At 35.5% G+C, this 57,671-nt stretch carries 37 protein-coding genes (2 of these 37 cut by a window edge); 18 read left to right on the top strand and 19 right to left on the bottom strand.

What is annotated here, in order from left to right:
- The 13 genes from BC962_RS12110 to BC962_RS12170 form a co-directional block, all read right to left on the bottom strand.
- A protein-coding gene (locus BC962_RS12110; protein WP_121346289.1) for an Nramp family divalent metal transporter crosses the window boundary here: on the bottom strand, window positions 1–965 show its 5' portion. The gene continues 262 nt to the left of window position 1, outside the view; 965 of the gene's 1,227 nt are visible here — the first part of the coding sequence; it begins with the start codon at window positions 963–965; its stop codon lies off the left edge, out of view.
- Window positions 962–2,128, bottom strand: coding sequence for a DUF2891 domain-containing protein (locus tag BC962_RS12115; protein ID WP_245984179.1), 1,167 nt, complete (start codon window positions 2,126–2,128; stop codon window positions 962–964). The genes BC962_RS12110 and BC962_RS12115 overlap by 4 nt, the downstream gene beginning before the upstream one ends.
- 72 nt (window positions 2,129–2,200) lie before the next feature.
- Complete coding sequence (locus tag BC962_RS12120) at window positions 2,201–3,739, bottom strand: YifB family Mg chelatase-like AAA ATPase (RefSeq protein WP_121346290.1); 1,539 nt, start codon at window positions 3,737–3,739, stop codon at window positions 2,201–2,203.
- Between the two features lie 48 nt (window positions 3,740–3,787).
- Complete coding sequence (locus tag BC962_RS12125; RefSeq protein WP_121346291.1) at window positions 3,788–4,645, bottom strand: BadF/BadG/BcrA/BcrD ATPase family protein; 858 nt, start codon at window positions 4,643–4,645, stop codon at window positions 3,788–3,790.
- Window positions 4,646–4,717: 72 nt separating this feature from the next.
- Window positions 4,718–5,716, bottom strand: a complete 999-nt coding sequence (gene gap / locus BC962_RS12130) for a type I glyceraldehyde-3-phosphate dehydrogenase (protein ID WP_121346292.1) — start codon at window positions 5,714–5,716, stop codon at window positions 4,718–4,720.
- Between the two features lie 18 nt (window positions 5,717–5,734).
- Window positions 5,735–6,721 (bottom strand): 6-phosphofructokinase, encoded by a 987-nt coding sequence (pfkA, locus tag BC962_RS12135; RefSeq protein WP_121346293.1) that lies wholly within the window; start codon window positions 6,719–6,721, stop codon window positions 5,735–5,737.
- A 124-nt stretch (window positions 6,722–6,845) separates the two neighbouring features.
- A complete protein-coding gene (locus BC962_RS12140) occupies window positions 6,846–8,288 on the bottom strand; it encodes an alpha-amylase family glycosyl hydrolase (RefSeq protein ID WP_121346294.1) in 1,443 nt (480 codons plus the stop codon).
- A 13-nt stretch (window positions 8,289–8,301) separates the two neighbouring features.
- A complete protein-coding gene (locus BC962_RS12145; RefSeq protein WP_121346295.1) occupies window positions 8,302–10,710 on the bottom strand; it encodes a glycoside hydrolase family 31 protein in 2,409 nt (802 codons plus the stop codon).
- Between the two features lie 346 nt (window positions 10,711–11,056).
- Entirely contained in the window at window positions 11,057–12,898 is a 1,842-nt protein-coding gene (locus BC962_RS12150) for a glycoside hydrolase family 13 protein (RefSeq protein WP_121346296.1), read from the bottom strand.
- 39 nt (window positions 12,899–12,937) lie between these two features.
- Window positions 12,938–15,244, bottom strand: coding sequence for a glycoside hydrolase family 65 protein (locus BC962_RS12155; protein ID WP_121346297.1), 2,307 nt, complete (start codon window positions 15,242–15,244; stop codon window positions 12,938–12,940).
- A gap of 2 nt (window positions 15,245–15,246) precedes the next feature.
- Window positions 15,247–15,906, bottom strand: coding sequence for a beta-phosphoglucomutase (gene pgmB / locus BC962_RS12160; RefSeq protein ID WP_121346298.1), 660 nt, complete (start codon window positions 15,904–15,906; stop codon window positions 15,247–15,249).
- Window positions 15,893–17,413, bottom strand: coding sequence for an MFS transporter (locus BC962_RS12165; protein WP_121346299.1), 1,521 nt, complete (start codon window positions 17,411–17,413; stop codon window positions 15,893–15,895). The genes pgmB and BC962_RS12165 overlap by 14 nt, the downstream gene beginning before the upstream one ends.
- Window positions 17,414–17,547: 134 nt before the next feature.
- Window positions 17,548–18,570, bottom strand: a complete 1,023-nt coding sequence (locus tag BC962_RS12170; protein WP_121346300.1) for a LacI family DNA-binding transcriptional regulator — start codon at window positions 18,568–18,570, stop codon at window positions 17,548–17,550.
- 213 nt (window positions 18,571–18,783) lie between these two features.
- Between BC962_RS12170 and BC962_RS12175 the strand changes: the two genes are divergently transcribed.
- From BC962_RS12175 to BC962_RS12190, 4 genes are all read left to right on the top strand, one after another.
- Window positions 18,784–21,696 carry a SusC/RagA family TonB-linked outer membrane protein gene (locus BC962_RS12175; RefSeq protein ID WP_183075508.1) on the top strand — a complete coding sequence of 971 codons (2,913 nt, stop codon included), beginning with the start codon at window positions 18,784–18,786 and terminating at the stop codon, window positions 21,694–21,696.
- 10 nt (window positions 21,697–21,706) lie between these two features.
- On the top strand, window positions 21,707–23,332 hold the full coding sequence (locus BC962_RS12180; protein ID WP_121346302.1) for a RagB/SusD family nutrient uptake outer membrane protein: 1,626 nt from the start codon (window positions 21,707–21,709) through the stop codon (window positions 23,330–23,332).
- 16 nt (window positions 23,333–23,348) lie between these two features.
- A complete protein-coding gene (locus tag BC962_RS12185; protein WP_121346303.1) occupies window positions 23,349–24,503 on the top strand; it encodes a SusF/SusE family outer membrane protein in 1,155 nt (384 codons plus the stop codon).
- 124 nt (window positions 24,504–24,627) lie between these two features.
- A complete protein-coding gene (locus BC962_RS12190) occupies window positions 24,628–26,073 on the top strand; it encodes an alpha-amylase (protein WP_121346304.1) in 1,446 nt (481 codons plus the stop codon).
- Window positions 26,074–26,142: 69 nt separating this feature from the next.
- Here BC962_RS12190 and BC962_RS12195 read toward each other — a convergent pair whose 3' ends face one another.
- Window positions 26,143–27,132 (bottom strand): aldose epimerase family protein, encoded by a 990-nt coding sequence (locus tag BC962_RS12195; protein WP_245984181.1) that lies wholly within the window; start codon window positions 27,130–27,132, stop codon window positions 26,143–26,145.
- 603 nt (window positions 27,133–27,735) lie between these two features.
- On the opposite strand from BC962_RS12195, the gene BC962_RS12200 reads away from it, so the two are divergent.
- Both BC962_RS12200 and nhaC read left to right on the top strand, forming a co-directional pair.
- The gene (locus tag BC962_RS12200) at window positions 27,736–30,366 is read left to right on the top strand and encodes a TonB-dependent receptor (protein ID WP_121346306.1); all 2,631 of its coding nucleotides are present in this window, start codon (window positions 27,736–27,738) and stop codon (window positions 30,364–30,366) included.
- A 105-nt stretch (window positions 30,367–30,471) separates the two neighbouring features.
- Window positions 30,472–31,908, top strand: coding sequence for a Na+/H+ antiporter NhaC (nhaC, locus tag BC962_RS12205; RefSeq protein ID WP_121346307.1), 1,437 nt, complete (start codon window positions 30,472–30,474; stop codon window positions 31,906–31,908).
- 84 nt (window positions 31,909–31,992) lie between these two features.
- Here the strand turns inward: nhaC and BC962_RS12210 are convergent, their stop codons facing one another.
- A complete protein-coding gene (locus BC962_RS12210) occupies window positions 31,993–33,366 on the bottom strand; it encodes a saccharopine dehydrogenase family protein (RefSeq protein WP_121346308.1) in 1,374 nt (457 codons plus the stop codon).
- Between the two features lie 228 nt (window positions 33,367–33,594).
- On the opposite strand from BC962_RS12210, the gene BC962_RS12215 reads away from it, so the two are divergent.
- Together BC962_RS12215 and BC962_RS12220 are read left to right on the top strand one after the other, a co-directional pair.
- Window positions 33,595–34,725, top strand: coding sequence for an amidohydrolase (locus tag BC962_RS12215; RefSeq protein WP_121346309.1), 1,131 nt, complete (start codon window positions 33,595–33,597; stop codon window positions 34,723–34,725).
- A 100-nt stretch (window positions 34,726–34,825) separates the two neighbouring features.
- The gene (locus BC962_RS12220; RefSeq protein WP_121346310.1) at window positions 34,826–35,086 is read left to right on the top strand and encodes a DUF1456 family protein; all 261 of its coding nucleotides are present in this window, start codon (window positions 34,826–34,828) and stop codon (window positions 35,084–35,086) included.
- An 85-nt stretch (window positions 35,087–35,171) separates the two neighbouring features.
- Here BC962_RS12220 and BC962_RS12225 read toward each other — a convergent pair whose 3' ends face one another.
- Window positions 35,172–36,638: a glutamate synthase subunit beta gene (locus BC962_RS12225; protein WP_121346311.1), complete on the bottom strand. Its 1,467-nt coding sequence runs from the start codon at window positions 36,636–36,638 to the stop codon at window positions 35,172–35,174.
- A 5-nt stretch (window positions 36,639–36,643) separates the two neighbouring features.
- A complete protein-coding gene (gene gltB, locus BC962_RS12230) occupies window positions 36,644–41,152 on the bottom strand; it encodes a glutamate synthase large subunit (RefSeq protein WP_121346312.1) in 4,509 nt (1,502 codons plus the stop codon).
- Window positions 41,153–41,619: 467 nt separating this feature from the next.
- Between gltB and BC962_RS12235 the strand changes: the two genes are divergently transcribed.
- From BC962_RS12235 to BC962_RS12245, 3 genes are all read left to right on the top strand, one after another.
- On the top strand, window positions 41,620–41,853 hold the full coding sequence (locus tag BC962_RS12235) for a hypothetical protein (RefSeq protein WP_121346313.1): 234 nt from the start codon (window positions 41,620–41,622) through the stop codon (window positions 41,851–41,853).
- Between the two features lie 235 nt (window positions 41,854–42,088).
- Window positions 42,089–42,427 carry a P-II family nitrogen regulator gene (locus BC962_RS12240; RefSeq protein WP_121346314.1) on the top strand — a complete coding sequence of 113 codons (339 nt, stop codon included), beginning with the start codon at window positions 42,089–42,091 and terminating at the stop codon, window positions 42,425–42,427.
- Window positions 42,428–42,452: 25 nt separating this feature from the next.
- Window positions 42,453–43,691 carry an ammonium transporter gene (locus BC962_RS12245; RefSeq protein WP_121346315.1) on the top strand — a complete coding sequence of 413 codons (1,239 nt, stop codon included), beginning with the start codon at window positions 42,453–42,455 and terminating at the stop codon, window positions 43,689–43,691.
- 106 nt (window positions 43,692–43,797) lie between these two features.
- On the opposite strand, the gene sucC is transcribed toward BC962_RS12245, so the two are convergent.
- A complete protein-coding gene (gene sucC / locus BC962_RS12250) occupies window positions 43,798–44,988 on the bottom strand; it encodes an ADP-forming succinate--CoA ligase subunit beta (RefSeq protein WP_121346316.1) in 1,191 nt (396 codons plus the stop codon).
- Between the two features lie 227 nt (window positions 44,989–45,215).
- Between sucC and BC962_RS12255 the strand changes: the two genes are divergently transcribed.
- From BC962_RS12255 to BC962_RS12285, 7 genes are all read left to right on the top strand, one after another.
- A complete protein-coding gene (locus tag BC962_RS12255; protein WP_121346317.1) occupies window positions 45,216–46,394 on the top strand; it encodes an MFS transporter in 1,179 nt (392 codons plus the stop codon).
- A gap of 124 nt (window positions 46,395–46,518) precedes the next feature.
- Window positions 46,519–47,724, top strand: coding sequence for a diaminopimelate decarboxylase (gene lysA, locus BC962_RS12260; protein ID WP_121346318.1), 1,206 nt, complete (start codon window positions 46,519–46,521; stop codon window positions 47,722–47,724).
- 144 nt (window positions 47,725–47,868) lie between these two features.
- Entirely contained in the window at window positions 47,869–49,737 is a 1,869-nt protein-coding gene (locus tag BC962_RS12265) for a TIGR00341 family protein (protein ID WP_121346393.1), read from the top strand.
- A 54-nt stretch (window positions 49,738–49,791) separates the two neighbouring features.
- On the top strand, window positions 49,792–50,421 hold the full coding sequence (locus BC962_RS12270) for a chloramphenicol acetyltransferase (protein ID WP_121346319.1): 630 nt from the start codon (window positions 49,792–49,794) through the stop codon (window positions 50,419–50,421).
- Window positions 50,422–50,562: 141 nt separating this feature from the next.
- Window positions 50,563–51,024 carry an FKBP-type peptidyl-prolyl cis-trans isomerase gene (locus BC962_RS12275; protein ID WP_121346320.1) on the top strand — a complete coding sequence of 154 codons (462 nt, stop codon included), beginning with the start codon at window positions 50,563–50,565 and terminating at the stop codon, window positions 51,022–51,024.
- Between the two features lie 531 nt (window positions 51,025–51,555).
- On the top strand, window positions 51,556–54,360 hold the full coding sequence (locus BC962_RS12280) for a TonB-dependent receptor (protein ID WP_245984183.1): 2,805 nt from the start codon (window positions 51,556–51,558) through the stop codon (window positions 54,358–54,360).
- Window positions 54,361–54,525: 165 nt separating this feature from the next.
- Window positions 54,526–55,563, top strand: a complete 1,038-nt coding sequence (locus BC962_RS12285; protein ID WP_121346321.1) for a flavin-containing monooxygenase — start codon at window positions 54,526–54,528, stop codon at window positions 55,561–55,563.
- Window positions 55,564–55,650: 87 nt separating this feature from the next.
- On the opposite strand, the gene BC962_RS12290 is transcribed toward BC962_RS12285, so the two are convergent.
- On the bottom strand, window positions 55,651–57,671 hold the 3' portion of the coding sequence (locus BC962_RS12290) for a TonB-dependent receptor (protein WP_121346322.1). It continues 1,186 nt past the right edge of the window; 2,021 of the gene's 3,207 nt are visible here — the last part of the coding sequence; the start codon falls outside the window, past its right edge — the gene reads right to left on this strand; the stop codon is at window positions 55,651–55,653.

A 57,671-nucleotide genomic window follows, 5' to 3' on the forward strand; every position in this document is an offset into this window, starting at 1 on the left:
GCTTTAAATTTTCTTGATTTTAAACCTCCCTCCCATCCAAAACATCCTTTTACAACATAAGCAGCGGCTAAAGGTGCTGTGATAGAAGAAGTAATCCCCGCAGCCAGTAAACCTAAGGCTATAAACCAAGTTGCATATTCTCCAAATAAAGGATTTAATCCTACTGCTAGATCTGCCGCAGAGGTGACATTTGTAAGGTTGGGAGCGGCAGCACATATTACTATCGCCATAGAAACGATACCTCCTAAGATAATGGCAGCAGTAAGTTCCTTTCTAGCGGTTTTAAGCTTGGAGGGATCTTTCCATTTCTCACTAACAAGTGAGGCATGTAAAAATAAATTATAAGGAACCACCGTGGTTCCCACTAAGGCTATAACCGTTAAAATTCCATCGGCACCAATTTTTGGAATCAAAAGTCCCTCTAAAATAGCTGAAAAATCTGGTTTAGTAAGAAAGGCGGTGATGATAAACGAGATACTCATTAAAGCAACTAGTGCAATAAATACACGTTCCAAAATTTTATAATTGCCAATAAAAAGCAAAATAAAAGCGATTGCTCCTATTACAATACTCCAAATATTAAGACTGAATGTAGAACCAATTTGAAATTCTAAAGGAGGTGTAACTGCAGTAATACCTAATACTGCACCTGTAATATTTCCGGCTTCGTAAGCAGCATTTCCAATTACAATAGCAGAAAGCACTAACATAATGGCTAAACCTCTTAAAATTGGATTCTGGATTTCTTTCCTTATACTTTCACTTAGGCCAAATTGTGAAACTAATCCCAATCTTGCGGCCATTTCCTGAAGAACTATACAAGATATTATGGATAATAACAAGGCCCATAATAAAGCAAATTGAAAGTTTACACCAGCAAGTGTACATACGGTCACGGTTCCTGGACCAATAAATGCAGCCGAAACCAATACTCCCGGACCTACATTTTTAAACCAATTTTTCACTTTTGCACCTTAGATTCCTGCAGGGCATATAATGCAAAACTACCTAACCAATGACCTCCTTCGTAACTATCTCCCACCAAATTTGGGAACGATTTCGCTACATGTTGATCTGCTATTGCTCTTAAGTGGGAATATTTCTCTGGATATTTATTAGCAAGTCCGTAGAACACCCATGCTCTACTAAAATTGAGTCCATCTAGATGCACCAACTTCCCATCGGTTCTATCAGATACTTTTCCAACAGCTATATCAAAATCTTTATTTCGTAGTTCTGGCATAAAATCATCCATCCATAATGGAAATGCAGCTTTAGGCAATACCTTTCGCATAATATCTATTTCTTGTAAACAAGGAGATAAAAAATCAAATCCGCTTGGTTCCCAGGTAATAGGGCAGTTATCATCTTTTAAATAAAATTCTTTTGCTCTGGTTTCAATTAATTCTTGAAATTCCGAATTCTTCACAGCTTCAGCATAATCATAAGCGAAACTTAATGCGAAGGCAGTATTAGTATGTTCTCCAACGCGAATTGGATAAATTAGCTTCGGAAGAAATTCTGTAAAATTAGCAACCATAAGGTCGGTTAATGGTTTTAAGTTTCCAGATAACTCTTCACCTAGATCAGAATCCCAGGTTTGAAGCTCTTGAGATAATTTAAGTAACCAAGCCCAACCATAAGTACGTTCGTAATCCTTATTATTTTCAGTTTTAAAATAACTCACCTCTGCAGCAATATTTTCTTTAGATAGTGTCTCTTCTAATCTCGCCTTGATCTCCTCTGCTTTTTCAAGTTTAGGAAATTGCTTCAACAATTTTACTAGTGTCCATTGTGCATGAACAGAAGAATGCCAATCAAAACATCCATAAAAAGCAGGATGCAGCTCTTTTGGCGATTTAAGATCTTGTTTTCCTCCTAAAGTTTGCCCTAATTTGTTAGGATATTCTGTATTTATACAGGCTAGTGGTAAAGCAGCAAGTTTATTTGCCTGCTCGAGATTGAGCTCTATACTCTCTTCACCTAGAATGGAATCTAAAGAAATATTATTTTCAGAAATGCTATCAGATTCTACCTTCGCATCCATATCTGCTTTGTTTCGTTCCTCTCCTTTACAACCTATTAAAAAGATAAGGAAAAGGCCTAATAGTGTTATTTTTGTTTTCAAGTAGGTGTCTCTTTATGTATATTAAGTAAATGTATTAAAATCTTATGTAAGCGATGGTTATGTAGGAAAAATTTAACCTAACCAGCCTTCTCTATCTAAACTTCTATATTGAATAGCTTCAGAAATATGACTCCCTTGTATATGTTCACTTTCAGATAGATCTGCAATAGTGCGAGAAACTTTTAAAATTCTGTCGTAAGCTCGTGCTGAAAGATTTAAACGTTCCATGGCAATTTTCAATAGTTCTTTCGATGAATCTTCTAGTTTACAGTGCTCGGAGATTTGCTTCACATTCATCTGGGCATTATAATGCACTTTATCGTTTTCTTTAAATCGTTCTGTTTGAAGCTGCCTCGCTTTAGTAACCCGTTTTCGTATATCTACACTTTTCTCTCCGTTACGTTCTTCGCTTAATTTTTCGAAAGGAACAGGCGTTACCTCAATATGTATGTCTATTCTATCTAATAATGGTCCACTTATTTTACTTAAATATCTCTGCATTTCTCCCGGAGAAGAAGACATTGGAGAACCCGGATCGTTAAAAAAACCACTCGGACTTGGATTCATACTTGCCACCAGCATAAAACTTGAAGGATAAGTAACGGTGAATTTCGCTCTGGAAATGGTTACTTCTCTATCTTCCAGTGGTTGCCGCATAACTTCCAAAACACCTCTCTTAAATTCAGGCAACTCATCTAGAAATAAAACTCCATTATGAGAAAGAGAGATTTCTCCGGGCTGTGGATAAGCCCCGCCCCCAACAAGTGCTACATCGGAAATTGTATGATGAGGACTTCTAAAAGGTCTTTGAGACATCAACCCCACATGATTATTGATCTTTCCCACAACACTATGAATCTTCGTGGTTTCCAAAGCTTCATGAAGGGTCATTGGCGGTAAAATACTGGGCAATCGCTTGGCAAGCATCGTTTTTCCTGCTCCCGGAGGACCAATAAGAATAATATTATGACCACCCGCAGCAGCGATCTCCATGCAGCGTTTTATACTTTCTTGACCTTTTACATCTGCAAAATCGTGCTCCAGATGCTCCAAGTTGTTATAAAACTCTAGTCTAGTGTCTATAACTGTTCTTTCAAGCGGTATTCCTTTATCGAAATAATTAATAACCTCTAGAATATTAGAAACTCCATAAACCTCCAGTCCGCTAACAATAGCAGCTTCCTTTACATTTTGAATTGGAAGAATAAAGCCTTTATAACCTTCTTCTTTTGCTTTTATTGCTATTGGCAGAGCTCCCCTTATAGGTTGTAGACTTCCATCTAAAGAAAGCTCTCCCATAATAAGAAAGTCACCAATATCTACTGCTTTAATTTGATTGGATGCTGCCAAAATCCCTAATGCTAAAGTAAGATCGTACGCAGAGCCTTCTTTACGAAGGTCGGCAGGAGCCATATTAATGGTGATCTTTTTTCCGGGAAATTTATAAGAATTATTCTGAAGTGCGGCGGCTATTCGAAAACTGCTTTCTTTAATAGCATTATCGGGAAGACCTACCAAATGGTAACCAATGCCACTTACTACATTTACTTCTACTGTAATGGTAGTGGCCTCAACACCAAAAACAGCACTACCATAAACTTTTACCAGCATCTAATTGATTTTAATTAAATGTAGTAAAAATTTATGGTAGATTGACTGTTAGTTATTTAACACGTTTTTTCTATAATGCTCTATAAGTGCATCAATAGGTCTACGTATAATATTCCCTATTTCCAGATTATAAGGTTGTGCAACCGCTCTAATTATATCTTGACTAAAATAAGCGATACTTCCTATAAAATGAATAGGTACTGTTTGAGCTTGTTTAAAGGAAAGAACCCGAGTGTGCATAAATTCTTTTATACCCTCATGAACAAGTTTATAAAAATATCCATTTCTCTCATTTGTAAAAATGAATTCAGCAAAAGATGCTAAATAGGTATTTGGATTTTCTTTTTTATAAAGGTTCTTTTTGATCTCATCGCTATTTAAGTTGAAATCTACTTCAAATTTAGCTGCGATATCCGGGGGCATTCTTTTGTAATAATAATCTCTTAACAAGCGTTTTCCGAAGTAATTCCCACTGGCTTCATCCATTAGAATATATCCTAAGGATTCTACAGCCATGTGAACATCTTTACCGTCGAAATAACAGCTATTAGAACCCGTTCCCAAAATACAAACGATCCCAGGCTCGGTAGTTGCGGCATATGCTGCTGCAACCATATCTTCCTTTACCATCACTTCTGAAGCATTAGTAAAGAAATTTGCTATAATATCTGTTAAAAGTTGGCGAGGAATTTCAGTTCCACAGCCTGCACCAAAAAAATGAACTCTTTCAATCTGATCTCTAACTTCAAAAAGCTCGGGATTTTCTTCAATTCGTTGTTCCAGCATCGCTTCAGGAAAAACAGCAGGATTAAGACCTTTTGTACGAGTTTGAAAAACTTGCTCCCCTTTCTTATTTAGAAGGATCCAGTCACACTTGGTGGAACCTCCATCGGCAATTAATATCATTTAAATTTATTTATATGATAAAATACGCCATTTATTTTCGATTTATAACGTAAATAAATGGCTTTTTATAAATTAAATTGAAGCTACGTGGGCTGCAAGCTCTACTAATTTAGCAGAATATGCATATTCATTATCATACCAAGCAATTAATTTAAAGAAATTATCATTTAAAGCGATCCCAGCCTCTGCATCAAAATTACATGTGTAAGGGTTAGAAACAAAATCTTGTGATACCACCATGTCTTCAGTATAAGACACAACACCTTTATAAGCTCCTTCTGAAGCCTTCTTAAATGCAGCTTTAATCTCTTCGTAAGTAGCAGCTTTTTCTGTTCTTACCGTAAGATCTACTACAGAAACATCTACAGTTGGTACTCTAAAAGCCATTCCTGTAAGTTTTCCTTTTAATGAAGGGATCACCTTGGTAACTGCTACTGCAGCACCTGTAGAAGTTGGAATAATGTTGTTTAAAGCACTTCTTCCCAATCTATGGTTCTTCTTATCTGGAGAATCTACAGTATACTCAGATGCGGTAGTGGCATGAACAGTGGTCATTAAACCTTCTATCAAACCAAACTCATCATCTATAATTTTTGCTAAAGGTGCTAAACAGTTCGTTGTGCAAGAAGCGTTAGATACAATAGTATCTTCTGCAGTTACATCCATATGATTTACTCCCATTACGAACATTGGAGCATCTTTAGAAGGTGCAGAGATCACTACTTTCTTTGCTCCAGCTTTTAAATGAGCTCCAGCAGATTCTTTCGTAGTGAATATTCCAGTACAATCCAGAACTATTTCTACCTTTGCTTCATCCCATTTAAGGTTTTCAGGGTTACGTTCTCCAGTTACTCTAATAGTATTTCCATTAACAACTAAATGACCATCTTTTACAGTCACTTCTCCATCAAATCTACCATGAACCGAATCATATTTCAAAAGGTAAGCTAATTGATCTACATCTAATAAATCGTTCACAGCTACCACTTCTACTGCATCATTCAAAATAGCATTTCTAAAAGCTATTCTTCCAATTCGTCCAAATCCGTTTATTCCAATTTTAGTACTCATAATTTGTATTTTCAATTATTATACTGAAGTAATATCAGCTACTCTTCTTAAATTCTTATCGTATTTCGCACCATTTTTAATTGCTATGTCCAATGGTATAGAAACAACTTTTTGATGATGTATACCAACCATAATGGTACGCTCTCCATTAATTAATGCATCTACGGCACCAATTCCTAGTTTACTAGCTAAAACCCTATCATAACAACTTGGAGAACCTCCCCTTTGAATATGACCCAGCACAGAAACTCTAATCTCATAATCTTCCAGATGTCCCTCTATATATTCAGCCAGCTCAAAGATGTTTTTTCCACTTTTATCTCCTTCAGCAACTACTATGATACTGGAAGTCTTACCAGATTTTCTACTTTTCTTAAGCGATTCTACTAAACGTTCTATTCCTCTATCTTCCTCTGGAATCAAAATTTCCTCGGCTCCTGCTCCAATTCCACTATTTAAAGCAATATCTCCAGCATCTCTACCCATTACTTCCACCAAGAATAATCTGTTATGGGAGCTTGCAGTATCACGAATCTTATCTATTGCTTCTACTACTGTATTTAAAGCAGTATCATATCCTATCGTGAAATCTGTACCATTTATATCGTTATCTATGGTAGCGGGTATTCCTATTATTGGGAAATCATGTTCATCATTAAAGATAAGTGCACCAGTAAAAGTTCCATCTCCTCCAATAACTACTAAGGCATCGATATCAGCATTCTTCAAGTTCTGGTAGGCTTTTTTTCTACCTTCTATAGTTTGAAATTCCTTAGATCTTGCCGATTTTAAAAAAGTACCACCCCTACTTATAATATTTCGAACAGATCTTGCATTTAGCTCTTCGAAATCATTTTCTATAAGTCCTTGATATCCTCTATAAATACCAACACATTCTATTTCCTGAAAGGCACAGCCTCTAACAACCGCGCGGATTGCGGCATTCATTCCGGGAGCATCACCCCCTGAAGTAAGCACTCCAATTTTATTAATTTTCACTTGCATTAATGTAAATCTATCTGATTTGTTCCTTAAATCCTAATCGTCTTTTTTACTAAAACGTTTTCGGTTGATAACTCATAAAAAAAGCCTCATAAATGAGGCTTTTTCAACAATTTGGTAAAAATACTTAATTGTTAATCAATATTTTGTATTCCCAAGGCTTGAATTCCATTTCTAAATCCTTTTTAAGATCTAGTGTTTCAGAACTCATATAATCCTGAAATTTACCATCTAATTCTATCTTGAATTTTACTGGTTCCTTTGTAAGATTCGCTACATAGATCAGCATATCATCTCCACTTCCTCTAGAAAAAGCCAAAACCTGATCATCTTTTGTTGTTTTTAATCTTTTATATGCTGCTGCATTTTTACCACCTGCAAGTGCTTCATTAGAATTTTTCAGTTCTCCCAATTTCACTAATACAGGCCATACCTTTCCTTTAGTTTTTGGAATACTGTCTTTTTCAAAAAACAATAATCTGTGATCCAGGTCATATTCCTGCCCACTGTAAATTAAAGGCATTCCTGGCAACGTATAAGAAAGTGCCAACATAGCCTCTCCTGCATCTCCCATTCTTTCTTTTACAGTACCATTCCATGAGTTCTCATCGTGGTTAGTAACAAAGTTCATCAAGAAATCATCTTTTTGATACAGACTATCGATCTTAACCATGTAAGAATCCCAGTCTTTTGCTCCTTTTTTTCCTTGCGCGATCTCATTCATTATATGATGACCTTCCCAGTTGTATCCCATATCAAATGAATTATGGAAAAGATCTTTCTTTTCAGACTCTGCCAACATAAATACCGGCTTCACTTCTTTTATTGCTTTTACGGCTTGATCCCAGAATTCAGTTGGAACTTCTCCGGCAACATCTGCTCTAAAACCATCTACATCATGATTCTCTACCCAATACTTCATCTCATTGGTCATTGCTGCCCAAAGCTCTTTATTATCGTAGTTAAGATCTGCAGTGTCCGTCCAGCCCCAAGATTCTCCTGTTTCAGGATTTAATGGATCTACGATCTCTCCAGCTTCATTTTGAGTATAATATTCTGGATGTTCTGTGATCCATGAGTGATCCCAGCCTGTGTGGTTAGCAACCCAGTCCATGATCACGAACATTCCGTTCTCATGAGCTACATCTACCATTTTCTGAAAATCATCTATAGTTCCAAGATCCGGATTTACTTTTGTGTAATCTGAAATCGCATAATAGCTACCTAAATATTTTTCACGCTCTTTTTCATCCTCAATATCTGTAACCATTTTACCACCAGTTGCTTTTCTATTCTTTACAGAAATAGGATATACCGGCATTACCCAGATCACTTTCACACCTAATTCTTTTAACTGTGGAATGTCTTGCGTAAAAGCATTAAAAGTTCCTTCAGGTGAATATTGACGGATATTCGCTTCATAGATCACAGCGTTTTCAAGATCGCTGTCTTCAATACTTACTTTTTGTTCCTCTTTCGGGGATTCAGAATCTTTCTTCTCTTTATTTTCATCTTTACATGAGGCCAATACAGCTACCGTGCAAAATGCTAATGCTATTTTCTTAATCATAGTTTATAAGTTGTTAATTATTGAATTCTATTTTTATAATCGTTTCGTTTTGATCGAATCTTACAGGAATGTTCAAATTTCCTTGGTGCATATAATTTTTACCCGTAAATTTTATACCATTCACCCATACAAATTCCACTTCCTTCTTAAGGTTCTCTATATGTAGATCTATACCTTTTATTTCTGAATTTGGATTTTCACCTTCTTCTTTCTGAATTTTTATAGTTACCTCTGAAGCATTTACCTCAGAATTAAACTTTATAACTTCGAACATGCCTTTCTCGAAAGCATTTGGAGTTTTACCGTCGTCATTATATAAAACATCAGTGCTCTTTTTGGCTTGCTCGTCATAATAGAAATAAACATCCAAAGTGGAAGCATCATAATTGGCAGTTGTTTGCATAGGTCTGGCCATTGGAATAAAAGCACCACCCCTCACAAATACAGGAATATGATCTTCTACTACTTTTACAGAAGCTGTAGTACCTTTTATATACTTTTTGCCGGTATAGAAATCGAACCAGTTGTTTGTTGAGGGAAATATTACCTCTTTAGTAGTAACTCCGGGTCTTAGAATTGGTGACACCAAGAAGCTATCTCCCCATAAATAGGTGTTAGAGATCGCATACATCTTATAATTTTCAGGTTCCTCAAAGAATAAAGGTCTCATTAATGGTTTTCCTGAAATATGATTTTCGAAAGCTAGACTATAATTATAAGGCAATAATTTATATCTTAATTCAATTGCTTTTTTAGCTAGTGCTTTGGTCTTATCATTTTTAAAAACAGGCTCTGAAGCTACATCCTCCTGCGCATGTGGGCGAAATATTGGCTGAAAAACTCCATATTGCAACCATCTTGTATACAACTCATCATCTTCCAAATCTCCTGCAAATCCACCAAGATCAGAATGCATATAAGCCAAGCCTTGCAATCCCATTTGTAAACTGATCTCTGGTTGTGGTTTTAATCCATTCCAACCTCTATTAACATCTCCAGACCATGGAATTAACCCGAAACGTTGTGATCCGGCTGCTCCCGCTCTCATCAATATAAAAGGGCGCTCTTCTGGAAATTCAGTTTCATATCCCTCTTTTAGCATTTTTGCCCAATAATGTCCATATACATTATGAACCTCATCTGCAGAACCTACACTGTGTTGTAATTTTGTTGGGTGCACTTCCGGTTCTCCAAGATCTCCCCACCATCCGGCAACTCCAAATGATTTAAGGTCTTTATAAATATTCCAAAACCACTCTTTTCCTTTAGCACTAAAAATATCTACCAGACCAGTGTTCCCAAAGTAAAAATCATATTTAAAAGGTTTTCCTACGGAATCTGTAGCCAATACATTCTGCTTTACAGCATCGTCCCATTTTTTAGAAGTGGTAAGTATAAATGGTTCTGTAACCAACACGGTTTTAATACCTTGATCTGCCAGTTTGGAGATCATTTGTTTTGGCTCTGGGAAAGAATCTTTCACGAATTCCAGATTTCCCATAGTGCCTTTAATATCATGACCAAACCAATAAAGATCAAGAATAACCGCATCTACCGGAATACTATCTTTTTTGAATTTAGCAATTGTATTTTCTACTTCCTTTTGAGAATGATATCCAAATCTACTAGAAAAGTTTCCAAAAATCCATCTTGGTGGTAAAGGCTGTCTCCCGGTTAAAAGGGTGAAGTTTTCAGTGATCTTTTCCCAAGTCTTCCCAACAACAAGTTGATAGGTCATTCTTCCGCTTATAGTCTCGTAACTTAAGGTATTGGAATGCTCACTATCAAGATCTAAAAATCCGATTGGGGCATTATCAAAATGCAATAAGTATTTTTCTGATGATAGTACTACAGGCAAAGTATAATTAAGCAGTGCCGATTTTGTCCCGTAACCATAATCTGCACGATTGTATAATTCTAATTTATTTCCTCGTCTGTTCATTCCCAATGCACGGGCTCCACCACCCATTAGCATTTCGTATTCTGAGATATTGAAATCTAATTTTTTATGAGTATCAGATTTTGAGTAACCTAATTTTTCTGAGATCACTTCTTCTCCTTCATAGAAATACTTTACCTGAAATGGCTTTTTGGTGATAAGCACCGTAATTCCGGAAGTGGCGATTTTTAAGGAATTTGCTTCTTCTGTAACTGTAGGTGATATTTTTGAAGGCTTTAGAACTACAGAATAAGATTCTGCATTAAAAACGCCATCGGAAGGAATAAAACTGGTCTCCATGATCTCTGGCGTGAATGCCTGAAATCTATAAGTCCCATCGTTGGTGCTCACATTTATAACGTCAGACTTCTGCTCAAAACTTTTATAAGTCCTATTTGCATTTTGCGCTGAAATGAAAAAGGAATTCATTCCGAAGAAGATCAAAAGTAACAGGCATTTTATATTGTTTGGGAAGATCCTCATATTCTCTATTTCAATATTAATTTATATTCATTAATTGTCACGTCGAGCGCAGTCGAGACGTTTTTTTTGATCTTTCGACTCCGCTCAAGGTGACAAAAACTTATTTCAATTCAATCACTAAAAAGGATTTCTACATATTGTCACCCTGAACTCGTTTCAGGGTCTTCTCCACTCTTACCACGATGCTTAAACAATTCCGAAAGCTATAGGAACAGCATGACGAAAAACCCTTATTTAACTAGTCAAAAATAATAATCCCCTTTTGAGCCTTTCGTCTACGCTCAAGTCAGGCTAAAGTCGAGACGTTTTTGTTTGACCTTTCGACTCCGCTCAAGGTGACAAAAACTTATTTTAATTCAACAATTAAAGAGGATTTCCCTTTGATCTTTAGGCTATTTTTCAAATTAATTGGTGCTTCAGAAATTACATCTTTTCCGGAAATGTTTCCAGCTAAACCTTCAGCAAAACGAGAGAGATCTAATTCCTGCGCTTCAGGATTGTTGTTAATCACCACCATCACACGTTCGGTTTCGTTATACCTGAAATAAACATACACATTATTCTCTGGCAAATACTGAAGCAATTTTCCGAAGTGCAACACTTCTTTACCCTTTCTATAATTCAGCAATTTCTTAGTGAAAGAATGATAATTATTCTGAGTGGCAGTTCTTCCTGCTTCAGTAAATGCGTTATTATCATCTCCTTTCCAGCCACCCGGAAAATCTCTACGAATATCGCCATCTCCTTTTTCAGCTTTATTGCCTTGCATTCCAATTTCATCTCCATAATACAACTGCGGAATTCCACGTGTAGTAAGCACCAAGGTCATTGCCAACTTATACTTATCTACATCTCCTTTATAAGTATGGTTAATTCTATCTGTATCATGGTTTCCTGAAAATACCAGAATATTATCTATATCGGCATATAAAAAATCGTTCACAAAATTCTCGTAAACCTTGATCATTCCCTTGTCCCAACTCGGATTCTCTTCATCAAAAACCGTCATTACAGCATCATGCAAAGTGAAATCCATTACAGATGGTAAATTGGAATTATAACTTTGGATCGCACCAATTGGACTATCTTTTTGCCAATAAGAGATCTGCGACTGATCGTGCATCCATACTTCCCCAACGATATTGAAATTGGGATATTCATCCATAATAGATTTTGTCCATTTTGCGATACCTTCTTTGTCATTATAAGAATAAGTATCTACACGAAAACCATCTAAATCGGCATATTCTATCCACCAAATAGCATTTTGAGTTAGATAATTCAACACCAAAGGATTGCCCTGATTAAGATCTGGCATAGAACTAACAAACCAGCCATCTACACAGTATTTCCAGTCTATCTGAGATCTATTTGTATCGTACTGAGTGGTCATTCTGTAATTGGAATTGGCATAGCCAGGAAATTGGTGGATCCAATCGTAGGTTGGAAGATCCTTGATCATCCAATGCTCCGATCCCCAGTGATTGGTTACGTAATCCATAACCAATTTCATATCTCGCGAGTGCATTTCTGCAGCCAACCTTTTATAATCTTCGTTAGAACCATATCTAGGATCTATATTATAAACGTCACTTTGCGCGTAAGTATGATAAGAATAAGCTTTGTCGTTATCTTCTAATAGTGGTGTACTCCAAAGTGTAGTAACTCCAAGATCTTCTAAATAATCTAAATTATCTATCACTCCTTGTAGATCTCCACCATGGCGACCACCTAAATTATCACGATCTGCTTTTTCTTGCATTTTTTCTGAAGAATCATTATCCGGATCTCCATTTGCAAAACGATCCGGCATAATAAGATACATCGCATCGCTAGCATCAAAACCTTTTCTGAAGGCAGAAGCTTCTCTTCTTTCTTTCAATTCATAAGATCTTGAAAATCCTTTAGCTCCTTTTTTGCTGAAATTAAAAGCATAAGAACCTGCAGGAAGATCTTTGGTATTAATAGTAACAAATACATAGTTAGCATTTTCTGTTCTAAGCACGTTTTCTACAACCACTTCTTTTGAAACAGACACCTCGTATTGAGCAATCTCTTTTCCGTAGAACATGATCTGAAGACTTGATTCATGCATATCGCTCCACCAAAAAGGGGGCTCCACCCGATCTATCTGTGCAAATGTAGAAAGACTAAAAAATACCGAAATAAGAAAAAATAACTGCTTCATTTTTATAATTTAAATTGCACCACAAATGTGAGGCTGAGACTACACTTCTACTGCATCATTTGGATGCACTTCTATAGATTTCCCTTTAACTAAAATGCTAATTGGTTCTGTTCCTTCTAAATTAAAACTAGACTTCTCCTTAGTAACATTCACTTTTAAGATCTGATTTCTGAAATTCACTTTAAATGAATATCCATCCCATTGATCTGGAATTCTTGGATCAAAAGATAATGTATCATTTACCACGCGCATTCCTCCAAAACCTTCTACAATACTTATCCATGTACCAGCCATACTGGTAATGTGGCAACCTTCTTTTACCTCATGGTTATAATCATCCAAGTCCAATCTAGAAGTTCTTACGTAAAATTCATAAGCCTGTTCCATTCTTCCTAATTTCGCAGCCTGTATACTGTGTACACAAGGAGAAAGCGAAGATTCATGAACTGTAAGTGGCTCATAAAAATCGAAATGTTTGGCAAGGTCTTCAACACTGAATCTATCTTCAAAAAAGTAGAATCCTTGTAAGACATCGGCTTGTTTAATATAGCAAGATCTTAAAATTCTATCCCAACTCCATTTCTGATTAATTGGTCTGCTAGTTTTATCTAAATCTTCTACAGGAATTATTTCCTTATCCAAAAATCCATCTTGTTGTAAAAACACACCAAATTCTTCTGAATATGGGAAATACATGTTTTCTGCAACTTCTTGCCATTTCATCAATTCAGATTCAGAAAGATTGGTCACGCCATAAATTCTATCGAAATCTTCTGCATGTCCATCTTTTACCTTATTCAATGTTTCCAAACAATATTCGATACACCATTTAGCCAAATAATTGGTATACCAGTTATTATTCACATTGTTCTCATATTCATTAGGACCTGTAACCCCTAGTATCATGAATTTATTCTTGTCCTTACTAAAAGTTGCTCTTTGCTGCCAAAAACGCGCAATGGCGATCATAACTTCCAAACCTTTTTCCGGGATATAATCGAAATCGCCTGTATATCGAACATAATTGTAAATAGCGAATACCATTGCACCATTTCGGTGAATTTCTTCGAAGGTGATCTCCCATTCATTATGACTTTCTTCCCCATTCATAGTAACCATTGGATACAAAGCAGCACCATTGGTAAAACCTAATTTTTCGGCATTTTCAATAGCCTTATCTAAATGATTGTATCTATAGCTCAGTAAATTTCTAGCAACCTGCTGATCCTTGGTCGCCATATAAAACGGAATACAATAAGCTTCGGTGTCCCAATAGGTGCTTCCACCATATTTTTCTCCGGTAAAACCTTTTGGTCCAATATTCAATCGCTCATCTTTCCCAGAATAGGTTTGGTTTAGCTGAAAAATATTGAATCGGATGCCTTGTTGTGCTTTTACATCTCCAGAAATAGAGATATCTGCCATTTCCCAAGTTTTAGCCCAAGCATCCTTTTGATCTTGAAGCAAACCTTTATATCCTGTGCTAACTGCAGTTGCTAATACCTTCTTAGCAGCATCCACAAGAGCAGTTCTATCATGATTCATATCTGTAACATAACCTGCGAATTTTTGCAAGCTCACTACATCTCCTTTTTCTGCTGAAATCTCATAGCTAAAGACAATCTTATCTTGCTCTTTTTCTTCTTTATGGGCTACCTCTACTTTTTTACCATTCAGTAAAATTTCAGATTGCATGAAGGTACAGGCATGAAATTCTGTCTTCAAAGTTTTTGAAACAATAAAACCTTGATTTTCCGTAGAACTAACCTCTAGAGTTTCCCAGAATTTCTCTTCCCAGTTAGCATCGATATTGGAAACACCGCTGTCCAAGTAAGGCTGAAAAGTGATCTTTGCAGCGCCAGAAATTAATTCCACTTGATAATCTATAGCTCCAACTTCATCCAATTCTAAGGACAAAAATCTGGTAGCACTAACTTTTATTGTAATACTATTGGGTAAAGTAGCAACAAAACTACGTTGGTACCAACCTTCTTTCATATTAAGCTCTCTGCGGTAATCTGACACCTTAGTACAGGTGTTAAGATCTAAAGCTTCTCCATTCACAAAAACATTAATTCCAATCCAGTTGGGGGCGTTCAATACTTTTGCAAAATATTCTGGGTAGCCATTCTTCCACCACCCAACTTTGGTTTTATCTGGATAATATACACCTGCGATATAACTTCCTTGAAATGTCTCTCCTGAATATTGTTCTTCAAAATTGGCACGCTGCCCCATTTTCCCGTTTCCGATACTGAACAAACTTTCAGAAGATTCTACTCGGTCCTTCTCGAAGCCTTCTTCTATGATAGACCAATTATCTGGTTTTATATAATCTTGATTCATACTTAAGTAGTCAATAATTTTTTTATAAAGTCTATTTCAATTTCTTCAAAACTGCTGAAAACATGATCTGCTTCATGCAGTACATCTTTCTCACCAATTCCTATACTCATCATTCCTGCAATATTCGCAGCTTGTACTCCTGCAACCGAATCTTCAAAGACCAAGCAGTTTTCTTTGGCTACTCCAATCTTTTCAGCAGCAATAAGAAAAACCTCTGGATCTGGTTTGGCTTTACTTACATCGTTCCCATCTACAATTGCATGAAATTTTTCGATCAATCCTGTTTTCTTCAAGATTGGACGTGCATTTTTACTTGCAGATCCCAATGAAATTGGAATGTTCTCTTCAGTAAGAAAATCTATAATTCTTGAAACTCCAGGCAAGATATCTTTACTTGTAAGGTTGGTGATATAAGAAAGATAATTGTCATTCTTAACCGCCATTTTTTTTATGAATTCATCTTCAGACAAACTCGTATTTCCCCACTCTAATATTTTCTCAAGAGATCGCACTCGGCTAACTCCTTTTAATTCTTCATTTTGAAGCTCTGTAAAATCGAAACCCAGATCGTTAGCCAGTTTTTTCCAGGCTAAGAAGTGGAATTTCGCAGTATCTACAATTACTCCATCCAAATCGAATATTACTCCTTTAATTTTGCTCACTAATATTTATTTTTCGTTGTGTTTGAACTCTTAGGGTTAAGAACCCCGCTAAGATCATTGAGAAACCTCCTATTAACAAGGCGTAAATAGGTTCATTCCCAAAAAATTCTTTTACTAAAAATCCTAAAATTGTGGCAGCCACAATTTGAGGAATCACTATAAAGAAGTTAAAAACTCCCATATAGTATCCCATTTTATTAGATGGTAGAGACCCAGATAACATAGCGTAAGGGATAGATAGGATACTCGCCCAAGCGATCCCTACTCCAACCATAGCCAACAATAATCCCACTTTATCTGAAAGGAAATAAATAGATATTAATCCTAAACCTCCCGCACATAGTGCTAATAAATGGGTGAATTTATTACTTGTTCTTCTAGCCAATACTGGTAGTAGAAAGGCAACTGCAGCCGCCACTCCATTGTAAACGGTAAACATTACTGTTACCCAATCTGCAGAATCATTATAAAGCTCGGAAGTGGTGTCTGATGTTCCAAACACATGGCCAGTTACCGCTTGAGTTGTATAGATCCACATAGAAAATAATGCGAACCATGAGAAGAATTGCACCCATGCCAGTTGTTTCATAGCTTTTGGCATGTTAAGCATATCTGTTATTATAATGGTAAATCCATTACGCACTTGATTCTTTCTTAATTGAGAAACTATTATAAATAGAACTCCTGCAAATAAAAGACCTATAAACAGAATGTATAACTCCTTAGTTAGATCTTTATAAAAAATCACACCAGAAAATAATAAACCAATAATGGCCATTATTATCCCTGAAGTGAATTGTGTTTTAATGTTTTTTTGCTTGTCTATAACTTCATCATTTATAGACGAAATTGCTTTATCGGCTTTATCAAAAGCAGCTAATTCTGCAGGGGAATATTCTTTAGATTTAAAAACAGTCCAAAGAACTGCCAATAAAAACACCACACCCCCAACATAAAACGACCATTTCACAGAATCTGGAATTATACCCTCGGGCGCAGTATTGCTTACCCCAAACCAATTGGTAAACATATAGGGTAATAAAGAACCAACAACGGCACCAATTCCAATAAAGAAACTTTGCATGGAAAAACCGAGTGTTCGCTGCCTTTCTGGAAGATTATCACCTACAAAGGCTCTAAATGGTTCCATAGAAATGTTAATTGAAGCATCCATGATCCATAAAGTTCCCGCTGCAACCCAAAGTGTTGGGGAGTTAGGCATGATAAATAAAGCCAAAGACGAAAGAATTGCTCCAATTAAGAAATAAGGACGTCTTCTTCCTAATTTAGTCCAGGTTCTATCACTAAAGTATCCGACTATGGGTTGAACTATAAGTCCTGTTACAGGAGCAGCTATCCAAAGAATTGGAATATCCTCTACTTGTGCTCCAAGAGTTTCAAAGATTCTCGAGGTGTTAGCATTTTGTAAAGCAAATCCAAATTGAATACCTAGGAATCCGAAACTCATGTTCCAAATCTCCCAAAAACTTAGGTTGCGTTTTTGCATATCGTAAGATTAAATTTCTACTACGACAAGCACTATGACTCGTCAAAACGTATTAACAGGAAGTGAAAATATCAGTTTTGACTAAAATTATAAGGTGGTAAAGATATATAAAATTTTAAATGCTCAAAGAGAAATTAGCGTTTTGTAGAATTACGCTCTACCAATCCAGTTTCTATTATTATAGTTTCAAAAGGCTCATCTTCTGCATCTTCATTCTCTAATTTCTTAATAAGCAAGCGTGCGGCCTGTGCCCCCATTTCCTCTCCATGCTGATTCACCGTGGTGAGACTAGGAATGAATCTTTTAGAAAGCTCCCCATCTGTAAATCCTATTACCTGCACATCATCTGGCACTTTTAAACCTTGTTCTTGAAATGCCTTTATTGCATAAATAGCAAAATGTTCATTTACTGCAAATACAGCATCCATTTTCTTATCTTTTAGAAATGATTGAATTTCCATTTCACTTTTATCGAAATCTTCAACTTTCAAAATTAGATCTTCATCTGCGGGAATATTATTCTCTTTTAAAGCTTCTCTATAACCCTGAGTCCTTAATTTTCCAACACTTACATAATCTATAGTAGTTATAAGACCTATTTTTTTACATTTTTTATCTATAAGATGTTGAATTGCTTTTTTAGCGCCCAAGAAGTCATCTATAATTATTTTATCGCAATTAATTTCATCTATCACCCTATCAAACATTACCAATGGCATTCCTTGCTCTATGACTTCGGTAAGATGGTGATAATCCTTTTTTTGTTGAGTTTCTTTTGCAACAGATAAGATGAAACCATCTATGCTTCCATTGGCCAAGATCTCCATATTTATTACCTCTTTATCAAAAGAATTATTGGAGGTGCATATAATTACGTGATAGCCTTTTTCATTAGCTGCTTGCTCTATACCACTTATCACAGTAGTAAAAAAGTGATGAACGATCTCAGGGATTATAACCCCTATTGTCTTCGTCTTTCTGTTTTTAAGACTTAAAGCAATTATGTTAGGCTTATAATTGTACAGTTTAGCAAATGCTTTAATCTTTTGGCGAGTATCTTCACTAATCTCTGCACTATCTCTTAATGCTTTAGAAACGGTAGAAACAGAAACGTCTAATTCTTTTGCAATCAATTTAAGTGTTAATCTCTTTTTCATAAGGCAATATCGGGGGCAAAAATTATTATTGGTGAGGTAAAATTATTACAAATTTTTTGTTAATGTGTTAATTTACAAAAGTTTTCAACACGAAAACGTTTTCGTAAGACTAGCGCTGGATTTCTACGGAAAATTAACAATTAGTTTACATACATTTAGCCTCAGGAAGTGAAAATACAGAGTTAAATTTTATTTAAATTAATCAAAATATTTATGGAAAAATTACTGAAAAGTTCATTGTTTTTGCTGTTAATGCTACCGATGAGCTTTTTTGCCCAACAAACTGTAAGTGGTACTGTTACTGAAAGTGCTACAGGATTATCGGTGCCAGGGGTGAATATTATCGTAAAAGGAACATCTAATGGTACAACTACCGATTTTGATGGTAATTACACCTTAACTAATGTAAGCAACGAAAACGTTTTAGTGTTTTCTTATGTAGGATTTATTCCAAAAGAAGTTGTTTACACAGGTCAGGGAACTATTAACATTCAATTAGAGGAGAGTCAAAATGCTCTAGAAGAAATTGTATTAATTGGATATGGTTCTATAAAAAAGAAAGATGCTACTGGAGCTGTAAACCAAGTATCTACAGAAGATTTTAATAAAGGTCAAATTAGTACTGCTGGAGAATTAATTACTGGTAAAATTGCAGGAGTTAGTGTTACCTCTGGTGGTGGTGCTCCTGGTGAAGGTCAAAATATTGTAATTCGAGGACAAGGATCACTATCGTTAACTAGTTCTCCATTAATAGTTGTTGATGGGGTTCCATTAAGCAATAATAATGTAGGTGGATCTAGAAATGCTCTTGATTTCATTAATCCAAATGATATTGAAAGCATGACCGTTTTAAAGGATGCATCTTCTACTGCTATTTATGGGGCTAGAGCGGCAAACGGAGTTATCTTGATAACTACTAAAAGAGGAACTGGACAAGAATTCAAATTTAATTATTCTGGGTCTACAAGTGTTTTCAGACCTACAGATTATGTAGATGTAATGGATGCAGACCAGTTTAAATCTCTTATTAATGAGCTTGGTGATCAAGATGCTATTGCTAAATTGGGTAATTCCAAAACGAATTGGCAAGAAGAAATTTATGGAGAGGCAATAGGTTATAACCATAACTTAACGACTACCGGAAATATTGGAGGTTTCATGCCAACAAGAGCTAGTATTGGCTATACAAATCAAGATGGAATTCTTAAAAGAGATAATTTCTCTAGAACAACAGGTTCTGTAAGTTTACGTCCTTCATTTTTAGATGGACATATAAAGGTAGAAGTGAATGGACGTGGAATGTATACAGAAAACACGTTTGCAAACAGAGATGCAATTGGAAGCTCGGTAGACTTTGATCCAACTCAGTCCATAAATGATGCTAACTCTCCATTTGGAGGTTATTTTACTTGGCTAAATTCTGAAGGAGTTCAAAACAGTTTAGCTCCAACCAATCCAGTAGCTTTAATCAACCTAAAGGATGATACCGCAGAAGTAAGAAGATTAATTGGAAATGCAAAAGTAGATTACAAATTCCATTTCTTTCCAGATCTAACCGCAACAGCAAATGTGGGGTATGATAAAACAAATAGTCATGGAAGAACTATCGTATCAGACCAAATGCCTTCATCGGCTTTAGACTGGAATGGTTCTTATTCAAATTATGTTAACAATGCAACTAATAAATTGTTTGATGCTTACCTTACCTATAATAAAGATATAGATAAGCATTCCATTTCTGCTGTAGCAGGGTATTCCTATCAGAGCTTTGAAAATGACAATTATAGCTTTGATAGTGAAGCTCAAGAGGATGGTAATGATTTCGAATTTATAGATAAATGGAAAAGCACGCTACTTTCTTATTTTGGAAGAGCTAATTATAATTTTGATGACAGATATTTATTAACTGCAACTCTTAGAGCAGATGCTTCTTCAAAATTAAATCCAGACGATCGTTGGGGTTATTTTCCTTCTTTCGCTGTAGCATGGAATATTATTAATGAAGATTTCTTTAATTCAAACACAATAGACCAGTTAAAATTAAGATTTGGTTATGGTGAAATTGGAAACGTTAATGGTTTAGGAGATTATAATTTCTTAACTAGATATACGGGAAGTAGATCTAATGCTAACTACCAGTTTGGATCTGGGTATTACCAAACCTTCCGTCCAGAAGCTTATAATGAGAATCTAAAATGGGAAATTGGTAAAACTTTAAATGCAGGTATAGACTACTCTCTTTTTAATAGTAGAGTTTCAGGTTCTGTTAATGCTTATCTAAAGAAAACTGAAGACCTTATTAGTTACGTAACTATAGATCCATTTACCAATTTCTCTAACGGAATTGATAAAAATATTGGTGATATGGAGAATAGAGGAATCGAGTTTGAAATTAACGTAGCTCCTATTAAAACTGAAAACTTAAAATGGAACATTGGTTATAATATTTCTTATAATGAAAATGAAATAACAAATCTTCCAGATCAAGTTGAAGTTGGTGGAATTAATGGTGGAACTGGAAATAACGTTCAATTGCACAAAGAAGGTTATGCACCGTTTAGCTACTGGGTTTACAAACAAGTATATAATGAAGCTGGTAGACCAATTGAAGGTGCCTATGTAGATAGAAATGGGGATAACCAGATAAATGATGATGATAAGTACTTATACAAAGATCCAAATGCAGATATTATCATGGGATTAAATACCAATGTTAATTATAAGAATTGGGATCTAGCAATAGTTTCTAGAGCAAATTTAGGTAACTACGCTTATAATAACATGGCATCTAGTAAAGCACATGAAAATAGAGCAACTGCTAATAACATCCTAACTAACTTACATACAGATTATTTTAATGCAGGTTTCCAAACAATTACGGAAACTAATCTTCAAAGTGACTACTACGTTCAGGATGCATCATTCTTTAAGTTAGACAATATTACTTTAGGACACACTTTTGCAAATATCTCTGAAGACTCAAATCTTAGAGTATATGGATCTGTACAAAATGTACTGACCATTACAGACTACGAAGGTCTTGACCCTGAAATAGGTGGAGGTATTGATAATAGTTTCTACCCTAGACCTAGAACTTTTACTGTTGGTGTAAATCTGAACTTCTAATAATAGAAATATGAAAATGAATTATATAAAAAAATTAATATTAGTCGTTCCGACACTTTTAATAGTGTCGTGCCATGCCGACTTAGATCAAGCCCCTATAGATCCAGATAGTTTTACTGAAGCTGATGTGTTTGTGAATGCAGATGAAGCTAAAGGAGCTCTAGCTAAACTATACGCTAGTTTAGCACTTACAGGACAAGAAGGTCCTGCTGGCCAACCAGATATTTCTGGAATAGATGAGGGTACATCCCAGTATTCAAGAATGTTATTTAGTTTAAACGAACTTACTACAGATAATGCTGTTGTAGGTTGGGGTGATCCAGGGCTTCCAAACCTTCACGCAATGAGTTGGGGCGCAAATAATGATTTTACTACAGCAATGTACTATCGTCTTGCTCAAGAAGTTTCTTTTTGTAACTCCTTTATCTCGAATGCAGAATCATTAAATGATAATGATGAAGTTAAAGCTTACATCGCTGAAGCTAGATTTTTAAGAGCTTTTGCTTATTATAACTTAGTAGACTTATACGCGAATGTGCCTTTAGTAGATAAAGTATCTACAGATCTACCAGAGCAATCTACCCGTAAAGAAGTTTTTAACTATGTAGAGTCTGAGCTTCTTGAAATTCAAGATCTATTAAAAGAAAGTGGCTCGAATGAATACGGGCGTGTAGATAAAGTAGCTGCATGGGCACTTTTATCTAAACTATATCTTAACGCAGAAGTTTATATTGGAGAGCAACGTAATACAGAAGCTGTTACCTTCGCGTCTAAAGCAATTAATTCCAGTTATGCTATAAATACAACAGATGCAAATGGAAATGGTTCTGCATATGATGAGTTGTTCCTTGCAGATAATAATTCGAACGGAGCTCAAAAAGAATTCATTTTTGCTTTAAATTTTGACGGAAATCAATCTAGAACCTACGGTGGTACTACATTCCTTATTCATGCATCTATTGGGGGGTCTATGATACCTGCTAATTCTGGTGTAAATGGTGGCTGGGAAGGTCTAAGAACTACGGAAGCTTTGGTTAATAAATTTGACTATTCTGTAACTTCTAAAGACGATGATGGAAACCCAATCACTTGGTCCGATGCGAGAGCTATGTTCCATACAGATGGGCAAAGTTTAGAGATCAATAAAATTGCTAACACTTTTACAGATGGTTACGCAGTAAAAAAATTCTCCAATTTAAAGTCTGATGGAGAACAAGGTGTGGATGCAAGTGGAGAGTTCGTAGACACTGACCTTCCGTTAATACGTTTAGGTGAAATTTATCTTACTTATGCAGAAGCTGTATTAAGAGGTGGTTCTGGTGGAGATCTACAAACTGCTGTAGGTTATATTAATGAACTAAGAGAAAGAGCGTTTGGAGATAATACTGGAAATATTAACAGCGGCGATCTTACATTAGATTTTATTATAGATGAACGAGCAAGAGAACTATACTGGGAAGGTCAAAGAAGAACAGATCTAATTCGTTTTAACGATTTTACAACTGGTAATTACCTGTGGCCTTTTAAAGGTGGTTCTAAATCTGGAACTGCAGTAGAATCATTTAGACAATTGTTCCCACTACCAAGCAACATAATTTTAATTAATACTAATCTTCAGCAAAATCCTGGCTACTAATAAAATAACATATACAATGAAAAAAATAACAAACATATTCATAGCGTTTATCGCAATCCTTAGCTTAAATGCTTGTTCAGAAGATGACGATTTTACCTTCACTGCTAAACCAGATACAGAAGGTATTTCGTTCACAAATTCAACCTCAGAGGTATATACACTTAGAGCATCGAATGCAGATAATTTAGCTGAAAGATTTGTATGGAATGAAGTTGATTTTGATGTTCAAACACCTGTAAATTACGAGCTTCAAGGTTCTGCTACAGAATCTTTTGAAAGTTATTCAGTTTTAGGAGATGTAACTGTTACAAATCTATCTGTAACTGTCGCTTCTATGCTAGAACTTGCTGCAGAGGCAGGTTTAGATAATGATCCAGATACAGATCTTCCAAATACCGGTAACCTATTTTTCAAAGTTAGAGCTTATGTTGGAGGTGATGCAGGTAATGTAGTAGATCAAACTTCAGAGGTTTTATCTCTTACTGTATTATTACCAGAAGGAGAAGTAGAAGGTCCTGTTTACAAACAATTTTACTTAGTAGGAGATGCTACTTCTGCAGGTTGGAATCCAGATAACAATAACATTCCTTTATTTAGAGATTCAGCAAATGAAAATATCTACCACTATACTGGAAGATTTGCTGGAGGTGATGGAATTGAAGGATTTAAATTACTTGAAACATTAGGAGATTGGGATTCACAATGGGGTGTAGATGGAGATGCATTTACAAGTAAAGCTATTTTAGGTGGAGATCCTTCTGCCTTCGCTGTAGCTGCAGATCAATATTACAAGTTAATGGTGAACAGAGAAGAATTTACTTATTCTTTTGAAGTTTTTGATGCTAGCGCAGCAGCTACTTATGATGTGGTAGGGCTTGTTGGAGCAGGAACATCTGTTGGATGGCCTGGCGATGATAACCCAACTCCAGATATTAAAATGACTAAATCTGATTTTGATGAACATATTTGGAAAGCAACTGATGTTGTTCTTACAAATGGACCAGTAAAGTTTAGAGCTAATTTAGACTGGACTGTAAACTGGGGTGGTGGAGAAAATTTCCCTAGTGGTATAGCAAATGGTGACGATATTATAGCTACAGCTGGAACATATACTGTATGGTTCAATGATATTAGTGGTCGTTATATATTTATTCCAGTAGTGACTGAATAATTTTCAGAATTCAATTTATTCTAAAGCTGTCTAAAGATAAAAGGCTTAACCTATTTCTAAATTTTAGAAGTTAAGTTAAATCTATATTATCCTTAGGCAGCTTTATTCATTTAAAAAAATACAAATGATTAAAAAAATAATTTTTGGAGCGGCAGTATCTTTAATGATATTTGGGACCTCTTGTTCTTCCGATAGTGATCCAGTAGATTCTACAGATGATGTAGTTGGGGGTGGAGAAACTCCTACTCCGGATATTCCTAAGGCTTTGGATCTCTCTAAATTTGATAACGGATCTGGGGTAATGATGCAAACTTTTTATTGGGATGTAGAGCCAAGACATGAATGGTGGAAGATCCTTAACGATAAAGTTGCTGGATGGGCAGATGCCGGTGTAGATAGAATCTGGCTTCCGGTAGTATCTAAGGGACAATCTGGAGGATATTCTATGGGTTACGATCCTTCAGATTATTTCGACTTTGGTGAATATTTTCAACAAGGAACCATTCCTACCAGATTTGGAACACGTGCCGAATTAGAAACTTTAATCGCTAGCGCTCACAGTGTAGATCTAGAGGTTATTGCAGATATAGTACTTAATCACAACTCTGGTGGTGGCGAAGAATTTAACCACTTCAGAAATAAGAACACCTATACCCTATTCGATGAAACGCATGGAAATGCATCTGGAATGTTTAATAGGAGTTATAAAGATTACCATCCTAACGATATTCATGAAAGAGATTCAGGAGATCTATTCTATTCAGAGCAAGATGTGTGTCATGATCAAGAACGCGTTCAGGAGTGGTTCTGGAAAAAGGATAATTCAGTTGCCAAGTATTACAAAAATGTAATGGGCTTTGATGGTTGGAGATTCGATTATGTAAAAGGTTTTGAACCATGGGTAGTTAAAGCTTGGGTAGACGAAGTTGGCGGTTTTGCAGTTGGTGAAAATTACGACGGAAATAGTTATGTATTAGAAAGATGGGTAGAAGCATCTGGTGCATCGGCATTCGATTTTGCTTGTTTTTATAAGATGGAAGAAGCATTTGACAGGAACAATGACCTTACTTATTTAGGGAAAGATATGTTACGTAAAACCTATCCAGATAAGGCGGTAACTTTTGTAGCCAATCATGATACAGAAAAAGATGATAATAAAGATAACCGTATAGACGAGTCTAATAAAATGAAGGCTTATGCTTATATTTTAACTCACGATGGCTATCCAACTATTTTCTATTCAGATTATGAAAATGCTGATTTTCAAGAGGAAATCAAAAACATGATCCTATTGCATAATACTTTAGCAGTTGGTGATGTGGAAGTGCTTTATAATGACAATGATGAATATATAATGAAACGAGCCGGAAATACAACTAATCCAGGTTTGATCTTATATATAAACACAAGTGGCAATAATAAACGAAGAGAAGTAGTAACTAATTGGACTTCCAAGAAGTTAATGGATTATGGAAATAACTCCTCTTATTCTCCTTCTACTGGTGCAGATGGCGTGGTAAGCATTGAAGCTCCCGCAAATTCTTATAGCATCTACTCTATCATGGAGTAATTTATATACAAACTTAGATATTAAAAAGGCTGCTTTTATAGGCAGCCTTTTTCTATTTATATATAAATCCTATCGCTTTATTGTAAATTGAAATGAACTTCTGTTGGAATACTTTTCTTTGGGATCTAAAATCGAGTTTGGAAAATTATCATGATTTGGTGCATCTGGAAAGTTTTGGAGTTCAATGCAAATCGCTGCCGACTGCGAAGCTATTTCAGTCTGATATTCCCATAGATCCGGTAAATCTACAGGTATATAGACAACTGCAGCGGGTTGATTGGTTTTCACACTTAATTCTATTCCGGTTTCCTCTGAGAATAATTTTACTTTAACCTGCTCTTTAGCTGAATTAAAAACAAATGTATCATCCAACAAGATATCTCCTATTATTTTTGGTGTTTGAAAACTCTTAACATCATTTGTAAAGGATCGATATTTCCCAGAAGGTCTTAATTTTTCATCCACTTCTAGTAGATATTTAGAAGCTATATATAATTCATGATCTCTCACATCTCCTCTACCACTAAGATTAAAATAAGCGTGATTTGTAAGATTTACAGGAGTTCGTTTATCCGTTTCTGCTTGATATTCAATTACCAGTTCATTTTCTTCCGTAAGTGTGTAAATAACCTGAACTTTTAGATTACCAGGATAACCCTCTTCCCCATCTTCAGAAAAAGTGCTCAGTTTTATTGAAGGGTTTTCTCCTTCTGTAATTTTATCTACCTCCCATATTTTATGCTGAAGACCTCTAAATCCACCATGTAAATGAACTCCGTTTTTTTGAAACAGTTTAAAAGCTTTACCACCAAGCATAAATTCTCCTTCAGAAATTCTTCCTGCATACCTCCCTATGGAAGCTCCAAAACATTTATTTTCTTTTATGTAGTTTTCAGAAGCATAGACTTCCTTGTGCCTTGGACCAACAAGGATATTTACAATTTTGTCATTCTTATCTAATAAATAAAAACTAAACAAACTTGCACCGAGATTCAAAATACTCAGTTCGGTACCTTTAGAATTTTTAAGAGTATGGACTTCAAGGCTATCGTGATTCATAAAATTACTTCTGATATTTATTTTCTACTAGATTCTAATCAATTTCAAAGTAAAAGAATTTAAATATTTTTTTTGCCTATATAGCTTTAAAATAAAAATAATAGCATTCATAGACCTTTAAAAATATTTTACAGGATGACTTTTTTTTAGCGCAGTAAATTATGAAGCCTCATTACAAAAGATCTGTCATCGGATTTACATTAGTATATAAATTCTATTTTAATATTTATTAGAGAGATGCTTAGAGAAGTAATGTTTGAAGATTCTTAATCACTTTGAACCTTGAAATTTTACTATATCTAAATTACCTCAACAAATGCCTTTTAAAAGCTTGAATATCAATTTATAATAAATATAAATTATTGTTAAGGACTTAAAATTCCTTCAAATTTGATAATTAATCATTATAATTCTTACAATTAGATAAATAGCGAATAATTATAGATAATTTTAATTATAATACATTTTTTTAACTAATTAATAAATATAATTATCCGTTAATAATAAGGAGTGTTATTAATTATTAATTGCGTACGCAAAAAAAAATACATTTGCATTTCCTTAAGGTTTTGTTAATATTTGGCGCAACCAATTAATACAATTATGAAAAAAACAATCAAAAAATTAAATTTCTTGTTATTAATTTTCTGTATCCCAATAGCATCCTGGGCACAGACTTCAGTTACAGGAAAAATAATTGACGAAAAAGGTGAAGGTGTACCATTTGCTACCGTAATGGAAGAAGGAACCACCAATGGAACTACAACAGATGAGGTTGGAAATTTCGAATTCAATGTTTCTAAGCTCCCTACTACAATAGTAGGTTCCTATATAGGTTTTAAAACTAAAAAACAGGAGATCACTGCAGCTACTAATATTGTAATGACTTTAGCTCAAGATAGTTTTGGTCTGGATGAAATAGTTGTAACAGGACAGGGAACAAAACCAAGAACGATCTTAGATTCTCCCGTACCAGTAGACAACTTTGGGGTTAAGGAATTAACTACAAGTGGGAAACCAACATTAGATAAGATGCTAATGTTCAAGGTTCCATCTTTTAATTCTTCCAATCAAGCGATCTCGGATGCTACTGCTCATTACGATCCAGCAGATCTTCGTGGATTAGGACCAAGTAGAACTTTGGTACTGGTAAACGGAAAACGTAAAAATCAGAGTGCACAGGTTTACTTGAATAGAACTCCAGGAAAAGGAGAAGTTGGAGTAGATTTAAAAAGTATCCCTACTGCTGCAATAGAGCGTGTAGAAGTATTAAGAGATGGTGCATCTGCACAATATGGATCTGATGCTATTGGTGGGGTAATTAACATGATCTTAAAAAAGAATGTTGAATATACTACTGTAACAGCAACTACAGGAATCACTTCTGAAGGAGATGGTTTTACTTTTGGTTCAGATCTAAACACAGCATTTAATTTTGGAGATGGTGGATATGTAAACCTTACTTTAGGATATTACAAGCAAAACACTACCAACAGAGCGGGAACTCCTGGAACTAATGATCCTGGAGCAGAAAGACCTCAAGAAATTCAATGGCAAATAGACAATCCAGATTTAGGAATGCACGTTGGTCAACCAGCTATGGAGAAAACAGACATATTTGTTAATATGTCCCATCCTCTTGGAGAAAAAGGAGAATTTTACACTTTTCATGGTTATACCACTAGAACAGGTCAAAGTTTCGCATATTACAGAGCCCCATACTGGAGAAGAGATGTTGCAGATGCAGGATTTCTAACAAGTCCGGAAGACTTTGTAGGTTATCAACCAACATTTGAGGCAAAAATTAATGACCATATTAATGTTATGGGAGTTAAATATGATCTTGGAGAAAACTGGAATGCAGATGCTAGTGCTACTTATGGAGCCAACTCTGTATCTTATACTGTAAACAATTCTGTAAACAGGGATTATTTGGCAGACAACGGAACCTCTCCAACAACTTTCCATCCAGGAGGCTACAGGCTTCAAAATATGATCGGAAATTTCAACGTGGGTGGATCTCTAGTTGAAAACGTGAATGTTGGAATGGGATTAGAATATAAGAAAGAATATTTCGATGCTTTTGAAGGAGATCCTTTTTCTTATTATAAAGGAGGATCAGATTCTTTTGCGGGGGTAAAACCTGCTGAAGCTGGAAGTTGGGACAGAAGCAATTTTGCTGCCTTTGCTCTTGTAGATTATGATGTTTCTGATGCACTTTTATTAGGTGCTGCAGCCAGATATGAAGATTACTCAGATTTTGGAGATAACTTTTCATTTAAAGTGAATGGTAGATTTAAATTAGGAGAAAAAGGAGCTGTAAGAGCCTCTTATAGTACAGGTTTTAGAGCACCAACATTACATCAACGTTATTTAACAAATAGTCAATACATTATTATTGCTGGTATTAGCGAGCCTTTCTTACAAGGAACTTTGGCAAACGACAATCCTGCAGTACAAGCTTTAGGTGTAAAAAGTTTATTTGCTGAAACTTCCAGAAACTTATCTGCTGGTGTAACTTATAAATTCAGCAATAATTTCTACGGATCTATAGATTTTTATCAAATAGAAGTGGATGATCGTGTATTATTATCTTCTCAAATTGGATCTGATGGTGATGATGAAACAAGAAATCCTGTAGAGCAAATTTTGGATGACAACAATGTAAGAGCTTTACAGTTTTTCGTGAATGCAGGAAACACAACAACTACCGGAGCAGATATTGTTTTAAATTATAAAAACTACAGTGGTGGATTCGGTGCTAGTTTTGCTGCCAATTTTAATAATACTGAAATTGACGCTATCACTACACCTGCTGCATTAGCTGAAAACGGGTATAATATTTTTGCTCGTGAGGAAAAAGCATTGATAGAAGATGCAAGACCAAAATATAAATTGATCTTAGGACTTAATAAGGAATTAAATAAATGGAACATTGCATTGAATAATACTGTTTTTGGATCTGTAACGATCAGACATCCTGAAGCGAGCCCTCAGGGGATCGATCAAGAACTTCCAGCAAGATTGATCACAGATTTTGTTCTTACTTACAATTTCACAGATAAACTGAGTATAACTGGGGTTGCAAATAACCTCTTTGATGTATATCCAGAGCTAACAGATCCTAATACTTTCACTTCTGAAGCTGGAGCTAGATTCCCACATTCTTCTGAAGTACAACAACAAGGTTTATTAGGTGCTAATTTTAGAGTAGGTTTAAACTATCAATTTTAATTTTTAATTTATATCATGTTAAAAGGGGCTGTTTAAATAAACAGCCCCTTCTTTTTTACAATTTTTTATAATCGAAAATCAGATCATTTAATTTTCCAATAAATTATGCCAAAAAAACATATTTCATTTATAAAAGGTTTTGTCATAATATTCATTTTGGCCTTAATTGTGAGCTATTGTATGATGGTTTTGGAATTACCAACCATTGTAACCTTGTTCTTATGTATTGTTTATATAAGTACAATTAGTTTTTTTCTAGGATATACTTTAGAAGATATCAACGATTTCATTTTAGATGGAGTTAGAAAAAGTGCATTTGTCGTTGTAATGCTTTTAGCCATTGGATGCTTAATTGGTGGTTGGATCGCCTCGGGAATTATCCCCACAATTATTTATTATGGTTTAGATATTATAGATCCTAATTACTTTTTAGTAGTTGGCCTTATATCTTGTTCCATTGTCTCCTATTTTACGGGCAGTGCTTATGCCTGTATTGGAACTATAGGGGTCGCAATGATCGGGATTGCACAGGGAATGGGAATTTCTCTCCCTCTCACCGCAGGAATGATATTATCTGGTGCTCTTTTTGGAGATAAAATGTCGCCTTTTTCAGACACCACTAATATGGCTGCTGCAGCTACAAATACCCCATTGTTTGTCCATATTAAATCTATGGTCTACACTACTCTACCGGCATGGATCATTGCTTTGTTCATATATGCTTACTTAAGCAGAGGTTTCAATCTTTCCGGGATACATATAGATCAAATTGAAAGTCTTAAAATCTCCATTCAGGAACACTTTTTTATATCTCCATTTATGCTGCTGGTGCCTTTGATTACTATTGTTCTGGCAGTAAAAAAAATCCCGCCGGTAATAGCTATCAGTTTAGGAGCAGTAATAAGTATTATTGTAGCATTAATTTTTCAACACCAGTTTGATATTTCTACTATTTTAATGAGTTTGGTACAAGGCTTAGACTTGGACTTCGGAAGTGAATTAACCACTAAACTATTTGCAAACAGGGGTGGCATGGAACATATGATGCATACCATTTCCATCGTAATTGTCGCTCTTATTTTTGGGGAAATTATAGCTAAAACAGGAATTCTTGGTGCATTGATTAGCGGACTAGAAAAACTGGTTTTTAATACTGTTTCTCTTGTATTTATAACAATTACAAGTTGTTTGGTTACTACAATGATTAGTAATAGTCAGTATTTATCCATTTTAATGCCCGGCGAAGCATTTTTACCTTTATATAGAAAGAAAAATGTGTCCTCCAGAGTGCTCTCCAGAAGTCTGGAAGATGGTGGGACTATGTTTGGAATGATGGTCCCATGGACAGGAGATGCTGCTTTTGCTGCGCTTACTCTTGGAGTTGCAACCATAGATTATGTTCCGTTTGCTTTTTTTGCACTATTAAGCCCAGTGATTTCAATTATTGCAGCTTCCATTAATTATGGGATCTGGACAGCAAAACAAGATGATTGGGTTAATGAGGAGGAAGCAATCGAAAGTTTAGAAATCGCATCGAATTAGTTCTTCTCTTTATTCTGAAATTAAAAAAAGGCTGCAGATAATATCTGCAGCCTTTTAAATTATTATTTATACGAATTATTTCAATTAATTAGCCAGTCTCCCTTTAGAATTATAGCCTATATATTCCGATTCTTTTTCTTCAAATGTAATTCCGTAGGATTCCATTTCTTTCAAAATAGGCTCATATACTTCTTTCCTAATAGGAATTTGCACCCCTTTGGTAGATACGTTTCCATTTAAAATGGCCAAAGTTACCATCGCTACCGGCAAGCCAACAGTTTTTGCCATAGCAGTTTGACTTTGGTCTTTTCCAATATTCACCATAGAAGATTCAATTAGCTTTTTCTGTCCGTTTAATTCGTAGCCAAACCTGTGATACATTACGATCATGTCCTTATCATCTTCAGCAAGGGTCCAGGTATCAGATAAGATCTTTTGAAGCGCCTGTGCGGGAGTTGCATTTTCAATTCCTATAATCTTCTCATCATTAAACAGGTCTAAATCCAACAATTTATCCCACATGATATCGTCCTGATCGATCTTTAGGTTATGTCGCATTTTTATTTCAACAGAATCCGTATCCGAATATGGAAGAAAAGTATTTACAAATTCACGGTAACTCATGTTTTTTGTGTCTGGCAACTCATAAGAATCACTGGTCATCCCTAGTTGTACAAACATATCCCAAGCCCTGCTAAATCCAACTCTTCTAATTGTTCCTCTATAAAGGGTTAGAATATCCTCTAATCCATAAATACTTCGATAGTCCAAGGAATTTCTATTGGCGTAAGCTTCAAATTTGCCGTGCCCATCTATTTGAATATATTCTGTTCTCTTAAAGAGTTTATTATAAGGAATAGATTTATATTTCCCTTCCTGAATAAATAAAGCCTCTCCAAATTGACCGGAAAGCACAACATTTCTTGGTTCCCATGTAAATTTATAGTTCCAAAGATTGGTATCACTTTCTGGCGCTACTAAACCTCCGCAGAAAGATTCGAACAACAACAATTTACCTCCATCGTCTCTAATTCTGTCTATAACCTGCATTGCACTCATATGATCAATTCCAGGATCTAAACCCATTTCATTCATAAAAACAAGTCCATTTTCCTTTACCTCTTTATCCAACGCCATCATTTCTTTGGTTACATAAGATGCAGACACCAAGGATTTCTTCAGTAAAATACAATCTTTAGCAACTTCTATATTAAATCTGGCAGGCAACATGGATATCACAATATCCGACTGTTCAATAGCTTTTTCTCTACTAATTTTATCTGTGATATCTAAAGAGATCACATTGCAATTTTCGTGATTGCCATACATTTTTGAAGCTTGTTCTATATCAAGGTCGGCAATAGTGAGTTGTATATTCTCTTTTACAGATTTCTCTAATAAGTATGATATAAGTACCGAGGTTGATTTACCGGCACCGAGGACTAATATATTTCTCATATTTTAGGGTGGTATTATATTTTAATGAAAAGATTCTCACGAATATACTTAATGTTAAACCCTTAGAAAATTATGCTTTAGCTTAAATAAATTTTAATTTATTTATTAGTAAATACCTAAAAATCAAGATAAATAACTAAAGGACACTAATTGCTACAAAGAAAGAAATGTATCTTAAAAACTGTAATTTAGCAAGCCTTTGGAATCACGTAAAACACTACAATTGCAATGCTGAAAAAAATAAAAGCTTTAAGAAAAGAATTGCATCAGTTTCCTGAAATATCTGGTGAAGAAAAAGAAACAGCAGTTCGTATTAAAAAATTTCTATCCTTATATCCACCTTCAAAATTAATTGAAGACATTGGAGGCCATGGTCTCGCAGCAATCTATTCATTTAATGAGGATGGGCCTGTAATATTAATTCGTTGCGAACTAGATGCATTACCAATTGAAGAATCAAATTTATTCTCCTATCGTTCAGGATTACAAAATGTCTCCCATAAATGTGGGCATGATGGGCATATGGCAATTGTTGCAGGATTAAGCTATTGGATTAAAGAACAATCCTATAAGAAAGGGAAAATCATCTTGCTTTTTCAACCAGCAGAGGAAACTGGCAAAGGAGCTAAGGCTGTAATTGAAGATGAGAAATTTAAAGAACTGCAACCAGATTATGTTTTTGCTTTGCATAACATTCCAGGAGAACCATTAAATAGCATAATTAGAGTTCAGAACAATTTCTCCTCCTCTGTACAGAGCCTGGGGATTTTATTTAAAGGTAAAGAAGCTCATGCCTCCGAACCAGAGAATGGTATTAACCCCGCGCTTGCCATTGCAGATATAATTAAACAATTTAAGCGATTAAATATTTTAGAACCTGAAAAACCCGATTTCGCACTGCTTACTCCAATTCATATTAAAATGGGGCAGATAGCATATGGCGTTTCAGCAGGTTCTGGGGAGCTTCATTATACCATAAGAACTCGGGACGAAGAACATATGACGAAGTTAAAATTGGCTATTAATGAGCTTGTTTACAATATTTGCAAGCAATATAATTTAGGAATAGAAACCGGATGGTTCGATTATTTCCCGACTTCTGCCAATGATCCTTTTTGTAATGATTTAATCCAGAAAGCTGCTGAGATCAATAATTTAAAAATAAATGAAAAACCATATCCTTATAAATTTGGAGAGGATTTTGGCTGGTATTCAAAATACTACAAATCGGCTATGTTTGGCTTAGGGGCTGGAGAGAACTCTCCTGCGCTACACAATCCGGATTACGATTTTCCAGATGAAATTATCCCCACGGGAATGGCTATGTTCACTTCGATTATTGACCAAATTCTTAAATAAAAATAAGGTAGATAACCCTTCAAGTTCTCTTTAAGCTTCACCCAATTTTTATAAATTAGAAAATTTCTGACTTCTCTTTAAAATCCTTATTTTTGTGGCTATGGGATTAACTAACAATGATACGTTTAAAAAATTACGAGTTGCACTTAAACTTCGTGATGACGATATAGTACAAATTTGTGCACTGGTAGATTTTAAAGTTACCAAAAGTGAGCTTGGCGCCATCTTTAGAAATGAAGATCATCCAAAATATGTGGAATGTGGAGATCAATTTTTAAGAAACTTCCTAAATGGATTGGTTATACACATGCGTGGGCCAATGCCTAAAAAGAAAACTTCAGAAAAGAAAAGCGAGGAATAATCCTTTTATTTTTAATATTATAAAGCCGAAATCTGGATATGATTTCGGCTTTATTGTACTTCCTAAAATTTTATTATTTAAATTACTATCGCCTTGGAAGATCTCCCTCTCCTTTAAGAGGTAAGTTTGAGGCTCCCATTAGGTATTTATCTACATAGTATGCAGCTTCTCTACCTTCAGAAATTGCCCAAACTATTAAGGATTGACCTCTTCTTGAATCACCCGCAACAAAAATTCCGGGAACATTGCTCATATAATTATCTATCGAGGCTTTAATATTACTCCTCGCGTCCATTTCTAATCCGAGTTGCTCTGGTAAATTGGTTTCACTTCCTGTAAAACCCATTGCTAATAGTGCCAACTCGCAATCCCATTTTTGTTCAGTTCCAGGTACTTCAGATAATTGTGGCCGCTCCCCTAGTTTATGTGTCCATTCTACTTCTGTTGTAATTAAACCAGTTAAATTCCCGTCCTTATCTCCTAAAAACTCTTTAGTAGAAATGCTCCATTGTCTTTCTGCTCCTTCTTTATGAGAAGAGGTAGTCCTCAACCTCATAGGCCAATATGGCCAAGGCTGATTCTTAGGTCTTTCCAAGCCAGCCTTTTCCATGATCTCAAAGTTGGTAACACTTACAGCTCCTTGCCTAAAAGAAGTTCCTACACAATCACTTCCAGTATCTCCTCCTCCAATTACAACAACTTTCTTGTTTTGTGCTGAAATTTCCTCTCCCAAAAATGGCAAATTATCCACTCTCCTATTATTTTGAGGCAAGAAATCCATAGCCTGATAAACTCCTTTTAAATCTGCTCCTTTAATTGGTAATGCTCGGCTCACAGTTGCTCCTCCGCAAAGTACTATAGCATCGTGATTGGATTTTATTTCTTCTACTGATATATTTTTTCCTACATGTGCTCCAGTAACAAATTTTATTCCTTCTTCTTCCAATACTTCCAGACGTCTGTCTATCACAGATTTTTCCATCTTAAAATCCGGAATCCCATATCTTAGCAATCCACCTGCTTTTTCGTCTCTTTCAAAAACAGTAATATAATGTCCCGCCCGGTTTAGTTGCTGTGCAGCGGCAAGACCAGCAGGACCAGATCCTATTACAGCCACTTTTTTACCTGTCCTTATTTCCGGAACTTGTGGCTGTATCCATCCATTCTCAAAAGCCTGCTCTGCAATATTCTTTTCGATATTCTCGATAGTTACAGGATCTTCATTAATGTTTAATACACAGGCTTCCTCACAGGGTGCCGGACACAATCTTCCTGTAAATTCAGGAAAATTATTAGTGCTATGCAATATTTTTGCCGCTCTTTCCCATTTACCTTTGTAAACTGCATCATTAAAATCGGGAATCAAATTACCCAAGGGACAGCCGCTATGGCAAAACGGAATACCGCAATCCATGCAGCGTGCGCCCTGATCTTTTAGTTCCTTTTCTTCAAGAGGAATGGTAAACTCCTTGAATTCTTTCACTCGCTCCTGGGCAGGAGCATAGGCTTCTACCTTTCTTTCATATTCTAAAAATCCGGTTGGCTTTCCCATTTTCCCTATTCTGTTAAATCAATTAATTTTTCTTCTTCTAACCTTATCAATGCCAAACGATATTCTTCCGGCAAAATCTTGATAAAGTTTGGCAGACATTGCTCCCAAGTTTCAAGGATCCTTTGAGCTAACCTGCTTTGTGTGTAATTGTAATGATTGGTGATCAACTTTTTAAGAAGCAACTTATCTTCTTCCTCTTTCACTTCTTCAAGGTTCAAATCTTTAGCAAGACAATTCTTTTTGAATGAATTTTTCTCATCAAAAACAAATGCTAAACCTCCACTCATTCCTGCACCAAAATTCCTACCTGTCTCTCCTAAAATCACAGCTACTCCTCCCGTCATGTATTCACAACCATGATCTCCAATACCTTCGGCCACAGCGAGAGCTCCACTATTTCTCACGCAAAAACGTTCCCCTGCGACCCCATTAAAATAAGCCTCTCCACTAACAGCTCCGTATAAAGCAACGTTTCCTATAATGATATTATCTTCTGCTTTCAATGTAGATTCCTCGGGTATCTTTACAATTAGACGAGCTCCGGAAAGACCTTTACCCACATAATCATTTGCATTTCCATCAACTTTAAGACTGAGTCCTTTAGTTGCAAAAGCCCCGAAACTTTGCCCGGCCGAACCCTTAAAATTGATCTTCAAGGTGTTGTCTGGCAAGCCTTGTTCCCCATATATTTTAGATATCTCATTACTTAAAATAGCTCCCACGGCTCTATCGGTGTTATGGATTTCAAGCTCCAACACCATTTTTTCTTTTCTGAACAAGGCCGGATGAGCCAATTCTATAATTTCAAAATCTATTGATTTTTCTAAACGATGATCTTGCTTTTCGGTATTATAAACTGAAACATTTGCAGGAACTTCTATTTTATGCAGAATGGGACTAAGATCTACTCCGGCAGACTTAAAATGATCGACGGCTTTTTGTCTATCTAATTTATGTACCTGACCAACCATTTCATCTACTGTTCTAAAGCCCAATTGCGCCATGATTTCTCTGAGTTCTTCTGCTATGAAATACATGTAATTCACCACATGCTCCGGCTTCCCTTCAAATTTCTTCCTTAAGTCTGGGTTTTGAGTTGCAATTCCAACCGGGCAGGTATTTAAATGACAAACCCTCATCATCACACATCCCGAAGCCACTAAAGGCGCGGTTGCAAACCCAAATTCTTCTGCACCCAAAAGACAGGCAACTGCTACATCTCGACCAGTTTTTAACTGCCCATCACATTCCAATTTTATTCTGCTTCTAAGATCATTAAGCACTAATGTTTGCTGAGCTTCTGCTATTCCTAATTCCCATGGTAAACCAGCATGCCGTAATGAGGTTAGAGGCGATGCTCCCGTACCGCCGTCATAACCGGAAATAAGGATTACATCTGCTTTCGCTTTTGCCACACCCGCAGCAATAGTTCCTACTCCAACTTCAGAAACAAGTTTTACATTGATCAAGGCCTCCCGGTTAGCCGATTTAAGATCATAGATCAATTGCGCTAAATCTTCTATGGAATAGATGTCGTGATGCGGGGGTGGAGAAATAAGCCCCACATAAGGAGTGCTATTTCGTGTTTTCGCAATTTGCTTGTTCACTTTTGGACCTGGCAAATGACCACCTTCTCCAGGTTTAGCACCTTGAGCCATTTTTATCTGAATCTCGGAAGCATTGGTTAGATAGTTACTTGTTACTCCAAAACGACCGGAAGCTACTTGTTTTATAGCACTATTACGCCAATCTCCATTTGCGTTTTTATAAAATCTATCTGCATCTTCTCCTCCTTCCCCACTATTGCTTTTTCCACCAATCCTATTCATAGCGATCGCTAAATTCTCATGTGCTTCCTTACTTATGGAACCATAGGACATTGCTCCAGTTTTAAAACGCTTTACAATTTCTGTCCAAGGCTCTACCTCATCTAAAGGAATTGGATCGTAATTGGAGAACTCAAACAAGCCCCGAATTGTCATAAGCTGTTTAGATTGCTCATTTACCAAGGCAGCATATTCCTTGTAGGTCGCAGGGTCATTATTTCTAACCGATTCCTGAAGCTTTGCAATAGTTAATGGGTTAAACATGTGTTTTTCCCCGTTCCGTCTCCATCTGTATTCTCCCCCAATTTCCATATCCAGGTCGCCAGAGATATGCTTTGCATTAAAGGTGTGTTTATGTCTTTTTGCTATTTCTTTTTCTACTTCATAAAGGCCAATCCCCTCTATTCTGCTAGGAGTATTTGGGAAATATTTATTTATAAGTTGAGAATTCAATCCTAAGGCTTCAAATAATTGAGACCCTCGATATGAATTAAGGGTAGAGATCCCAATCTTGTTCATCACTTTTACTACCCCATTTCCTACAGCCTTATTATAATTTTCTACAGCTTCTTTAAAATCTACAGCATTTAAATTTCCTTCATCAATTTGTTCTTTAATGATCTCGTTCACCATGTAAGGATTGATAGCACTTGCTCCATACCCAAATAATAGTGCAAAATGATGTACTTCCCTAGGCTCTGCAGATTCTATTATAAAGCTCATTTTGGAACGTTTCCCTAGTTTGAATAAGCCGCTATTTAAATATGAACATGCTAATAATGCGGGAATTGGAGCCATCGTTTCATCTACACCTCTATCGGAAAGTATAAGGATGGTCTTCCCTTGGTCTATAACTTTGGCTGCAGTTGTAAGCATTTCTTCCAAGGCTGCTTCCAAACCGTTTAGTCCCTGATCAATTTTATATAAAATTGGAATTTCGGTAGATTGAAAATCCGGATGATTAAAATTCTTGATCTTATCCAAATCTTCTTTAGATATCACAGGATTGTGAATTCGGATCTTTTTACAGAAATCTGGAGAGATCTCCATTAAATTAGTGTCTCCACCTAAGGTTAAGCTAAGATCGGTTATAAGTTCCTCCCTGATCCCATCTAATGGCGGATTAGTAACTTGTGCAAATAGTTGTTTAAAGTAGTTATATATAAGCTGTGGCCTTTCAGAAAGTACCGCCAATGGGGTATCTGTTCCCATAGAACCAATAGGCTCCTTTGCACTTCCAGCCATGGGAAGTATAATGGTGTTTACATCTTCTTGGGTATAACCAAAGGCATTTTTACGTAATTGTATAGGTGTTAGATCTATTTCTAAAGGTTCATTTCTATATGGTATTTCTTTAAGGTGGATTCTATTTTCATCTAACCATTTGCCATATGGTTTTCGAGTAGCTATCCTTTCTTTGATCTCTTCATCATTAATTATTCGCCCTTCATTCATATCTACCAGAAACATTCTTCCTGGTTGCAACCTTCCATGAAATGCAATATTTTCCGGTTTTATATCAAGGACTCCTGTTTCTGAAGACATAATTACATAATCATCTTTAGTAACTGAATATCTGGAAGGCCTAAGCCCATTCCTATCTAATACAGCTCCAATATAATCGCCATCTGTAAATGGAACTGAAGCTGGTCCATCCCATGGCTCCATGATACAGCTATTAAATTCGTAAAACGCTTTTTTAGCTTCGCTCATTTCCTGATGCTTCTCCCATGCTTCAGGCACTAACATCATCATTATTTCCGGCAAAGATCTACCGGACATTAATAAGAGTTCCACTACCATATCCATAGAGGCAGAATCAGATTTTCCACTTAAAATTATAGGAAAAAGCTCTTTTAAATCATCATCAAAAAGTTCACTTTTCAGCAACTCTTCCCTACTCCGCATTCTTGCAATATTTCCTCTTAAGGTATTAATCTCACCATTATGGCACATGTAGCGAAACGGCTGAGCCAGATCCCAAGTGGGAAATGTATTTGTTGAAAACCGTTGATGTACCAATGCCAAACGAGTAACTACTTTTGGATCTAAAAGATCCTTGTAATAGAACTTAATATCCTCGGGCATAAGAAGTCCTTTAAATATTAAGGTTTTAGTAGATAAGCTTGGAAGGTAAAAGAATGCCCGCTCAGATAATTTTGATTTTAGAATAGTGTGTTCTGTAATTTTTCTTGCACTATATAATTTAATTTGAAACAATCTGTCTTCCAAACCAGCATCTGGTTTACCTATAAAGATCTGTTCTATTACCGGCTCCACATCTGCAGCTATTGCTCCCAAATGACTTGCATCTACCGGCACCACTCTCCACCCTAATACTTTTAGTCCTTTTTTATTTATTTGCTCCTCAAAGATCTTTTTACAATATGCTTGCTGATTTTCCTTTCTGGGAAGAAATACATTTCCCATAGCATACTCTCTTTCTGCAGGTAGATCGAAGTCACAGTTCTCCACAAAAAAATCATGGGGAATGTCTATTAATATTCCCGCCCCATCTCCGGTCTTTCCATCACTGCTTACAGCACCTCTGTGTTCTAATTTTTGTAAAATTTCCAGTGCCTTATGTATAATGTCATTAGATTTCTTTCCTTTTAGATTACAAATAAAACCAGCACCGCAATTTTCATGTTCAAATTCGGGTGAATATAACCCTTGCTTTTCCCTCATGACTCTTCCTTTTTTCGACTTAATTTTGATAAATCTAAATAATATTAAAATTGATTGCACTATAATCAATTAAATGATTTTTACATTTAATAATTTCTCAAAATATGCCTTTTTTAATACAAAATCCGAAATTGAAAAGCTTCTAATTATCATATTAGCAATGACTTTTTCGAACTCTTTTCCAAAAAGGTGACTTTTAACATACTACTATATTGATATGAAAATCAGAATCTGACGTTTTCGGCAAATTTTGTGGGTGAATTCTTCTACATAAACACAAAATCGAGTAAAAACAAAACAGCAAAATGATAATTTTAAGGTTTTTTTACATTAATTAATTAACACCCCCTAAATTTTTGGGGGTGTTTATTAATAATTACATAAATATAAATGCTATGCCCCATTATTTTCGTCAAATTTTGAAAATATACATAGATTAGTAACCAACTAATTAACTGTATATCTATATGAAAAAAAATTGCTTAGCTCTCCATATTCCTTTTGCTTTCAATTCTTATGCACAAGAAGAAGAGGCTCCAACAAAAAAGATTAATATCTCAGGTCCTTCTGATGCATCTATACTTTTCAATTTATATTCCTTCAACCTTAATTATGAGGAACTAGATACACAGACTCATGCAAGATTTTTCGCTAACGATCTGGGTTTTGCAATAGGTATGTCTAAGGTAGTTATGGGTTAAGAAATAGGAAAGGTAGAAGAAGTAGCAGATCTCGTATTTGGACCTCGCGGGGGAGATGCAGTTTTTAATTCAATTGGAAGTTCTAATATCGAAAATCAGCTTTATGTAGACTGGAATGTGAATGATAAAGTAATGCTCACCTTGAGTAACTGGAATCCGTATTTGGGGTATGATGTGATCTCCCCCACTGCACTTCTTGCAGCAGTATATAAATTTTAAACTAATTATATAAGTCATGAAAAAAATAGAAGCAATCATCAGAAAATCAAAATTTTCTGCTGTTAAAAAAGCCTTACATGAAAAAGGTATCAATTTCTTTTCCTATTGGGATGTAACCGGTTTAGGAAATGAAAAACAAGGCAGTGTCTATCGGGGAGTTTCCTATAGCACTAGCGATATTCAGCGTAGATATTTATCCATAGTTGTAGATGATGCTTTTGAACAATCTACTATCGATGCCATCCTCGATGCAGGACGCACAGGAGAAGTTGGCGACGGAAAAATATTTGTATCCGATATCAATGAAGCATATAGAATTCGCACAGGTGATAAAGGAAAAGAAACTCTAAACTAATTATTAGGCATAAAATGTTATTTATATGGACTCAGGATTATTTACAATAAACAATGTATGGATGATGATTTGTACTGGGCTGGTATTTTTTATGCACCTCGGCTTTTCATTGCTGGAAATTGGACTTACCAGACAAAAGAATACAATAAATATACTCTTCAAAAATCTATTCATTATTTGTGCAGGTTTACTTATGTATTATATAGGTGGTTTCAATTTGATGTATCCGGGATTTGAAGAAGGATCTGCAGGGATCTTAAAATTTGCAGGCTTCGGAATAACCGCTCCAGAAAATGGAATGGTCCCAGCATATGCAAGCGGAGGATATACTTGGTGGACAGATTTCCTTTTTCAAGGGATGTTTGCTGCAACAGCAGCCACCATTGTTTCTGGAGCAGTTGCAGAACGTATTAAAATTGGAGGATTTATGATGTTTGTTGTAATTTACGTTGGCTTCATCTATCCAATAGTTGGTTCCTGGAAATGGGGTGGTGGCTTTCTGGATAGCATGGGATTCTATGATTTTGCCGGAGCTACCTTAGTACACTCTGTTGGAGGTTGGGCCGCATTAGTGGCTGTGTTTCTATTAGGACCACGTATTGGTAAATTCGATGAAAACAACAAACCTCAACCTATTCCTGGCCACAATATTCCATTTGCAGCTACAGGAGTATTAATACTATGGTTAGGATGGTTTGGATTTAACGGAGGCTCTGTATTATCTGCAAATCCTGCAATTACTTCCCTTGTACTTGTTACCACATCATTGGCCGCAGCAGCAGGTGGGATTTCAGCTTTTTTAACTTCCACCTTAATGTATAAGAATTATGACCTTACCATGTTCCTCAATGGAATTTTAGGAGGACTGGTAGGAATTACTGCCGGAGCCGATTTAATGTCTCCCAACGAAGCTGTAGTAATTGGTTTAATTGCCGGTGTTGTTATAGTAATGGGCGTAGCTCTTATAGATAAATTGAAACTAGATGACCCTGTGGGAGCAATCGCTGTACACCTAATTTGTGGTATTTGGGGGACATTAGCTGTTGGGATATTTGGATCTATGGCAGGAATAGATCAATTTATTAATCAATTAATAGGTGTTGGAATTGTGGGCGCATTTTGTGTAATAAGCTCCTTAATTATTCTTAAGATCATAAAATCTTTTGTTGGGATAAGAGTTTCTGAAATAGAGGAATTGGAAGGTTTAGACAGACATGAACATGGAATGGATGCTTATCCCGATTTTAGAGCGAACGAGCATTAAGTAAGTGGTATGTTGTAATTTTAAAAAATCATTTCGATTTCAAACTTTTCAAAACAAAAAAATCCCAAACTTTCGTTTGGGATTTTTAATATGTTGAGATTATAATTTAAGCTAAAACAGCCTGAACTTTATCTGCAGCTTCCTGGAATTCTATTGCACTTTGTACATCCAATCCGCTATTATCTATAATTTCTTTTGCAATATCTGCATTAGTACCTTGTAAACGAACAATTATAGGCACATTGATGTTACCCATGTTCTTATATGCATCTACAATTCCTTGTGCAACACGATCACATCTTACAATACCACCAAAGATATTAATAAGGATCGCTTTTACGTTTTCATCCTTCAATATAAGTCTGAAAGCTTCTTCTACTCTTTTTGCATCTGCAGTACCACCAACATCTAAGAAGTTAGCTGGTTCTCCACCTGCTTGTTTAATAAGATCCATAGTTGCCATCGCAAGTCCTGCCCCGTTAACCATACACCCAACGTTACCGTCTAAATCTACATAGTTAAGTCCTACTTTTCTTGCTTCAACCTCTACAGGATTCTCCTCACGGATATCACGCATTTCTGCATAATTCTTATGTCTGTATAAAGCGTTATCATCTAAAGTTACTTTAGCATCTACCGCCATGATCTTATCATCACTCGTTTTAAGAACAGGATTGATCTCAAATAAAGCTGAATCAGATTCTACGTAAGCAGTATAAAGAGCAGTAACGAATTTCGTCATTTCTTTAAAAGCTGTTCCGCTTAAACCTAAGTTAAAAGCTATTCTTCTTGCTTGAAATCCTTGTAATCCAACTGAAGGATCAATTTCTTCAGTAAAGATCAAATGCGGAGTTTCTTCTGCAACTGTTTCTATATCCATTCCACCTTCAGTAGAATACATGATCATATTACGTCCTGTATTTCTATTTAAAAGTACAGACATGTAATATTCTTCTGGCTCATTATCACCAGGATAATAAACATCTTCTGCAACTAATACTTGGTGAACTTTTTTCCCTTCAGCAGAAGTTTGAGGAGTAACCAGATTCATCCCGATTATTTGTCCTGCAATTTCTTCAACCTCTTTAAGATTTTTAGCAAGTTTAACTCCACCACCTTTACCACGGCCTCCGGCATGCACCTGAGCTTTGATTACGTGCCATCCGGTTCCGGTTAACTCGGTAAGTTCTTTTGCAGCATCTACTGCTTCTTTTGCATTATGAGCAACAATACCACGCTGAATGCGTACGCCAAAGCTGTTCAAAATTTCTTTTCCTTGATATTCGTGTATGTTCATAATCTGCTTTTCTTCAGTATTAATTACGGAACGCAAAAGTAACAAATGTAAAAGTATTGTACCAATCTTTTTTGGGATATAAGTCTCTTCTACTTAAAAGCTCTAAAAAGCAACCCAAATATGGCTGCATTACAGGTCTTATTCACTAAAACGTTATCGTGGTTTCCCTTGATATTATTACGCCAAACAGGAATTCTATCTTATTTTTGCGGTTTAATTTTTTCTAGATGAATAAAGGATTATTAGCATTAGCTATAGGTGGTTTTGGAATTGGAATGACGGAGTTTGTGATGATGGGTATCTTACCAGATGTTGCTACTGCTTTAGATATTAGTATTCCAAAAGCTGGTCATTTTATCTCTGCCTATGCTTTAGGCGTAGTAGTTGGCGCTCCCTTGATCACAGCTATTGGGGGAAAATATCCAGCACATAAGATCTTACTATTATTAATGCTTTGGTTTACAGTTTTCAACACACTTTCTGCATTTGCAGGAAGTTATGAAATGCTTCTAGCAGCTAGATTTTTATCTGGCTTACCACATGGTGCATTTTTTGGAATTGGAGCCGTAGTAGCAGGAAAATTAGCGAAACCCGGAAAATCTGCTCAGGCAATTGCTATCATGTTCACCGGTTTAACCTTAGCAAATGTATTAGGCGTCCCACTGGGTACTTATTTGGGACATCAATATAGTTGGGGGATTTCATTTTTAATGGTTGGAATAATAGGAATTATGGCCATGCTAGGGATAAAATTTTGGATGCCTGCTTTAGATAAATCTTCTCCAGACGGATTTAAAAAAGATTTAAAAGTGCTTAAAAAACTTGAACTATGGATGGTGATCTTACTTACTACAGTAGGAACTGGAGGCTTTTTTGCTTGGTATAGTTACATCGCTCCTTTAATAACAAACGTTGCAGGACATGATGAAAGCGTGGTTAGTTATGCCATGATCCTTGCAGGCTTAGGAATGGTAGTTGGAAATATCTTAGGTGCAAAACTTGCTGAAAAATTTAGCCCTATCTACGCTGTGATCCTTACATTAATCACCATGGTCATTCTTTTGGTTGCGAATTCATACTTAGCACATGATCCTATTCTTATTTTAATTATGACCTTTCTAATAGGTATGGTTGCTTTCTGTATCTCTACTCCTATTCAAATGGCGGTGATAAATTCCTCTAAAGGATCGGAGATGCTAGGATCTTCTTTAAATCAGAGTGCATTTAATATGGGTAATGCCTCTGGCGCCTATTTAGCGGGTTTACCAATAGCCATGGGATACGGTTTTACTTCAGCAACATTAGTGGGAGCAGCAATGGCGGGAAGTGGTGTTTTAATAGCTATTGGAGTTATATTAATTAGAAAAAAACATCAAGAAACTTCAGCAATCGCTGTAGAGGCTTAATCTTATTCTTAAGAAATAATAGGTGTTCCTAATTTTAACAGAAGTAAATAATTAGTTTTATTTTGGTATTCTTTATATCTAATTAAAAATCTCGATTATTTTTGTAACGTAAAATTCAACTTTAATGAACAATCAAGACCTTTTAAATGTAGCTGCAGAATTCGGCAGTCCAGTTTATATTTACGATGCAGAAAAAATAGAGTCTCAATATAAAAGACTTACTTCAGCATTTAATATGGTGGATCACCTTAGAATTAATTATGCGGTTAAAGCATTATCTAATATTTCTGTACTTAAATTATTTAAAAAGTTAGGAGCCGGTTTAGATACCGTTTCTGTTCAAGAAGTGAAATTAGGATTGAAGGCAGGATTCGATCCCTCAAAAATTATCTACACTCCTAATGGCGTTTCTTTAGAAGAAATTGAAGAAGTAACCACTTTAGGTGTTCAAATTAATATAGACAACCTTTCTATTTTAGAACAGTTTGGAACGAGACATCCTAAAATTCCTGTATGTATTAGGATCAATCCACATGTAATGGCGGGTGGAAATAGCAATATTTCGGTAGGCCATATAGATTCTAAATTTGGAATTTCCATTCATCAAATTCCGCATTTATTGCGAATTATAGATAATACTGGAATGCATATTAATGGGATCCACATGCACACTGGAAGTGATATTTTGGATATTGAAGTGTTCTTATATGCATCTGAGATCTTATTTGAAACTGCAAAAAACTTTCCAGATCTGGATTTTATAGATTTTGGCAGCGGATTTAAAGTGCCTTATAAGCCAGGTGATATAGAAACCAATATTGAAGAATTGGGCGAAAAGTTAAGTGAGCGATTTATCACATTCTGTAAAGAATATGGTAGAGATCTAACTCTAGCCTTCGAACCAGGAAAATTTTTAGTGAGTGAAGCTGGCAAATTCGTTGCGAAAGTAAATGTGATAAAACAGACTACCTCTACAGTATTTGCTGGGATCGATTCTGGTTTTAATCATTTAATCAGGCCAATGCTTTACGGTTCTCAACATGAAATAAAGAATATTTCTAATCCAGATGGAAAAGTGAGGTTTTATTCTGTGGTGGGTTATATTTGTGAAACAGACACATTTGCTACCAATAAAAGGATTTCTGAAATAAAAGAGGGTGACCTTCTAAGTTTTAGCAATGCTGGTGCTTATTGTTTTAGTATGGCTAGTAATTACAATTCCAGATATCGTCCTGCTGAAGTGTTATGGTATAATGGAGAGGCTCATCTTATTAGAAAAAGAGAAGTTTTTGAAGATCTTATCACCAATCAGGTAGAGATAGAACTTTAATTTCTTTAAACTATTTCGGGATTTCCAGATGCATAATTAATTGATGTCAATTACGATGCATCTAGAAATCCCCAACTTTTGGTTAAATCTAAACCCAACTTTGACAAAAGTGATATCTTGCAGCGTAATCGCAGCTATCCAACTATGTTTTATCTAGTCCATCATCAAGATGATTTTGAGAATATTACAGAAAATGTAATTCCATTTTTCGAGAAATCTAACTTCACTTTACTTACTCTTCCTATATCCGAACAATTTGTTCCAGAAGAAGAATCTGTACTTGTTTCCTACCTTTCGGACGAAAATTTTAAAGACCTATTAATTAAGACTGCGAAAAATGAGTGGCGGCTAGCATTGCTTCCGCATCCAGATTGTCAAAAAGCACTCAAAGGTCTTGGAGTTACAGGAAAATTGGAAGAGGTTGCTAACCAGATCCTTGAGCAAAAAGAAATTAATGAATTAGATTTACTTTATTGTAATGAGATTCCAGTACTTCAATCTGTAAATGTAGGAGATGTTCTTATTTTTTCTGAACAGAAAGGAACCCCTGGTTTTCTATCTGAAGTATTTCAATTTATAAAAAACATTAGAAGATTACCTGGATTATCGCATAAGACCTTTCTTATAAGTGCAGATGAGGAACAAATTATTCATACATCGGCCTTAGGTATAATAGCTGTAGAACATCCTTCTGCCTCTGTTATCTCTAAAAGATTACTTAATAATATTGTACTGAATGATGGTAAATTTCAGGTACTCATTCTATCACCACAAAGCATTTTTCAGCTTTTAGCCTTTTTATTTAAAAGCTTATTACCCAAACCTGTAACTAAGGCTCAATTACCTTCATTTATAGGGCATATTAAAACTACCAACCTAAAAATTGAGAATGAATTACCAATAGATTTCTCTTTAGATGGAGAGAAATTATCTGCGAAAGAAATCAATTTAAATGTACACAACCGGGAAATTAAACTTCAACAAAAAAGCGAATATGCTTCAAAAAATGAAGGTGTAGACGAGAAAAAGAATCTCAAAATAGACAAATTACCTACTGGCGAAAAAAGGGAAGAACTAACGCAGCGAAAAATGCCCTTTTTACCTAGAGCTACTACAGAAGAATTTCAGGAATTATTCAAAGTTTTAAAAGAGAACGCAAAACTTAGCTCTTCTTTCATAGTAATGATGATTCTGGCCACGCTAATTGCCACTTTTGGGCTTTTTGGTGACTCATCTCCAGTAATTATTGGCGCTATGATCCTTGCACCTATCATCGCTCCAATCGTATCCTTTTCCATGGGAATGGTGCGTTATGACACTAATATGCTAAAAACCGGAATAGTCACTATTTTGATTGGAACCATAGTAGCATTGATATTTGCTGCTGGAGTTAGTATGATTATTCCTCTAAAGGTGTTAACCTCTGAAATAGATGCACGACTAACCCCTACTCTTTTAGATATGGGAATAGCAGTAGCGTCTGGAATTGCCGCAGCTTATGCCCATGCAAAAGAAGGAATCGCAAAAAGTTTGGCAGGGGTAGCTATCGCTGTTGCCTTAGTTCCCCCACTAGCAGTTGCAGGAATTGGAATTGGGTGGTGGGACTGGGAAGTGTTTTCTGGTGCCTTTCTACTTTATTTAACCAACCTTGCCGGGATTATAATGTTTGCAGGTATTACATTTTTGTTGCTAGGTTTTGCTCCTTTTAGAAGAGCTAGAATGGGATTAGTTTATACTTTGATCATTATTAGTATTGTAATGATCCCACTTTCCCTTTCTTTCAATAGAATTAAACAAGAAGCGAGAATAACCTCAAAACTAGAAGGAACTAGTTTCGACGATATCTATTTGAGAGATGTAAAGGTTAGAACAGGAAAACCACTAATGGTTTCTATAAAACTGGTAAGTCCAGAAGCTATAGAATCAGAAGAAATGATAAAAATCAAGCAACAAATTGAAGAAAAGATAGGAGAGCCAATTATTTTAGAAGTTATTTCTGCGATAGAATTTTAAAAATTTCTGCACTTTTAAATTCTATTATTTTCAAGTTTTTACAGACCTTTGAAAATGCAAAAACTCGATCTACACAATTGGAATAGAAAAGAACATTTTGAATTTTTCTCAACTTTCGATGAGCCTTTTTTTGGGATAGTTTCTGAAGTAGATTGTACGAAAGCTTATCATTTTTCCAAAAATAATGAACGCTCTTTTTTCGCACATTATTTGCACAAAACCTTAGCCGCAGTTAATAAAATCCCGGAATTCTCATACAGGATTTTAGATAAAGAAGTAGTTGTTTGTGAAAAAGTGAATTCTGCACCAACAATAGCAAGACCAGATGGTACTTTTGCCTTTTCTTTTGTTGAATTTGATCCAGATTTCCACATTTTTCAGCAGAGATTGAAACAAGAGATTGAAGAAGTTCAAAATTCCACTGGCCTTAGATTTAGTGATGATGCTAAACGCCTAGATGCTGTACATATCTCTTCTTTTCCATGGCATAAACTAACTGGGCTAACACATTCCAGAAACTTTAAACATGCAGATAGTGTCCCTAAAATCACTTTTGGAAAGATGTATTCTATAGGAAATGAATATAAATTACCGCTAGCAATTAATGTACATCACGGATTAATGGATGGTTTTCATGTGGCAAAATTTTTAGAAGTATTCCAAGGATTATTAGATTTAGAATAGTTTGCTCATTGTTCCTTTCAATTAAAAGATAAGTTTAGCTTTTTTGTAAGCAAAAAACGTGGGTGATAAACTCATCAAAATCTATATTTATATTTTAAAACAGTTTTTACATTCCTATATTTGAGCTTTAAATAAATAAACATGAAATATTCCCTACTTGCATTTGTACTTATTCTATTTATTGCTTGCGATAATAATGATAGTGAAAAAGAACCTGTAGATTATAAAGTTCAGAACGAACAAGAGATCACTACCTATATAGAAAAAAATGATCTTGATGCCCTAAAAAGTGATACTGGATTATATTACGTTATAAATGAAGAAGGAACTGGGGAACAACCTACTGCAAATTCAGATGTAACTGTTGCCTACAAAGGAACCTTTTTAAATGGATCTGTTTTCGACCAAAGTAATTCTAGCGGAATTAGCTTCAACTTACAACAGGTAATTAAGGGGTGGACAGAAGGAATTCAATATTTTAAAGAAGGAGGATCTGGTCTATTATTAGTTCCCTCACATCTTGCTTATGGTTCTAACAATTTTAACGGAATTCCAGGGGGATCTGTACTAATCTTTGAGATCAATTTACTTTCTGTAAATTAAATTCACCTTCAACTTAGTAAATCATTTCCTCAAGTCTCTTTGTAATCTTTAAAGCACAGTTTCTATAAACTTGGTAATTCGTCTATGCTGAAAAATAAATTTAATTCAATGGTGAGAAGTGCATTTCTAAATATTTAACCTATTCCAATTTCTTCTTAAAATTTCAGAATTTATCTAAATATTTAAAATATCATATTCTCATAATATCCTTTGAATACTAGAAAAATTAGCAGGTCGCTTATAATTTTCTTATATTCGTTTTCTTATAATTTAGGAAATTGTCCTAATTATTCAAATAAAAATGAGTTTAACATTAACTCATTAACCTATAAAATTTTCCCAAAACTTTAATTATAAGAGAATGGGGAAATTCCTTTTGGAGATCCAATATTCCAACTTCCATGATTTCAATCTAATCTCGGCACTTCGGTTTAATTCGCTGTACCTATAATTATTATGCAAGTTAGATTTGGAGTTTCACTTCCTAAAATGTGTTGAAAATCAATGCAATTCCAATCAATATCTAATGAAATGAGAAAAGAATACTCAAAAAAATCATTACCCAATTTATTTAAATTTGAAAATAATACGTCCTTAAGGCTGAATTTTGGCCTTATCCTTTTTGCTTTCTTCAGCTTTCAGATGAATGCAAACAGCATTAATACTAAAGAAACTATAGAGAGTTATGTTACAATGCAAGAACAAGAGGTTACTGGGATCGTGAGAGATAATACAGGAGCTCCTCTTCCTGGCGCTACAATTTTAGTAAAAGGAACTAACACAGGAGTGCAAACAGATTTTGATGGAAAATTCAGTTTGATGCTTCCTGAAGGAAAAAACATTATTGTGATCTCTTTTATAAGTTTTAAAAATAAAGAGGTGGATGTTTCGAAAACGAAGAATATAGATGTGCAACTGGAAGAAGCCGCTGCAAGATTAGATGATGTTGTTATTATTGGAAGTCGTGGAAAACCAAGAACTTCTTTCGATTCTCCAGTACCAGTAGATAATATTCAAACTTCAGAATTAAAACAAACTGGAAAAGGTGTTTTAGATCAACAATTAATGGCTAAAGTTCCCTCTTACAATTCTACAGAACAACCAGTATCTGATGCCGCAGCACATTTTAGTCCTGCTGGTCTAAGGGGTTTATTTCCTAGTAGAACATTGGTATTGGTAAATGGGAAAAGAAAGAACTTAAGTGCATTAGTTTATAGTTATGTAACTCCAGGCCGTGGAGAAGTTGGTGTAGATATGAAAGCTATACCATCTGCAGCTTTAGAAAGAGTAGAGATACTAAGAGATGGTGCTGCCGCGCAATATGGTTCTGATGCCGTAGCCGGAGTAATTAATTTAGTTCTTAAAGAGAATTCAGATCCATTTATAAATACGGGTTATAGTGTAACTACAGAAGGTGATGGAGAACAGTACCAAATTGAAACTGGGTTTGGAGTAAAAATAGCAGATAAAGGTTTTGCTAATTTTACTTTCGGCTATTTCGATCAGAAACAAACTCAAAGAGCTGGGCAAGTAACCAGTGTAGAAGATGAGGCTGGCTATTGGGGAGTTACAGACGATACGGATTTTACAACATCAGATCTACAATCGTTTTTACAACGCAACCCGGCAGCTGGATTCCAAGTGGGATCACCAGATATAACCATTACCAATTTCGCATACAATACAGGTTATACCTTAGATGAAGAAACTAATACCGAGATTTATTCATTTGGTACTTTAGCTAATAGAACAGGATCTTCTGCTCAATTTGCCAGAGTTCCATATTGGGTTCCTGGTTTTGAACAAATTTATCCTGGGACAGACTATTTCCGAGCAGAGATGGCACCTAGAATTAATGATTACACCCTTGCATTAGGTTTAAGAACAACTTTTAATAAGTGGGATTTCGACTTAAGTTCCACCATGGGACAAAACAGGATAGATTATTATATCGAAAATTCCTTTAATCAATCTTTTGGAGCAAGTAGCCCATCAGACTTTTATAATGGTGCTCATCAATTTAGCCATGTTGTAAATAATCTTGATATCGTAAGAACTTTTGAAGATACCGGATTAAATTCATTAACTCTAGCCTTTGGAGCAGAGCATCGTACAGAACGTTTTGTTACAGAAGCAGGAGAATTTGCTTCTTATGGAGATGGAACACCAGATGATCCTACAGATAGAACTGGATCTGAATCTTTTGGTGGATTTAGCCCCGAAAACGCTTCCAATGACTACAGAAGTAATTTAGGACTTTATACAGATGTTACTGCAGATATAACGGAAGACTTCCTACTGGGAGGTGCTGTACGTTATGAGAATTATTCTGACTTTGGATCTAATGTAAGCTGGAAGGCAAATACTAGATATAAAACCTTAGATGACAAATTAGCTATAAGAGGTTCTATAAGTACAGGTTTTAGAGCACCAGCCTTACATCAAATTTACTATACGGCAACTACTACGACCCTTACAGAAAATGGGATACAACAAAATGGAATTTTGAACAATGCAAATCCTGCATTGCGCGCATTAGGTATTCCAAAACTAGATGCAGAAACCTCTTTTAACCTTGGAGCAGGATTAACTTACAGATTTTCCAGAAAAATTGGAATCACAATGGATGTGTATCAAATAGATGTAGATGATAGAATTGTACTTTCCGGCCAGGTAACTCCAACAGGAGATCCTACCAGCCCAATAGATCAAACATTGTCTAGCGTGAATGTAGGAGCTGCAGGATTCTTTTTAAATGCTATTAACACTCGAACCCAAGGAATAGATATCGTATTTAGTTATGATAATATCGAGCTTGGAAATGGATTTTTAAGCGGTAGTTTAGCTGCCAATTTTAATAAAACTGAAGTAAGAAGTACTCAGTTTCCAAAATTCATAGAGGATAACAATTTAGGAGACGCTTTATTCTCTAGAGAAGATGTTTCTCGTGTAGAATCATGGAGACCTAGATCTAAGATTATAGGTTCAATAAATTACAGTTTAGATAAATTTTCCACGCACTTATCTATGATGCACTACGGAAAAGTTACATATAGACACCCAAGTAACCCTGCAGATGATGCAACTTATGGTGGTAAATTATTAACAGATCTTAGCTTTAGTTATGATTTCACAGAGAAGATCACGGTAACTGCAGGAGCAAATAACTTATTTAATGTGTATCCAGATACTTTCGCAGACGCTTATAGCAGCAATGGCGGAGTTCCAAATGACAGAAATTTAGATTTTGTAGGTAGGTTTAAATACCCTTGGCAAACCACTCAATTCGGAATTGATGGTACAAGATTATTTACTAATATCGCTTTCAAGTTCTAGAATAGAATATTATTAAATGTTTATATAATCCGCATTCAACTAAATATTGAATGCGGATTTTTTTATTGATATAATTATCAGCCATTGTGCCTTTACCAATTTTAAACTTCCCAAAATTGTATTAGAGCACTTAACTCTTCTATCTTTGCAGCAAATCCAAAAAAAATGTATGATTTTATTATTGTAGGTAGCGCGCAAGCTGGCCTTAGTATGGCTTATCATTTAAAGCAAATGGGGAAATCTTTTCTCGTTGTAGATAAGGAAAATAAAATCGGGGAATCGTGGTTAAGCAGGTGGGATTCGTTAACTCTATTTACACCTACGGAATTTAATCATTTGGAAGGAATGGAATTTCCTGCTCCTAAGGGGCATTATCCAAATAAATATGAAGTAGCCGCATATTTTGAAGCTTATGTTGAAAAATTCGAGCTTCCTATTCAATTCAATACGCTTATAACTTCAATAGAAAAAGAGAGTGGTACATTTAAATTGAAGCATGAGAATGGGGACTTTAAATGCCGCAATGTGATCATTGCTACTGGACCTTTTCATACTCCTTATACTCCTCCTTTTTCAGTAAAGATCAATAAAGAGGTAACACAGATACACAGCAACTATTACAAAAATGTTGGGCAATTACAGCAAGGTGACACTTTAGTAGTTGGGGGTGGCGATTCCGGATTTCAGATCCTGGATGAGATCTCAAAAAATGGTTCGACAACTTATTTTGCAGGTCCAGATGATGCTAAAACTTTACCCCAAGAGATTCTAGGAAAAACATTGTGGTGGTGGTTCACTAAAACTGGATTTCTAAGCTACAGCAAACATTCATGGATAGGGAAAGCTATTGCTAACAGACCTCAGCCAATTATTGGACTTAACATTAAAGAAATATTAAACAGAAAGAATGTGATCCCTGTAGGTAGAGCTTTAAGCGCCGATGAAAATGATATTACTTTTGAAAACGATGAAGTTTCAACTATTAAAAATATAGTTTGGGCTACTGGATATCGTCCCAATTTTAATTGGATACAAGGTTTAGAACTAGACAAACAAGGATACCCAAAAAATAAACGAGGAGTGAGTTCTATAAAAGGGCTTTATTTTATTGGTCTTCCATGGTTGCACACCCGTGGCTCTGCAACTTTAGGAGGAGTAAAAAAAGATGCAGATTACATTTCTAAGGTTATAGAGAAACAATAATTTTAACAACAGAATTGATGAACTTTATATAAAAAAAACTGCTCCATCTCTGGAGCAGTTTTTTTATGCATTTTATTTTGAAGGAATTTAGAATATATATCTAAGACCAACTTGCATTTGCCATCTAGAATCTAAACTAAAATCGTTAGCAAAAGTATTTTTCTGAGAAGGATCGAAACTATACACCGGAGTATTAGTATCGTCTACAGTAACTCCTAGAGGCTGATCGTTCACTGGAAGTTCAATAACTCCCCAATCAGAATTAATTAAATTTCCGAAGTTTAAAACATCCAAACTTACCTGTATCGTATTTATCCCGTTACCAACTTTAAAGTCGTAATCCTGTAAGAATTTTACATCCCAACGTCCTCTCCATGGACTTAAAACAGCATATTTCTCTGCATAATCTCCTCTTCTATCTCTTAAGTATTCATCCTGCTGAATATAAGATTCGAAAGCAAGTCTTTGCGCTTCCTGCTCTGTATCTGTTCCAGTAAAATTGTATCCTGCAAGATCAGATTGTGTTGGAATATAGATCAAGTCATTTAATACAGATCCATCATTGTTTATGTCTCCGGAATAAGTATAAGAGAATCTACCTCCTTGTGCGTATTCGTAAAATGCACCTATAGATGTTCTCCATTGCTTATTTTCACCATAACTGAAGGATTTGTTTAACTGTCCAACAATTCTATGTTTATCTCCATAACGAGAAGTAGTACTTACTGCTTTATTTACATTTCCAAATGCAGGGTTTCTATCGTAAGCATCACTAGAAATTTCAGCATCTAGAGAACTAGCATCTTCTGCCTCTAAATAGTTGTAGGCAATGGTTGCAAATAAGCCATTATTGAAAGTCTTTTGCAATTTAAAAGACCAGTTAAAAGAGTATCCAACATCTGTATTAGAAAAAACGTATGCATTGGTAACTCCACCAAATTCATTTACAGCTCTATCAGAATTTAAATAAACCATTCTATTATCTGCTCCATTAAGAGTTCCTGTTGGTGTTGCCAATCCGTAATTTCTTACCATTTGAGAATTTACATCTCTTGTGTAAATAATATCCGTGGTAGCAAGGATTCCGTTTTCAAATTTGTAATCGAAACCTAAATTACTTCTCCATACCTGTGGGAACTGAAAATCTGGTGCCGAGGTAGTGTAAAAGAAGAAATTAGGATTTGCTACTTGGTTTCCAATCCAAACAAATGGTAAACGACCTGTAAAGATCCCTGTTCCACCCCTTATTTGTAATGTCTTATTTCCTCTTACATCATAGTTAAAACCTAATCTTGGAGAGAATAATAATTTCTTAGAAGGAAGCTCCAAACTGTTTAGTTTAGTCTCTTCTCCATTTTCATTGAAATAAGTAATATCTGGTTGGTAGTTTCCATCAGGAAAGGTTCCTCCAGCTGCTCTATCAATATTTTCTTGGATCTTATCTTCGGTATCAAAATATAATGGTTGATCTACTCTTAATCCGTAAGTCAAGGTGAATTTATCTGTAGCTTTCCATTTGTCTTGCGCGTAAAATGCCAATTGCCCAACATTCGTTTCAGCTAAAGCCCAGCTGCTATTTGCGTTGTTATTGTCATAAATACTTTGAGCATTTGCTAATGCACTTGCGATAGTTCCATTATTAACTGCTTCTTCAAAACTTCCTGCACCACCTCTAACACTTGTAAATGCATCGAAGAATGTGCTTACTGGTCCTTGTCCAGCATCTGGATTTCCACCAAAATCATATAATCCTAGGTTAAAGGAATTATCAAATTCAAATTTCTCAAAACTACCACCTACAGTGATCGTATGATTTCCAAGAAGAAAATTTAAGTTATCTGTGATCTGATAAACATTTTGCTCTAATTTGTTATTGATAGAGAAAGGCTCATGCCCTGCAACTATATAACGCACTCCATCTTCCTGAATATTGATTGGAGGCGCAGGAGCAGAAAATGGATCTCTACTATCGTCGAAATTGGTATATCCTGCTTGGAATTTGTTAGTGATAGTTCCAGAGAAATTAGAGTTTAATTCCACTAAAAATGAACTGATCTTGTTGTTGATCCTGTATCCTGAATTCCTAAACTGTAAAGTTGTAAGATCCG

This window comes from Gillisia mitskevichiae, assembly GCF_003634585.1.
GTDB lineage: Bacteria > Bacteroidota > Bacteroidia > Flavobacteriales > Flavobacteriaceae > Gillisia > Gillisia mitskevichiae.

What these genes read in the sequence shown, in the direction of transcription:
- BC962_RS12245 (WP_121346315.1), top strand. Translation starts at nt 42,453, where the DNA reads ATGGACTCAGGATTATTTACAATAAACAATGTATGGATGATGATTTGT.
- BC962_RS12225 (WP_121346311.1), bottom strand. Translation starts at nt 36,638, where the DNA reads ATGGGAAAGCCAACCGGATTTTTAGAATATGAAAGAAAGGTAGAAGCC.
- BC962_RS12120 (WP_121346290.1), bottom strand. Translation starts at nt 3,739, where the DNA reads ATGCTGGTAAAAGTTTATGGTAGTGCTGTTTTTGGTGTTGAGGCCACT.
- BC962_RS12210 (WP_121346308.1), bottom strand. Translation starts at nt 33,366, where the DNA reads ATGAGAAATATATTAGTCCTCGGTGCCGGTAAATCAACCTCGGTACTT.
- BC962_RS12270 (WP_121346319.1), top strand. Translation starts at nt 49,792, where the DNA reads ATGCAAAAACTCGATCTACACAATTGGAATAGAAAAGAACATTTTGAA.
- BC962_RS12200 (WP_121346306.1), top strand. Translation starts at nt 27,736, where the DNA reads ATGAAAAAAACAATCAAAAAATTAAATTTCTTGTTATTAATTTTCTGT.
- BC962_RS12240 (WP_121346314.1), top strand. Translation starts at nt 42,089, where the DNA reads ATGAAAAAAATAGAAGCAATCATCAGAAAATCAAAATTTTCTGCTGTT.
- BC962_RS12255 (WP_121346317.1), top strand. Translation starts at nt 45,216, where the DNA reads ATGAATAAAGGATTATTAGCATTAGCTATAGGTGGTTTTGGAATTGGA.
- BC962_RS12155 (WP_121346297.1), bottom strand. Translation starts at nt 15,244, where the DNA reads ATGAATCAAGATTATATAAAACCAGATAATTGGTCTATCATAGAAGAA.
- BC962_RS12285 (WP_121346321.1), top strand. Translation starts at nt 54,526, where the DNA reads ATGTATGATTTTATTATTGTAGGTAGCGCGCAAGCTGGCCTTAGTATG.
- BC962_RS12165 (WP_121346299.1), bottom strand. Translation starts at nt 17,413, where the DNA reads ATGCAAAAACGCAACCTAAGTTTTTGGGAGATTTGGAACATGAGTTTC.
- BC962_RS12175 (WP_183075508.1), top strand. Translation starts at nt 18,784, where the DNA reads ATGGAAAAATTACTGAAAAGTTCATTGTTTTTGCTGTTAATGCTACCG.
- BC962_RS12235 (WP_121346313.1), top strand. Translation starts at nt 41,620, where the DNA reads ATGAAAAAAAATTGCTTAGCTCTCCATATTCCTTTTGCTTTCAATTCT.
- BC962_RS12125 (WP_121346291.1), bottom strand. Translation starts at nt 4,645, where the DNA reads ATGATATTAATTGCCGATGGAGGTTCCACCAAGTGTGACTGGATCCTT.
- BC962_RS12265 (WP_121346393.1), top strand. Translation starts at nt 47,869, where the DNA reads ATGTTTTATCTAGTCCATCATCAAGATGATTTTGAGAATATTACAGAA.
- BC962_RS12280 (WP_245984183.1), top strand. Translation starts at nt 51,556, where the DNA reads ATGAGAAAAGAATACTCAAAAAAATCATTACCCAATTTATTTAAATTT.
- pfkA (WP_121346293.1), bottom strand. Translation starts at nt 6,721, where the DNA reads ATGCAAGTGAAAATTAATAAAATTGGAGTGCTTACTTCAGGGGGTGAT.
- gap (WP_121346292.1), bottom strand. Translation starts at nt 5,716, where the DNA reads ATGAGTACTAAAATTGGAATAAACGGATTTGGACGAATTGGAAGAATA.
- BC962_RS12180 (WP_121346302.1), top strand. Translation starts at nt 21,707, where the DNA reads ATGAAAATGAATTATATAAAAAAATTAATATTAGTCGTTCCGACACTT.
- lysA (WP_121346318.1), top strand. Translation starts at nt 46,519, where the DNA reads ATGAACAATCAAGACCTTTTAAATGTAGCTGCAGAATTCGGCAGTCCA.
- BC962_RS12185 (WP_121346303.1), top strand. Translation starts at nt 23,349, where the DNA reads ATGAAAAAAATAACAAACATATTCATAGCGTTTATCGCAATCCTTAGC.
- sucC (WP_121346316.1), bottom strand. Translation starts at nt 44,988, where the DNA reads ATGAACATACACGAATATCAAGGAAAAGAAATTTTGAACAGCTTTGGC.
- gltB (WP_121346312.1), bottom strand. Translation starts at nt 41,152, where the DNA reads ATGAGGGAAAAGCAAGGGTTATATTCACCCGAATTTGAACATGAAAAT.
- BC962_RS12140 (WP_121346294.1), bottom strand. Translation starts at nt 8,288, where the DNA reads ATGATTAAGAAAATAGCATTAGCATTTTGCACGGTAGCTGTATTGGCC.
- nhaC (WP_121346307.1), top strand. Translation starts at nt 30,472, where the DNA reads ATGCCAAAAAAACATATTTCATTTATAAAAGGTTTTGTCATAATATTC.
- BC962_RS12150 (WP_121346296.1), bottom strand. Translation starts at nt 12,898, where the DNA reads ATGAAGCAGTTATTTTTTCTTATTTCGGTATTTTTTAGTCTTTCTACA.
- BC962_RS12190 (WP_121346304.1), top strand. Translation starts at nt 24,628, where the DNA reads ATGATTAAAAAAATAATTTTTGGAGCGGCAGTATCTTTAATGATATTT.
- BC962_RS12145 (WP_121346295.1), bottom strand. Translation starts at nt 10,710, where the DNA reads ATGAGGATCTTCCCAAACAATATAAAATGCCTGTTACTTTTGATCTTC.
- BC962_RS12215 (WP_121346309.1), top strand. Translation starts at nt 33,595, where the DNA reads ATGCTGAAAAAAATAAAAGCTTTAAGAAAAGAATTGCATCAGTTTCCT.
- BC962_RS12220 (WP_121346310.1), top strand. Translation starts at nt 34,826, where the DNA reads ATGGGATTAACTAACAATGATACGTTTAAAAAATTACGAGTTGCACTT.
- BC962_RS12170 (WP_121346300.1), bottom strand. Translation starts at nt 18,570, where the DNA reads ATGAAAAAGAGATTAACACTTAAATTGATTGCAAAAGAATTAGACGTT.
- BC962_RS12275 (WP_121346320.1), top strand. Translation starts at nt 50,563, where the DNA reads ATGAAATATTCCCTACTTGCATTTGTACTTATTCTATTTATTGCTTGC.
- BC962_RS12195 (WP_245984181.1), bottom strand. Translation starts at nt 27,132, where the DNA reads ATGAATCACGATAGCCTTGAAGTCCATACTCTTAAAAATTCTAAAGGT.